This is a genomic window from Flavitalea flava (genome assembly GCF_054461575.1).
In genome coordinates this window covers 1-57,671 of sequence record NZ_JBTLQH010000017.1, presented here as the reverse complement: position 1 = coordinate 57,671, position 57,671 = coordinate 1, and the positions used below count along the sequence as shown (strand labels likewise).

42 protein-coding genes and 1 tRNA gene (1 of these 43 running past the window's edge) are annotated in these 57,671 nt (G+C 46.7%); 27 read left to right on the top strand and 16 right to left on the bottom strand.

Annotation, left to right across the window (positions count from 1 at the left end):
• Nucleotides 1-3,123, top strand: the 3' portion of a protein-coding gene (locus tag ACX0G9_RS16125; RefSeq protein ID WP_459065963.1) for a TraB/GumN family protein. It extends 750 nt beyond the left edge of the window; 3,123 of the gene's 3,873 nt are visible here — the last part of the coding sequence; its start codon lies beyond the left edge, outside the window; its stop codon occupies nt 3,121-3,123.
• Nucleotides 3,124-3,274: 151 nt separating this feature from the next.
• Complete coding sequence (locus ACX0G9_RS16120; protein ID WP_459065962.1) at nt 3,275-5,635, top strand: ABC transporter permease; 2,361 nt, start codon at nt 3,275-3,277, stop codon at nt 5,633-5,635.
• A 17-nt stretch (nt 5,636-5,652) separates the two neighbouring features.
• Here the strand turns inward: ACX0G9_RS16120 and ACX0G9_RS16115 are convergent, their stop codons facing one another.
• The 4 genes from ACX0G9_RS16115 to ACX0G9_RS16100 form a co-directional block, all read right to left on the bottom strand.
• A complete protein-coding gene (locus ACX0G9_RS16115) occupies nt 5,653-8,025 on the bottom strand; it encodes an FtsX-like permease family protein (RefSeq protein ID WP_459065961.1) in 2,373 nt (790 codons plus the stop codon).
• 101 nt (nt 8,026-8,126) lie between these two features.
• Complete coding sequence (locus ACX0G9_RS16110; protein WP_459065960.1) at nt 8,127-9,851, bottom strand: ABC transporter ATP-binding protein; 1,725 nt, start codon at nt 9,849-9,851, stop codon at nt 8,127-8,129.
• Nucleotides 9,852-9,865: 14 nt separating this feature from the next.
• Nucleotides 9,866-10,300, bottom strand: a complete 435-nt coding sequence (locus ACX0G9_RS16105; protein WP_459065959.1) for a hypothetical protein — start codon at nt 10,298-10,300, stop codon at nt 9,866-9,868.
• A gap of 13 nt (nt 10,301-10,313) precedes the next feature.
• On the bottom strand, nt 10,314-11,084 hold the full coding sequence (locus tag ACX0G9_RS16100; protein WP_459065958.1) for an AMP nucleosidase: 771 nt from the start codon (nt 11,082-11,084) through the stop codon (nt 10,314-10,316).
• A 67-nt stretch (nt 11,085-11,151) separates the two neighbouring features.
• On the opposite strand from ACX0G9_RS16100, the gene ACX0G9_RS16095 reads away from it, so the two are divergent.
• Complete coding sequence (locus tag ACX0G9_RS16095; RefSeq protein ID WP_459065957.1) at nt 11,152-11,595, top strand: type I restriction enzyme HsdR N-terminal domain-containing protein; 444 nt, start codon at nt 11,152-11,154, stop codon at nt 11,593-11,595.
• 55 nt (nt 11,596-11,650) lie between these two features.
• On the opposite strand, the gene ACX0G9_RS16090 is transcribed toward ACX0G9_RS16095, so the two are convergent.
• The 7 genes from ACX0G9_RS16090 to ACX0G9_RS16060 form a co-directional block, all read right to left on the bottom strand.
• The gene (locus ACX0G9_RS16090) at nt 11,651-12,559 is read right to left on the bottom strand and encodes an alpha/beta hydrolase (protein WP_459065956.1); all 909 of its coding nucleotides are present in this window, start codon (nt 12,557-12,559) and stop codon (nt 11,651-11,653) included.
• Between the two features lie 96 nt (nt 12,560-12,655).
• Nucleotides 12,656-13,591, bottom strand: coding sequence for an NYN domain-containing protein (locus tag ACX0G9_RS16085; RefSeq protein ID WP_459065955.1), 936 nt, complete (start codon nt 13,589-13,591; stop codon nt 12,656-12,658).
• A gap of 25 nt (nt 13,592-13,616) precedes the next feature.
• Entirely contained in the window at nt 13,617-15,035 is a 1,419-nt protein-coding gene (locus ACX0G9_RS16080; protein ID WP_459065954.1) for a Glu/Leu/Phe/Val family dehydrogenase, read from the bottom strand.
• A 112-nt stretch (nt 15,036-15,147) separates the two neighbouring features.
• Nucleotides 15,148-15,402, bottom strand: a complete 255-nt coding sequence (locus ACX0G9_RS16075) for a CcmD family protein (protein ID WP_459065953.1) — start codon at nt 15,400-15,402, stop codon at nt 15,148-15,150.
• Nucleotides 15,402-16,064, bottom strand: coding sequence for a cytochrome c biogenesis protein CcsA (gene ccsA / locus ACX0G9_RS16070; protein ID WP_459065952.1), 663 nt, complete (start codon nt 16,062-16,064; stop codon nt 15,402-15,404). The genes ACX0G9_RS16075 and ccsA overlap by 1 nt, the downstream gene beginning before the upstream one ends.
• Before the next feature lie 254 nt (nt 16,065-16,318).
• A complete protein-coding gene (locus ACX0G9_RS16065; RefSeq protein WP_459065951.1) occupies nt 16,319-17,032 on the bottom strand; it encodes a heme exporter protein CcmB in 714 nt (237 codons plus the stop codon).
• A 57-nt stretch (nt 17,033-17,089) separates the two neighbouring features.
• Nucleotides 17,090-17,677: a thymidine kinase gene (locus ACX0G9_RS16060; protein WP_459065950.1), complete on the bottom strand. Its 588-nt coding sequence runs from the start codon at nt 17,675-17,677 to the stop codon at nt 17,090-17,092.
• Nucleotides 17,678-17,834: 157 nt separating this feature from the next.
• Here ACX0G9_RS16060 and ACX0G9_RS16055 point away from each other — a divergent pair, with 157 nt between their 5' ends.
• The gene (locus ACX0G9_RS16055; RefSeq protein WP_459065949.1) at nt 17,835-18,698 is read left to right on the top strand and encodes a hypothetical protein; all 864 of its coding nucleotides are present in this window, start codon (nt 17,835-17,837) and stop codon (nt 18,696-18,698) included.
• Here the strand turns inward: ACX0G9_RS16055 and ACX0G9_RS16050 are convergent.
• Nucleotides 18,671-20,041: a 3-deoxy-D-manno-octulosonic acid transferase gene (locus tag ACX0G9_RS16050; RefSeq protein WP_459065948.1), complete on the bottom strand. Its 1,371-nt coding sequence runs from the start codon at nt 20,039-20,041 to the stop codon at nt 18,671-18,673. The genes ACX0G9_RS16055 and ACX0G9_RS16050 overlap by 28 nt on opposite strands.
• A 123-nt stretch (nt 20,042-20,164) precedes the next feature.
• On the opposite strand from ACX0G9_RS16050, the gene ACX0G9_RS16045 reads away from it, so the two are divergent.
• The 7 genes from ACX0G9_RS16045 to rfbD all read left to right on the top strand — a co-directional run bounded on the left by ACX0G9_RS16045 (nt 20,165) and on the right by rfbD (nt 27,554).
• Nucleotides 20,165-21,295 (top strand): DegT/DnrJ/EryC1/StrS family aminotransferase, encoded by a 1,131-nt coding sequence (locus ACX0G9_RS16045; RefSeq protein ID WP_459065947.1) that lies wholly within the window; start codon nt 20,165-20,167, stop codon nt 21,293-21,295.
• 42 nt (nt 21,296-21,337) lie between these two features.
• Nucleotides 21,338-22,666 (top strand): UDP-glucose dehydrogenase family protein, encoded by a 1,329-nt coding sequence (locus ACX0G9_RS16040; protein WP_459065946.1) that lies wholly within the window; start codon nt 21,338-21,340, stop codon nt 22,664-22,666.
• 15 nt (nt 22,667-22,681) lie between these two features.
• A complete protein-coding gene (locus ACX0G9_RS16035) occupies nt 22,682-23,665 on the top strand; it encodes a UDP-glucuronic acid decarboxylase family protein (RefSeq protein WP_459065945.1) in 984 nt (327 codons plus the stop codon).
• A 25-nt stretch (nt 23,666-23,690) separates the two neighbouring features.
• Complete coding sequence (locus ACX0G9_RS16030) at nt 23,691-24,989, top strand: nucleotide sugar dehydrogenase (RefSeq protein WP_459065944.1); 1,299 nt, start codon at nt 23,691-23,693, stop codon at nt 24,987-24,989.
• Nucleotides 24,989-26,047, top strand: a complete 1,059-nt coding sequence (rfbB, locus tag ACX0G9_RS16025; RefSeq protein WP_459065943.1) for a dTDP-glucose 4,6-dehydratase — start codon at nt 24,989-24,991, stop codon at nt 26,045-26,047. The genes ACX0G9_RS16030 and rfbB overlap by 1 nt, the downstream gene beginning before the upstream one ends.
• A gap of 87 nt (nt 26,048-26,134) precedes the next feature.
• Complete coding sequence (gene rfbC / locus ACX0G9_RS16020; RefSeq protein WP_459065942.1) at nt 26,135-26,695, top strand: dTDP-4-dehydrorhamnose 3,5-epimerase; 561 nt, start codon at nt 26,135-26,137, stop codon at nt 26,693-26,695.
• A gap of 1 nt (nt 26,696) precedes the next feature.
• Entirely contained in the window at nt 26,697-27,554 is an 858-nt protein-coding gene (gene rfbD, locus ACX0G9_RS16015) for a dTDP-4-dehydrorhamnose reductase (protein WP_459065941.1), read from the top strand.
• Nucleotides 27,555-27,659: 105 nt separating this feature from the next.
• On the opposite strand, the gene ACX0G9_RS16010 is transcribed toward rfbD, so the two are convergent.
• Entirely contained in the window at nt 27,660-28,376 is a 717-nt protein-coding gene (locus ACX0G9_RS16010) for a TapB family protein (RefSeq protein WP_459065940.1), read from the bottom strand.
• A gap of 477 nt (nt 28,377-28,853) precedes the next feature.
• Between ACX0G9_RS16010 and ACX0G9_RS16005 the strand changes: the two genes are divergently transcribed.
• Nucleotides 28,854-31,637 (top strand): T9SS type A sorting domain-containing protein, encoded by a 2,784-nt coding sequence (locus ACX0G9_RS16005; RefSeq protein ID WP_459065939.1) that lies wholly within the window; start codon nt 28,854-28,856, stop codon nt 31,635-31,637.
• 141 nt (nt 31,638-31,778) lie between these two features.
• Nucleotides 31,779-33,578: a M28 family peptidase gene (locus ACX0G9_RS16000; protein ID WP_459065938.1), complete on the top strand. Its 1,800-nt coding sequence runs from the start codon at nt 31,779-31,781 to the stop codon at nt 33,576-33,578.
• Nucleotides 33,579-33,607: 29 nt separating this feature from the next.
• Here the strand turns inward: ACX0G9_RS16000 and ACX0G9_RS15995 are convergent, their stop codons facing one another.
• A complete protein-coding gene (locus ACX0G9_RS15995) occupies nt 33,608-33,874 on the bottom strand; it encodes a hypothetical protein (protein ID WP_459065937.1) in 267 nt (88 codons plus the stop codon).
• A gap of 448 nt (nt 33,875-34,322) precedes the next feature.
• On the opposite strand from ACX0G9_RS15995, the gene ACX0G9_RS15990 reads away from it, so the two are divergent.
• The gene (locus tag ACX0G9_RS15990; RefSeq protein WP_459065936.1) at nt 34,323-34,730 is read left to right on the top strand and encodes a hypothetical protein; all 408 of its coding nucleotides are present in this window, start codon (nt 34,323-34,325) and stop codon (nt 34,728-34,730) included.
• Nucleotides 34,731-34,928: 198 nt separating this feature from the next.
• Entirely contained in the window at nt 34,929-35,627 is a 699-nt protein-coding gene (locus tag ACX0G9_RS15985; RefSeq protein ID WP_459065935.1) for a molybdopterin-dependent oxidoreductase, read from the top strand.
• Nucleotides 35,628-36,385: 758 nt separating this feature from the next.
• Here ACX0G9_RS15985 and ACX0G9_RS15980 read toward each other — a convergent pair.
• Nucleotides 36,386-36,456: transfer RNA gene (locus ACX0G9_RS15980), tRNA-Gln, on the bottom strand.
• A 531-nt stretch (nt 36,457-36,987) separates the two neighbouring features.
• Here ACX0G9_RS15980 and ACX0G9_RS15975 point away from each other — a divergent pair.
• The 4 genes from ACX0G9_RS15975 (at nt 36,988) to ACX0G9_RS15960 (ending at nt 41,338) form a co-directional block, all read left to right on the top strand.
• A complete protein-coding gene (locus tag ACX0G9_RS15975; protein ID WP_459065934.1) occupies nt 36,988-38,424 on the top strand; it encodes an ATP-binding protein in 1,437 nt (478 codons plus the stop codon).
• 95 nt (nt 38,425-38,519) lie between these two features.
• On the top strand, nt 38,520-40,184 hold the full coding sequence (locus ACX0G9_RS15970; protein WP_459065933.1) for an NAD(P)/FAD-dependent oxidoreductase: 1,665 nt from the start codon (nt 38,520-38,522) through the stop codon (nt 40,182-40,184).
• A gap of 50 nt (nt 40,185-40,234) precedes the next feature.
• Complete coding sequence (locus tag ACX0G9_RS15965) at nt 40,235-40,507, top strand: UBP-type zinc finger domain-containing protein (protein WP_459065932.1); 273 nt, start codon at nt 40,235-40,237, stop codon at nt 40,505-40,507.
• A gap of 192 nt (nt 40,508-40,699) precedes the next feature.
• The gene (locus tag ACX0G9_RS15960; protein WP_459065931.1) at nt 40,700-41,338 is read left to right on the top strand and encodes a T9SS type A sorting domain-containing protein; all 639 of its coding nucleotides are present in this window, start codon (nt 40,700-40,702) and stop codon (nt 41,336-41,338) included.
• A gap of 117 nt (nt 41,339-41,455) precedes the next feature.
• Here the strand turns inward: ACX0G9_RS15960 and ACX0G9_RS15955 are convergent, their stop codons facing one another.
• Nucleotides 41,456-45,400 (bottom strand): T9SS type A sorting domain-containing protein, encoded by a 3,945-nt coding sequence (locus ACX0G9_RS15955; RefSeq protein WP_459065930.1) that lies wholly within the window; start codon nt 45,398-45,400, stop codon nt 41,456-41,458.
• A gap of 312 nt (nt 45,401-45,712) precedes the next feature.
• Here ACX0G9_RS15955 and ACX0G9_RS15950 point away from each other — a divergent pair, with 312 nt between their 5' ends.
• The 8 genes from ACX0G9_RS15950 to ACX0G9_RS15915 all read left to right on the top strand — a co-directional run.
• Nucleotides 45,713-47,194: a DNA recombination protein RmuC gene (locus ACX0G9_RS15950; RefSeq protein ID WP_459065929.1), complete on the top strand. Its 1,482-nt coding sequence runs from the start codon at nt 45,713-45,715 to the stop codon at nt 47,192-47,194.
• A 44-nt stretch (nt 47,195-47,238) separates the two neighbouring features.
• A complete protein-coding gene (locus ACX0G9_RS15945) occupies nt 47,239-48,135 on the top strand; it encodes a cyclase family protein (protein ID WP_459065928.1) in 897 nt (298 codons plus the stop codon).
• A gap of 84 nt (nt 48,136-48,219) precedes the next feature.
• Nucleotides 48,220-48,954, top strand: coding sequence for a GntR family transcriptional regulator (locus ACX0G9_RS15940; RefSeq protein WP_459065927.1), 735 nt, complete (start codon nt 48,220-48,222; stop codon nt 48,952-48,954).
• A gap of 215 nt (nt 48,955-49,169) precedes the next feature.
• Nucleotides 49,170-52,319 (top strand): SusC/RagA family TonB-linked outer membrane protein, encoded by a 3,150-nt coding sequence (locus ACX0G9_RS15935; RefSeq protein WP_459065926.1) that lies wholly within the window; start codon nt 49,170-49,172, stop codon nt 52,317-52,319.
• Between the two features lie 21 nt (nt 52,320-52,340).
• Nucleotides 52,341-53,810 carry a RagB/SusD family nutrient uptake outer membrane protein gene (locus ACX0G9_RS15930; RefSeq protein ID WP_459065925.1) on the top strand — a complete coding sequence of 490 codons (1,470 nt, stop codon included), beginning with the start codon at nt 52,341-52,343 and terminating at the stop codon, nt 53,808-53,810.
• A 111-nt stretch (nt 53,811-53,921) separates the two neighbouring features.
• Entirely contained in the window at nt 53,922-55,808 is a 1,887-nt protein-coding gene (locus ACX0G9_RS15925) for a class I mannose-6-phosphate isomerase (protein ID WP_459065924.1), read from the top strand.
• A gap of 98 nt (nt 55,809-55,906) precedes the next feature.
• A complete protein-coding gene (locus tag ACX0G9_RS15920) occupies nt 55,907-57,256 on the top strand; it encodes a sugar porter family MFS transporter (RefSeq protein ID WP_459065923.1) in 1,350 nt (449 codons plus the stop codon).
• A 97-nt stretch (nt 57,257-57,353) separates the two neighbouring features.
• Nucleotides 57,354-57,671: hypothetical protein (locus ACX0G9_RS15915; RefSeq protein WP_459065922.1), on the top strand; the 318-nt coding region annotated here is incomplete at its 3' end.

Below are 57,671 nucleotides of genomic sequence, written 5' to 3'. Positions count from 1 at the left end.
GAAATACAGGCCAGATCCATTGACAGTATAATCAAACGGCATACCTTATTCGTAGGTGTTGGCGCTGCGCATTTGCCTGGAAAAAGGGGAGTGATCGAAATCCTGCGTAAAAAAGGTTATGTCCTTCGTCCGGTCATGATGCCGGACCGGGATGCCAATCAGAAAGACGATATAGACAAAATACGGGTTCCGGTTCATTTTTCTCCGTTCACAGCAGATGACGGAGGATTCACCGTACAGTTGCCCGGAAAATTATACAGAAGGGCGGACAGCCGTTCTACCGATTCCTGGCAATACGCGGATATGAGCAATGGCGCTTATTACATGATCAGCCGGGTGAAAACCCACGGATGTTTCCTTGGCCAGCGGGAAGACCAGGTCCTGAAAAAAATGGATAGCCTTCTTTATGAGAATATCCCCGGTAAGATCCTTAAAAAGACCTTTATAACCAGGAGCGGCTACAAAGGGATCGATGTAACCGGTAAAACCCGCCGGGGTGATATCCAGCGCTACAATATCCTGGCATCACCTTATGAGGTACTGGTCTTTAAAATGAGCGGGACGAACAATTACGTGGAAGGGAAGGAAGCCGATCAATTCTTTAATTCCATAGAAATACACCGGACGGACGAAATACGTAGTACGGTCCAAATACCTCCTTCGCAAGCGGCGGCCATTGGAGAATCCTCCCCAATGGCCGGGTCTTCCTTAGTTAGGGGATCTTTGCCTGCTCCGGGATGGTCTGAATATGCTCCTTCACGGGGCGGCTTCAGGATCAGTTTGCCCGGACAGCCTTTTTGTTACAGGAATAGCTCCAATCCGGATGGGATTACCCGTTGGGAATATGAAGCAGGGGATTCGGCTACCGGGGATGGCTACCTGGTTTGGAAGAAAACTATCCAAAATTATCGTTTCCTGGAGGAAGACACCGTCGATCTTTCACTGGCTGAAGAAAGTTTTCATTTATCCGACTGGGTTGACAAAGGATTAAGCAAGCAAACCGGAATATATAAGGGATATCCCTGCATAGACGCTTCTTACCTGGGAAAGGACGGCTCCCTTATTCAAGCCAGGTTTTTGATAAAGGGAGCTGATTATTTTCTCCTTGCAGCCAGAAGCAATAAAAAAAATAATCATCGTTTATCTGCGGGTTTCTTCGACTCTTTTGTTTTTGCCCCTTACCATTACCCGGTTTTTAAGGACTATGTGGATACCTTTATTAATATCAGGGTCACCACTCCGGTGGTTCCGGATATCGATGCCGGTATGCGGACGATCATCGAAAGGGCCGGCAGCGAGGAATTTCTCCATGAGGTACCGGATTATAACCGGTATTGGTCCAAAGCCAAGACGGCTTTGTTCCGTGATGATTCTACGGGAGAAACTGTATTTGTGTCCATGGAAGCCTTTCCAAAATATTATTATCCGAAAGACTCCGCTGGTTTCTGGAAAGAGCAGGCCGATGAAAAAAGAATGCAGCAGGATTTTATTATCCTTAAAAAGGAACCCTTTCATTTTACCTTTCCGGACGATTCGGTACAAAATTCCGCCAATCCTTCTGCAGTCCCTGGTTCTGTCAGTTCAGGACCGGTTGTATCCGGCTATAAATATATCCTCAGCGATACTAATTCGTCACGTCTGATCTATATCAGGGTCTTTGAAAAAAACAATCGCTTCTACCGGGTGGTCAATCTGGCAGATTCGCTCCAAGGGCAGGAGGGGAGTGATTTTATGCGCAGGTTTTATGCCAGCCTGCGCCCGGTAAACAAAAAAGGGGCTCCGCCTGCATCTGTTTTTACCAGTAAGCTGGACCTCTTCTTTAAAGATCTTTACAGTAAGGATTCACTGATCAGCAAGCGGGCAAAAGAAGCTATTCCCAATGTATACTTTGGACCAAAAGGAGTGGCAGGCCTGTTGCAGGCGATCGGATCGCTTAAATATAATGACAAGGACTATTTTACCACCAAATCCAGACTCATCAACGAACTGGGTTATGTAGACGATTCGGTCGCCGTTCCCTATGTTGTACAAGGATTAAAAACGGTTTATGAAAAGGCAGGGGATACGAGCACCTTTCAAAATGCGGTCCTGAAAGCGCTGGCGCATTCCAGGAACCAGCAGGCTTATGATCTTTTGAATGTATTATTGGTGCAGGATCCTCCTGTATTCGACAACGAATCGGATTATAATTATCTGTTTCAGGACCTGGGAGATTCCCTGTCCCTTGCCCGTACCCTTTTTCCCGGGCTTTTACAACTGGCGGCAGTAGATGATTATAAAGAGAATATTCAATCTCTGCTTACTTCCCTGGTGGACAGCGGTTATCTCCACGGTTCAGACTATGAATCCTATTTCAGTCAACTGTATTTCGATGCAAAGATCCAGTGGAAAAAACAGGAAGGAAGGGATGAGAAAAAATTGCAGAAAAAAGCAGACGATAACGGCGATGACGATACGGTCTATAAAGGAGAGGGAGATCAGGACGGCGGAAACCCCCTGCATAATTATGCTGTTTTGTTATTGCCATTTTATGAAAAGAATATCAGTATCCCTCATTTCTTTGACAAACTGCTTCAAAGCAGGGACAGCTCTTTGCGTCTGAGAACTGCCGTCCTTTTATTGCGCAACAAAAGACCCGTTCCTGACTCCGTGATCGTGGGACTGGCTGCCAGCGATCAGTACAGGAGCCGTTTGTTACGGGAAATGGAGAACCATCATCTTACGGACCGGTTTCCCCGTTCCTTTTCCAACCAACTGGCCATTGCCAGAAGTTTGCTTGTCAGCAGCGGAAAGGGTGAAAATGACTTTTGGGCGATCCAGTATGTCGATAAAAAGATGGTGCAATTCAAACAGAAAAAAGGGATTATGTATTTTTTCAAATACAAAATAAATAAAGACGATGAATGGCAGATGGGACTGAGTGGTCTGCAGCCTGTCAATCCAAAAGAGGTCAGCACAAAAAACGATTTTGTCCGTCTTACCAATAAAAAGATCAAACCCGACTCCCCGGTTTTAGATCAATTCGACCAGCAATTGAAGCGTTTTCTGTTCTCCAAACGAAAAAGTGCGGCTTCTTTTTACCAGGACTATGATTTTTACAATGGCAGGAACGAGGACGATTAAAACGAAACAGTACCTGTATCGGAAACGAACGTTCCTGCCTAAGGTGGCTTCTCTATATTATTGGGATACAATAACATAGAGAAATGGCATTTTATTGGATGCTCTGGTTGGAGGTTAAAATTTATTTTGTAGGAGCCTTTAAGCTAACTGTATGTTCAAAAACTATTTAAAGATCGCCGTCAGGAACCTTTTGCGAAGTAAAGGGTTTTCCTTTATCAATATCAGCGGTCTGGCCATCGGTATGGCCAGTGCTGTTTTGATCCTTTTATGGATCCAGAACGAAATGAGTTTTGACCGTTTTTATAAAAAATCGGACCGGTTATATGTTATGTTCAACCGGGATAAATTTAGCGGGGAATTATGGGCCTGGAACAATACCCCCAAGATAATGGCGCCAACCCTGAAAAAAGATTATCCTGAAGTGGAAGATGTGGTAAGATTTAATAATATTACTTTTCTGACTTCGGTCGCCGAGACGCACATAAACTCAAAAGGTGCCTTTGCCGATAGCGGCTTTCTTAATCTTTTCGATTTTCCGTTGATGGCAGGCAATGCCAAACAGGCACTGAACAGTAATCAATCTATCGTACTTACGGAGAAGTTCGCAAAAAGACTTTTTGGGAACGGAGAAGCGATGGGTAAGATCGTTCGGATCGACAGCTCGGCAGATTTCACGGTGACGGCCATATTAAAAGATCTGCCTTCCAATGCCTCTTTTGAATTCGATTACTTGCTGCCCTGGGCATTTATGACCAAATTGGGCTGGGACGATAAATACTGGGGGAACAATTCGATATATACCTATGTCTTGCTGAGGCAGGGTGCCTCCCAATCCGTTTTCGATACAAAAGTAAGGACTATTACCACCAGTCACTCCAAAGAGACCGCAGAAGTGTTCTCCTATCCCCTTAGCAAATTGCATTTGTATGGTGACTCCGAGAACGGGAAGCTGGAAGCAGGCCGTGTAAAAGCTGTCAGGCTGTTTGCAGTAATAGCTGCTTTTATCCTTCTGATAGCCTGTATCAATTTTATGAACCTGAGTACTGCCCGCAGTGAGAAACGTGCCAAGGAGGTGGGTATCCGTAAAGTAGTGGGAGCCTATAAAGGCTCACTGGTGGCACAGTTCATCGGCGAAAGTGTCCTGCTCGCCATCCTGGCTTTTATAGTTGCGCTGTTATTGGTCCAGGTTAGTTTGCGGGGATTCAATCAATTGGTAGCAATGGATCTGCATATCGACTTCGGCAGTCTGTATTTTTGGTTTTTTGCTCTTGGGTTTACCTTATTTACCGGTCTTATCGCAGGGAGTTATCCCGCGTTTTATCTTTCTGCTTTTAAACCGGCTAAAGTATTAAAAGGTACTTTTAAAGGGAACCATGCCCTGGTGACGCCCCGCAAAATATTGGTGGTACTCCAGTTCACCTTTGCCATCGCCCTGATCATATGTACCCTGATCATCGAGCGACAGATACAATATGGGCAGGACCGTGATGCCGGGTATAACAGGAATAACCTGGTCTATAGTTTTACCCAGGGGGATGCCAACAAACATTACCATCAGATCAAACACGATCTGATCAGCTCAGGGGCGGCTGTCTCGGTTACAAAATCAAGTAGCCCCATCACCCAACGCTGGAGCGATGGTTGGGGGTTTGCCTGGGAAGGGAGTAACGAGACAGATAAAAAACTCGATTTTGTGCGGATGGGTGCGGACGCGGATTTTGTCAGGACAATGGGGGTTAAATTGAAAGAGGGAAGGGATATCGATATCAACCAATATCCGACGGATACTTCGGCCATGCTGCTTAACGAATCGGCGGTGAAAGCCATGCGTTTAAAAAATCCCATCGGTAGTATCGTTAAAAGGCAGGATGACCATAGCTGGCATGTGGTAGGCGTCGTCCGGGATTTTGTCTTTGAATCCCCGTTTGAAAAAAAGATCAGCCCGACCATGATCATCGGACCGACGGATTTTTTCCAGGTGATCCATTATAAATTGAACCCTGCGCATCCAACTGCCGCCAATCTGGCCAAGGCGGAGAAAGTATTCAGACAATACAATCCGCAATATCCGTTCGAATATATATTTGTGGATGAGGCCTATGCGAAAAAATTTAAGGAAGAACAGCGCATCGGGAAGCTGGCGGCCTTATTTGCCGGGCTTACCATCTTTATTTCTTCCCTGGGATTATTTGGGCTGGCCACCTATATGGCCGAGAACCGCATCAAAGAGATCGGCGTCCGAAAGGTATTAGGGGCAAGCGTTTCAGGCATTACCACCCTGTTGGCAAAAGACTTTGTCAAACTGGTCCTGGCCGCATTTGTGATCGCTTCTCCAATCGCCTGGTTTTTCATGGGCAAATGGTTGGAAGATTACGAATACCGGATAGACATAGGCTGGGGTGTTTTTGCCTTATCGGGAATTTTGGCCCTGCTTATTGCCGTACTTACCGTAAGTTACCAATCGATAAGAGCGGCTCTGGCCAACCCGGTAAAAAGCCTGCGCAGCGAATAAATAAGCGAATAAATAATTTACTCACTTCGTAAAGCCTTCATCGGATTCATCAATGCAGCGGCAATCGCCTGATAACTTACCGTAAGCAGGGTTATCGATAAGGCCCCCAGACCGGCAGCTCCGATCACCCACCAGGAAATATGGGTATGGTATTCATATTGCTTCAGCCATTGGGTCAGGTAATACCAGGCAATGGGGATAGCGATGAGAAAAGAGATGATGACCAGCCTGACAAAATCCCTGGACAGCATTCTCCAGAGAATAAAGACGGAAGCGCCTAATACCTTCCGTATACCGATTTCCCGGGTACGTTGTTCCGCTACGAAGGAAGCCAGACCAAAAAGACCAAGACAGGAAATAAAAATGGCGAGTACGGCGAAGAAGGTGGCCAGGTTCCCGATCCTTTCTTCATCGGAAAATTTCCGGGCATAATCTTCATCCACGAATTTGTATTCGAAAGGGCTGCCGGGATTAAATCGTTTAAAGACCGGTTCAATTTTTTTAATCCCTTCCCGGAAAGGGAGAGAAGGTTTGATCTTTATGGTGATTACACCGGTCCATCCGTAATCCAGGAAAAAAATGGTTGGTTTTACCGGGGAATAAGGGGATTCCATCACCATATCTTTCGAAATACCGACAATAGTATGGTCTTTTCCGTTCCAGCGCATGATCTCGCCTACGGGTTTTTTTAACCCGGTGAGCTTTACGGCTGCTTCATTCAGAATAAAGGCTCCCGTATCCGTGGGGAAGTCCCTGGAAAAATCCCTGCCTTCCCTCAACTGCCATCCAATAGTTTTGCCATAATCATGAGTGGCCGCAACAATCGCAAAAAGAGGCACGGCATTGGGATCTTTGCCTTTCCATTCGAACCCGATCTGGTTGGAAAAGATCTCAGTGGCAGGGCTGTTGGATTCTGCCATATTCTCGATGCCCCCCGTGTTCAGCAATTCGCTGCGCAGCGAATTGTATTTTCCATAGATCTCGGGTGTATTCATATATATACTGATCAATCCTTCCCGGGAATAACCTACGGGACGGTTCTTCGCATATTGTATCTGCCGGAAAACGATGATCGTTCCGATGATCAGGGTAATGGAAACGGTGAATTGTACGACTACCAGGACTTTACGGGGAAGTGATGCAAAACGTCCTACCCGGAAACTGCCTTTTAACACCTTGATCGGTTTAAAGGAAGAAAGATAGAAGGCGGGATAACTGCCGGAAACAAGACCGGTGACCAGTGTAAACACAAGGTTGATCAGCCAGAAATACGGGTTGCTCCAGGGAATGGACATTTTTTTGTCGGCCAGGCCGTTAAAGAAGGGGAGGGCCAGTAAAATAAGACCGATGGACAGGACAAAGGATAATAACGCCACCAGGAGGGATTCGCTGAGGAACTGTCCTATCAGCTGTCTGCGCAAGGAGCCGATGGCTTTGCGGATACCCACTTCCTTGGCGCGTTTCTCACTGCGGGCGGTACTCAGGTTCATAAAATTGATACAGGCGAGTAAGAGCACGAATACGCCGATAATGGCAAAAAGTTTGACGAACTGGATACGGCCGCCAACCACTTTGCCGTTCTTAAACTCGCTGTACAGACGCCATTTATCCATTGGCTGCAAAATGACTTCTTCCTTGCCTTCGTTGACATGTTTTTTGGGAATGTCTTTGATCTTTGTCGTTATCTTATCAAAATCTCCCTTTGGCTGTATCTGTACGAAAAGCTGATAGGAATGATTGCCCCAATTGGTCAGACTGTTTTTCATCCAGGGCTCGAGGCTGATGTATTTATCCCAGGGCATGATGATATGCATATCGAAAAAGGAAGTATTGCGGGGCAGGTCTTCATAAACACCCCCTACCTTCATATCCGATTTGTTATCGACCCGGATGATTTGATTCATGGGATCGGCATCCCCGAAAAGCGCTTTGGCCACAGACTGGCCAATTAATAGGGTGGAGATGTCATTGAGTGCGTCCAGGCGGCCTTTTATCATTTTGAGAGATACCATGGCGGGAAATTCCGGCTGGGTCCACAAACCCGATTTTAATATCTTTTTATCCCCTACGGCTAAAATATGATCAAAATTCCAGGAGGCCAGGGTAACCTGTTTGAAATCATCATTATGTTTGGTCCGTAATTCCATGCCCATGGGGATGGAAACGGCCGACCCGGTCCCCGTTTGTCCGTTAAAGGTCTGGGTGGTCATTAATTGCGCCAGCCGGCCATGATTTGTATGGTAATGATCAAAGGTCAGCTCATCGGATATCCACAATCCGATCAGCAGGGCTATTGCCATGCCGGTTGCCAGACCGATAATGTTGATGGCAGAATATCCTTTGCTTTTAAGGAGGTTTCTCCAGGCGATCGTAAAATAATTTCTGATCATGGTTTTGGCTGGCTTTTGGAAGAAAAGACAACCGGCCGGCGACTATGTTGCATCAATTGGTTCCTATCGGAAAAAAAGGATACCTGTTCGGGCAAAGATCTTTATAATCCTTTAGGGATGGAGGCGATCAATCTTTGCGTATAGGCTTTTTGCGGGTGGTTATATACCGTCTCCGCCTTTCCGATCTCCTCGATCCTGCCTTTGTTCATCACAAGGATTCGGTCGCTGATATAACGTACGACGCCAAGATCATGCGAGATAAAAACCACCGTGAAACCGAATTCTTTTTTCAGGTCGTTCAGCAGGTTAAGAACCTGGGCCTGAACACTAACGTCGAGGGCCGAAACGGATTCGTCGCAAACGATAAAGGAGGGGGAAAGGGCCAGTGCCCGGGCGATAACGATCCGCTGCCGCTGGCCGCCGGAAAATTCGTGCGGGTAACGGTAAAAATGTTCTGCTTTGAGGCTTACTTTTTCCAGCAGCTCCATGACCCGATCTTTCCGTTCCCGGTTGGAGGGAATAATACCGTGTACCTGGAGCGGTTCTGCAATGGCCGAGCCAATGGTCATCCGGGGATTGAGGGAGGAGTAGGGGTCCTGGAAGATGATCTGGATGTCCTTACGCAATTTCTTCAGATCCCCGGGTTTGGTCGTGGCCAGATCGGATCCCTGATAGCGTATATTTCCGGAGGTCGGCTCGATCAGCCGGAGCAGGGCCCTGCCCAGCGTAGTCTTTCCGCAGCCGGACTCACCTACCAGGCCTAAGGTTTCCCCTTTGAAGACCGTGAAACTTATGTTGTCGACGGCTTTGGTAAACTTTGTTATTTTGCCCAAAAATGTTTTTTCCGCAGGAAACCAGACTGATAGATCCTGTGCCTGGACAAGCGGTGAAACCGTTGTTTCTTTTACTGTCTCCGCTGTTATTTTCGCTTCGGGCTCCAACTCAGGTACTATCTCTTTCATTTCCCCTTTTTCATCCACCTCCATAAAATCGCTTACCACAGGCAATCTTTCCCCCTTTGGGTGCAGAACAGGACGGCAATTCAGCAAACCCTTCGTATAGGGATGGCGGGGATGGTGGAAAAGGGTCGCAACGGGTCCTTCTTCCACCACATTTCCTTTATATAGAACCAGGGCCCTGTCCGCAATCTCGGCCACCACACCGAGGTCGTGGGTGATAAAGATGACACCTATATTTTCCGTTTGTTGTAATTCCCTGATCAGTTCAAGGATGGTCTTCTGCACGGTTACATCGAGTGCCGTGGTCGGCTCGTCACAGATCAGCAGGGAGGGATGGCTGCTCATAGCCATGGCGATCATTACCCGTTGTTTTTGCCCTCCGCTTAACTCATGCGGAAACCTTCCATAAATTCCGGCCGGATCGGGAAGTTTCACTTTTTCAAAAAGGGAGATAGCCCGTTGTTTGGCTTCTTTTTTCGAAACCGGTTGGTGTGCACGGACAGCTTCGGCAACCTGGTTCCCACAGGTAAAAACAGGATTCAGGGAGGTCATCGGTTCCTGAAAGATCATGGCTATTTCCTTTCCCCGGATCTTTTGCATTTGCTGCGGACTTTGTGTTAACAGGTCTGTCCTTCGTCCCTGACTATCTGTAAAAAAGATCTCCCCGGAAAGGTACATGGCCGGTGGGGTTGGCAATAATTGCAGAATAGAGAGAGAGGTGATGGATTTTCCGGACCCGGATTCACCGACCAGCGCGACAATTTCACCCCGGCTTACCTGCAGATCGATTCCGCTGACCCCGGGTGTTATCCCGGTTTCTGAACGAAAACCAATGCAAAGGTTATGAATGGATAATAGTGGGGACATAAAGTAGCTGCAAGCTACTTCACTTTTTGAATATGTTTAATGGAATGTACGACTTCAGGGGTGGGATAATAAATCAGGCAGACAGCACAGTCCTCCATCGGCATTTCCGGGTCAATTTCGAAGGTGAATATATCTCCCCGAACAAGACCGGTTGCTCCAAAATTGCAAACATTGGCAACGGTGAATACATGGGTATAAATGCTGTCATTGGCGGTGTTCTTCCAGTTGTCCACCACTTTTGTTGAATCCGTACTTCCCTGTAACAGCTGGACCACAAAATGAGAGCAGGTGGCGTCGATCACCAGTTTTCCCGTCAGGGATGTTCCCAGCCGCTCGGGTCTGCAGGTAAAACTGCAGGTCAGTACCAGCAGGAGCAGGATGGGCAGGACTGTCTGGCGGGCCATATCTTTTTTTCTTACCTGACAAGGACCGGCAACGGTTCGTTGCATGTGACCCAGAATTTCAGAACCGGAGATGCCTGACAGTAAGACCGTTGTTAATCAATTGTTTCAGAGAATCGATTCCGATTTTGATATGTTTCTCTACGAATTCCCCGGTTACTTTCAGATCGCTTTCGGCAGTCTTGACTCCCTCGGGGATCATAGGTTGATCGCTGACCAGCAGCAGAGCCCCTGTAGGGATCCTGTTAAAAAAACCAACGGAAAAAATGGTGGCCGTTTCCATATCGATGGCATAAGCCCTGACCTTTTTCAGGTATTCCTTAAAGACTTCATCGTGTTCCCAGACGCGTCTGTTGGTAGTATAAACCGTTCCGGTCCAATAATCCACCCCATAATCCCGGATAGTGGTGGAGATGGCTTTTTGAAGGGCGAAAGCGGGCAGGGCAGGGACTTCGGGAGGGAAATAATCATTCGAGGTTCCTTCACCCCTGATGGCGGCAATGGGGAGGATAAGATCACCCAGTTTATTTCGTTTCTTGAGCCCCCCGCATTTTCCCAGGAAAAGCACGGCCTTGGGTTCGATGGCCGTGAGCAGATCCATGATCGTAGCTGCGGTAGGGCTGCCCATTCCAAAATTGATGATGGTGATATCCCCGGCAGTAGCGCATTGCATGGGTTTGTGTTCGCCGACCACTTTAACGTTGTGCCACTGCGCGAACAGTTGTACATAATTTTCAAAATTGGTCAAAAGGATATATCCTCCGAAGTTTTCCAGTTTTTCGCCGGTGTACCTGGGTAACCAATTCTGAACAATTTCTTCTTTGCTCTTCATAAAGCTAATTTACGAAATTCATTTTTTATCGGTAACGATCCGTAAATTTAACAAATAGTTCCCTCCCATGATCAAGATCTACTATCCGACCCATACGCTCAAAATTAAAGAACCGGAAAAGGGAAAAGAAGAAATATGGGATGAATTGCGAAAATCATGGGTTCGCCTCACACCCGAAGAATGGGTTCGCCAAAATTTTATACAGTACCTGCTGCAGATCAAACGTTATCCAGCCTCCAATATCGCGGTGGAAAGAAAAATAAAATTAGGGGAACTCAACAAACGGTTCGATGTCCTGGTTTTTGACCGTGCTGCCAAACCCTGGATGATGATCGAATGTAAAGCAATGGAGGAAAAACTGGATAGCCGGGTCCTCTGGCAGGTTCTGCGTTATCATATGGCCATACCGGTTAAATACCTGGTCATCACCAACGGAGAAGAGTGTCATGCCTTTATTAAAGGATTGATCGATTTTGAAGAAATGACCACGCTGCCCGGGTATGACGAATGAAATCCTTTTTAGCCCGGATATGATTTCCTTGATCTACTGATGAACTATCAATGATCTATTGATGGAAGCTTGTTCCGATAAATTGCAGGGCATCGGTAATGCCTGTACGCCAATAGGTCCAGTTATGAGACCCATCCCGCACCCGGTATTCATGGGGTACATTTTTTTCCAGCAGGGCGATATGCAGCAGGCAATTACCCTTTGTCAGGTGATCATCATCCCCGCAATCGATCCAGTAACGGACCTTTTTTAATTCATCGGCGGATCTGGTCGCCACGATATTGAGAATGGAATTGCTGTTCCAGGCTTTATTGAGCCTTTCTTTACCCTTAAGTCCTCTTCCGTATAACTCTCCGAACACCCTTTCATACGAATCGTCGGGCATGCCGGACATTGTGTTGTCATCATTGACGGCCGCACTAAGCGCTGCAGCGGCGGCAAATAATTCCGGATACTTCATGGAATAGATCAGTGTGCCATAACCGCCCATGGAAAGACCGGCTACACCTCTGTAATGTTTATCGGCTTTGATCCGGTATGTTTTTTCAATGGCTGGCATAAACTCTTTAATGAAGAAATCCTCATATTTTTCCTTACCGTCATAGGAATTGATATACCAGCTGGAGTCGCCATTCGGCATGACTATGATCATCGGCGGGATCGTTCCATCGGCAATAGCTTTATCGGCATATCGGTTGATCTCGCCAAACTGCAGCCAGCCTGTATTGTCGTCCGTATATCCATGAAGGAGATAGACGACCGGATAACTTCTGTCCGAGGTGGCATAATCCGCAGGCAGATAAATCGTATACCGGACATCTTTATTCAGGATCGGGCTTTTAACCGTTCGTTCTTCGATCACTTTGCCGGTGGATTGGCCGGACGCCATATGAAACAGGAAAATACTGAGCAGGAAGACCGAAAAGCATTTTTTCGTCAGAAGCTGTTGCAAAGGTTGATGCATAAGGGGCAATGATTTAAACAATTTAGCAAGATTTCGTAGTCTTGCAATTTAATGGATTAAGCCCCTATTTAACCATAATAATTCATCCTTTTTTATTCATTTTGTGCGGGCAAAGGCAAGAACACTGTTGTTTTTGCCGGTATTCCGTTCATCGATATCAAATTCGCCGGTACTTTTGAGCAAAGGCACCAGTTTACGGAATCCATAATTCCTGGGATCGAAATCGGGTTTCTTTTTCAGCAGGAGATTCCCTAATTCTCCTAAGAAGGCCCAGCCGTCTTCGTCGGCCAGGTCATTGATACTATCGTTGATGAGTTTGATCGTTTCTTTATCCATCCTCCGGATGGTGTCTTCGGATCTGGCCGTTTCTTCGGTTCTGGTAGTCTCGGCTTGTGCCTGGACAGGAGAGGGCGGCTGTTTGTCGTTCTCTTGTTTGTCGTTCTCTGCCCGTTTAGCCGGGGAAGGAGTTTTTTGATTGCCCTTTTTTGCAGGAGCATTGGCTATTGCAACATTCCCGGCTGACCTTCGGGAGGCGGGAGCCTGGGGAGCAGCAGGAAGGACGGCTGTTTTGCCGGAAGTCGTTTTTTCCTTACTGAGGATCTCCAGGTAAATGAACTTATTACATGCTGAAATAAAGGCAACCGGCGTTTTCTTTTCGCCCAATCCAAACACCTTCATACCGCCCTCCCGTAGCCGGGTGGCGAGCCTGGTAAAATCGCTGTCGCTCGAGACAATGCAGAACCCATCGACCTGTCCGGTATATAAGATATCCATAGCGTCGATGATCATCGCCGAATCGGATGAGTTCTTGCCGGAGGTATAACTGTATTGCTGGACCGGTGAAATGGCGTTTTCAAGTAGCACGGTTTTCCAACCCGAAGATGTGGGCCTGGTCCAGTCTGCATAAATACGTTTGAAGGTAGGCGTTCCGTATTTGGCAATTTCCTCCAGCATCTCCCTGATATGATGGTAAGGAACATTGTCAGCATCGATTAGAACGGCCAGCCTGGGATCCCTTGGTGTTGTTTCCATACCATTGCTTTATATTTCAATTCTCTTATGGGAAAATGCCCAGCTCTGCATAAGATGTGCCCACTTTATTGATAGCGACCACATAGGCGGCAGTACGCATATCCGGGATCCGGGGGTTGCTTTTCCAGCAATCCATGATCTCCCGGGTAGCGGCAGTCATGGTTTCTTCCAAGCCGCTGTTTACCAGGTCCACCTCATCGGCTCCGTGCATAATAAATTCTTTCTCCTGGGTGCTGACCTTTTTGCCTGTAAGACCTTCAATCTGACCAAGGATATGAGTGTTCATATTCTCTGTGAATCGTTTTTCCATACGCCCGTAACGGACATGGCTTAAATTCTTCAGCCATTCGAAATAGGAGACGGTTACCCCTCCGGCGTTCAGGTACATATCGGGCACGACCAGGGTTCCTTTTTTTATAAAAACTTCGTCAGCTTCCGGCGTCAGAGGACCATTGGCGGCCTCCCCGATGATACGGGCTTTTACATTCGGCGCATTTTTTCCATTGATCACATTTTCCAGGGCTGCAGGAATAAGTATATCGCATTCAAGTTCCAGCGCATCGCCCGAATTAGCCAAATTGGTAGCGCCCGGGAAATTCAGTATGCTGCCGGTCTTTTTCCGATGTTGGAACACCTCTTCTTCATTCAATCCCGCAGGGTTCATAATGGCACCTTCGAATTCAGCCAGAGCTATCACTTTCGCTCCGCCTTCCCGGAAGAACTTGGCGGCATGATAACCAACGTTACCCAGGCCCTGAACGACTACCGTTTTCCCTTCGACTCCCGGTTTCAATTTAAGTTTGTCCATCATTTCGGTCATGTTGCAAACTTCGCGGATCCCGAAGAATACACCGAGGCCCGTTGCTTCGCGACGGCCGCGAACGCCTCCCTGTGAAACGGGTTTACCGGTAACACAGCCCAGCGCATCGATCTCGCCGGGGCGCATACTGGTATAAGTATCGAGAATCCACGCCATTTCGCGTTCGCCCGTTCCGTAATCCGGGGCGGGTACATCGGTACCCGGACCTATGAAATTCTTTTTGATCAGTTCGGAGGTATACCGGCGGGTGATCTTTTCCAGTTCATAAGGCGTATACTTCTTGGGATCGATGGTGATCCCCCCTTTCGCACCGCCAAAAGGCACATTGACAATGGCGCATTTGAAGGTCATCAGGGCCGCCAGGGCCATTACCTCATCCAGGTTTACGGATAAGGAGAAACGGATACCTCCCTTACAGGGAGTTTTATGATGGGAGTGCTGGACCCGATAGGCTTTGATCACTTCCACTTTATCTCCGATCTTAACGGGGAAATGCATCCGGTATACGGAATTGCATTGTTTGATCTGCTCCAGGATGCCCGGATCCCAGGTCGTGAATAGGGCGGCCTTGTCGAAGCTTTTTTCTATAGCGTCAAAAAATTTGTACTCGTTTTGTCCTGCCATGACCTTGAATTTTTATTTTTTTCATTGATATTTCGATACAAGCAATCTATTAAACAAGCTATCTATTAAAAATTGTACGGTGGCTTCACCGTTCAAACATAATACGCAAGGCTCAAACCCGGGAACTTTCTTTCTCGAAACGGCTTATTTTCCTATCCAACCGGGCTATATAAAGGACTAAACCTATAAAAATGGTTACCAGGATGGTGACAACGATATAGATCTTTCCATTGGCCCTTAAAAGATCCGCCATCTCTACTTTATCAGCACCTCCTTTGTTTAGGGTCGTGCCGTCCTGTGCACTCGCGGTCAGGCTAAAGAACCAAAAGGGTAACAAAAGGAGCAGGGAATAAATTTTATACTTCATTACTGATTTTCTTTAACTTCCAACAATTGCAGACGAATGCGCAAACTCGTAATCCATACTCCCAGCAAAGTCCATCCGGGAACGGCGCAAGGCCAGAAGATCATTCGCATACGTGCATCGATATTATTAAATGCCGGGTTTCCACCCATTCCACCCGGATGGAGGCTCTCGACCATACGGGGAATGATCCAGATAGTAGGGAACAGCATAGCGAAAGCGAAAATATTGTATACCGCCCCGATCCTGGCACGTTTGTCCATATCTGTCATGGAATTGCGTAATACCAGATAGGCCAGGTAGATCAGCAGGGCGATCACTGCTCCCAGTTGTTTGGGGTCATTGCTCCAGAAGGCACCCCAGGTGAATCCCGCCCAAAGGGCGCCGGTAAGTACGCCTAAAGAGCCGAATACCAGGCCGACTTTGGCATATTCTAACGCGTAAACATCGAATATATGATTATTGGTACGCAGAAATTTAATGGAGTAGATGACGGAAATGATAAAAAAGATCATCATCGAAAACCACATCGCCACATGAAAATAGAGATTGCGGATCGTTTCATTTAAAATAGGTTTAGCGGGTACACCACCTAAAAAACCGGCGATAATCGTAATTAATAAAAGCGCGACTCCTACTATTTTCCACCAATTCTTTCGAAGCATAAGACATTCTTGAAAGGGGGCTGACTGTTTATAAGAAAATATAATCCTTTATCAATCAGCTTACACCTGGGTTTGGAGTAGCAAAATTAGGGGAAACAAGGAGGATAACCGGCAAACGGATTTCCGAAACACGAAAATTAATTGAAGAACGGGGTTTTCATCCGATCCTTGATCAATACAGCGATAATTACCGTAGAACCTAAAGAAAAATCAAAAATAAACGAGATTTTAGGTAAACTTAAACAGACCGAAATTTAATCCTTCCAAAGAAAAGGGAACAGGATAATGGCCAGCACAATGATCATTACATCCAATCCACCCAATAAAAGCACCATTTCAGCAAGACCGCCCTGTAAAACCTTTTCGAAGGCAATGGTGGAAACCTTGTTGAGCAGTAATAGCTGGGGGATAATGAGCGGAAAACCAAGGATGGCCATCAACGCTGCGTTCTGCCCCGCCCGCGCTGCAATCGCGGCCAGAAAAGTGAATACCAGGCTAAGACTGATTCCTCCAAAACAACTGATCAATACAAAGACAGGCAGCGCAGGGAGAGGATTGCCCAGCATAAGTAGAAAAAGAAACAGGCTTACCAGGGTCATCAGCAGCATCAGCAGGGCATTAAACAACAGTTTGGCCAGGATAAAATCCCTGGCTCCTGCGATCGAATAAAAATACAGAAGGCGTCCCCGCCCTTCCTGTAAAAAGCTTTTGGCCACTGCATTTACACTGATGAACAACTGGATCATCCAGAACAATCCTTTCCAAACCAAGGCCTCCGGTTCTCCCATGGACAGGTACAGTACAAAAATGGTGGAGGCTACATATAAAAGGACTCCATAAAAAGTGTATTGCTGTCTTATCTCCAGCAGGAGGTCTTTTTTGAAAAGAGCAACTATACCCCCCACCCCCCTGAAGGGGGAGTCAGAACCAGGAGATTTTTTAAATGATTTATTTGTTAAAGCAGTCATAATATTTTTTTATTTAACCATCCCACCGGTGATGTCTTCTTTTATTTCATTCCAACTTCAGGGGGTTAGGGGGCTGTCCGGGGGCAAATGATAACAATGTCTGCAACGTGGTTCATAATTGTCTTTTTCCCCCAGCAAAACTTGTGCGGAGGACCCTTTTTTCCGGTAAGAATAGTTAGCAATATTTCCACATTTTACACATATGGCATGCAACTTGGTAATATATTCAGCCATAGCAAGAAGGTAAGGCATTTGGCCAAAAGGTTTACCGGTATAGTCCATGTCCAAACCGGCAACGATCACCCGGATTCCGCGTAAGGCCAGTTGGTCGCAGACTACCGGTAATTGATCGTCAAAGAATTGCGCCTCGTCTATCCCTACTACGTCTGCCTCGCCGGCAAACAGCAGGATAGTTTGAGAATTATCCACAGGGGTGGAGGGGATGGCATTTTCATTGTGTGAAACAATATCCTTTTCATGGTAGCGGGTATCCATGGATGGTTTGAAGATCTCAACCTTCAGGTTGGCAATTTTTGCCCGTTTTAACCTCCGGATCAGTTCTTCTGTTTTTCCGGAGAACATAGATCCGGAAATGACCTCTATCCAGCCACGTTTTTCACCTTTAATATGAGGCTCGATAAACATAATGGTTGTACATTTTTTGAAAAAGGAATTTGTTATAAACTAACATATATTCATTAAAGCAGAGCCTCGAGCCAAATTAGGTTCGGAATTTGTTATAACTTTATAATATCTCCTTATACTAATATACTAACCCGGTAAAGGCCTGTTCAATACTACCATGGAACGACTACAAGAACTTATCACCCAACTGAAGGAACAATTTGAACGACAGGGCGACCTTTCGCAATTGATCCAAACCACCCGGATGCTGGAAGCCGAACTTGCCCGTTTATCCGGTCAGGCTACCCTGCACCAGAATGGGGCTAACCGGGGGTCTGCAAAAGTAGCGGTTATGATGCCATCCTCCATGAAAATGTATGCCGGTCAACAAGCAGTTTCCGATGTTCCTGTTCCTGTCATAGTGGAAAGAGGCGAAGGGAAGGCCGAAATAAAAAATCTGAACGAACTGCGGGGCGGACAGGAAAGATCAGGTTTTGAGCGAACTCCGGCAGAAAAGAATCAACAGGAGAGGACGCCTTTTGAAAAAACACCGGCAGAAATACCTCCCGCAGAAAGGTCTGTAACGGAATTTCCGCTGTCATCCAAAAATTCAGTACGTCCGGTCGCCGCTCCCAAAGAAAACAGATCCTATCCTTTCGATCCCCTCTCGGAAATTCCAACACTCGCCCAACAGCAGGTTCCCAGGGAGCTAAATGATGTGATCGCAGGTAATAACGGTTTCTCTTCAAGGAATGATTCGTTGAAAGTGAATGTCGTAGAGTTATCCGCAGCATTGAATGAGGCTCCGGTCCGTGACCTGAAAAAGGCCATAGGGGTCAACGACCGTTATATTTTTATCAGTCAGTTATTCCGGGGAGATGAAGTGATGTATGAGCGTAGTATCAAGACCATAAACGGGTTCCGGATATTGCCGGAAGCAGAATACTGGATGGAGAGGGAGCTAAAGGTCAAATTGGGCTGGGATGAGAATCGGGAGGCTACCCGTCATTTTTATCAATTGGTCAAAAGGCGTTTTGCCTGAATATAGCCCGTTACCTTCTCCGTTGCTCCTTTTTTGGTCAACACATAATTCCGGGAAGCTTCCCCCGCCAAACGGCATTGTTCCGGATCTCCCAGGAGCCTGTTGAAGACAGATTCCGCTTCCAGTGCGCTGTCTATCACCAAACCTCCACCGCAATCCACCAGTTCCAGCACTTCGATATATTTTTCGATCACCGGGCCGAAAACCACCGGTTTTCCGTATACAGCCGCTTCCAGGACATTATGCACACCGTCACTGCCAAATCCTCCTCCAACATAGGCGATGGTTGCGTAGGAATACAGACGGGATAACATCCCTATATTATCGATTATCAACACATTGGCTTCGCTTCCTGTGTCTGTAGCGGATATCCTGCCCGCCAAAACCTCCCTGGGGTCATCTGCCGTCCATTGTGAATACCGGACGGCGTGACGGAACAATTTCTCCACCTCCTGCAACCTGGCTTCCCCGATTTCATGGGGAGCGATGATAAACCTGTACTCAGGATGCGTATTGGCAAAATGATCCAGTTCTTCTTCATCTTCCTCCCAGGTACTACCGGCAACAATGACCGGAAAATCCCTGCAAAAGGCTCCGATGGCGGGGATGGCTTCAAATTCCTCCGCAATTTCAACTACCCGGTCGAAACGGGTATCCCCTCCGATACTTACATTTTCTGAAAGCCCCAGTTTTCCCAGCAATTTTTTGGATTCTTCGGTTTGTACGAAAAGATGCCTGAAACATTCCAGCATATACCGGTGTAACCTGCCGTACCACTTAAAAAATGGCTGATCCGGGCGGAAGACCCCGGAAATGAGCAATGCAGGTATATTCCTTTTCTTTAATTCTACCAGATAATAGAACCAATAATCATATTTTACCCAAAGTACCAGGTCCGGACCTACATAATCGATGAACTTGCGGGCATTCCTGCGGGAGTCAAGGGGTAAATAAAAAATATGGTCAGCTCCGGAATAGTCTTTTCTTATTTCATAACCGGATGGTGAAAAAAAGGTAAGGACCACCTTCGACTCAGGAGCCATCTGTTTCAGGCTCTCCAGTACCGGCCTTCCCTGCTCAAATTCCCCCAGGGAGGCGCAATGCATCCAGATCACCTGTTTTTTCCCGGCTTTTCCAGTGCCCTGCCCGGTTATGCTTCTGTCTTCGCTCCCCTTCGGTTTTACATTTCCCATATCCGGATCACCGGCCATTTCAGCACGGATCCTGTTCAGGATATCCCTTCTCCCCTCCCGCCAAAGCTTTGCTTTCCGGTTCCAGGGAGTGATCAGAAAAATGCCTGTCTTATAAAGCCAAAGAAAAACATGATAGAAAATTATACTCACGTGTCTGTAAATTAATGTCCTTTCAAACCTGTTTCAACCGTTAATACCTCAGTTATACCGCTTTGCAGCATTGGATAAACCACATTTTTGCAGTAGGTTTGTGCCCGTTTAAACCCATGAGCTATGCGACCCATTCAAATGGTAGACCTGAAGCGACAGTATGCTAAGATAAAGAATGAAGTGGATACGGCGATCCAGGATGTATTGGACAATGCCTCCTTTATTAATGGGAAAGCGGTCAGTGACTTTGCAGGTGGCCTGGCAGGGTATCTCGGGACAAAGCACGTAATTCCCTGTGCCAATGGGACGGACGCTCTTCAGATTGCCATGATGGCACTGGATCTGCAACCCGGCGACGAGGTTATCACTCCTTCTTTTACCTATGTGGCTACTACCGAAGTCATAGCCCTGTTAAGATTGAAACCGGTATTTGTGGAGGTTGATCCCCGAACCTTTTGTATCGATCCTGCTGCCATAGAAAAAGCCATTACCCCCAGAACCCGGGCGATCGTTCCCGTTCATCTTTACGGACAATCAGCCCCGATGGAAGAGATCATGCGGATCGCAGATCAGCACAAGCTATTTGTAATAGAAGACAATGCCCAGGCAATAGGAAGTAGTTATACGTTCAGCAACGGTTCTGTCAAAAAAACGGGCACAATCGGGACGATCGGCACAACCTCTTTTTTCCCATCCAAGAATTTAGGCTGTTATGGGGACGGAGGGGCAATATTTACGGATGACGATACGTTAGCTAACCGGTTGAAAATGATTGCCAATCATGGGCAAAGTAAACGTTATTACCACGACCTGGTAGGTTGCAACAGCCGGCTGGATTCTATTCAGGCGGCCGTTCTGAATGTGAAACTGAAAGAGCTGGATGTTTATATCACAGCCAGAAGGAAGGTCGCTGATTATTACGATACTGTTTTCCGTACCCATCCGAAGATTTCTGTTCCTTACCGGGCATCCTACAGCCATCATGTTTTCCATCAGTATACATTGTTGCTGGAAGGGGTCAGCCGGGACGGACTGAATGAATACCTGGCTGCAAGGGACATACCTTCGATGATCTATTATCCTGTTCCTGCCCATCGCCAGAAAATGTTTGCCGCCTGGGGCGGGGCAGATTATCACTTACCCACTACCGATTGGTTGACGGAAAGGGTCATTTCCCTGCCTATGCATACGGAGCTGGAGGAAGAACAATTGCAGGCCATAAGTACAGCCGTATTGGAATTTGTAAAAAATTAATAATTTCTTCTCCTAACTTAAACCTTTTTTAAACAAATCATTATGAAAATTGCAGTCGTTGGAACCGGTTATGTGGGCCTGGTCACAGGTACTTGTTTTGCAGAGACGGGGAATGATGTTATCTGCGTGGATATCGATGCCGGTAAAGTGGAAAAATTGTCCGGCGGCCAGATCACCATTTATGAGCCCGGTTTGGAAAAACTGTTCCTCCGCAACCTGAAGGAAGAGCGGCTTAGGTTTACAACCAATCTGGAAGAAGGGATAAAGGATGCGCAGATCATTTTCCTGGCCCTGCCGACCCCTCCCGGAGAGGATGGCTCGGCGGATCTTAAATATATATTGGGGGTATCGGATCACCTGGGAAAGATCCTTACTTCCTACCAGGTTATTGTGGATAAAAGTACGGTTCCGGTGGGCACGGCCGAAAAGGTCCGGACTGCTATCGCCAAAAATTATAAAGGAGAATTCGATGTAGTATCCAACCCTGAATTTTTACGGGAAGGTGTGGCCGTAGAAGACTTTATGAAACCGGACCGCGTCGTTATAGGCACTTCTTCCGAAAGGGCCAGAAAGGTCATGGGTGAATTATACGGGCCTTTTGTGCGCCAGGGTAACCCGATCATTTACATGGACGAACGTTCCGCCGAATTGACCAAATATGCCGCCAACTCTTTCCTGGCTACCAAGATCACCTTTATGAACGAAGTAGCCCTGTTGTGTGAACGGTTGGGTGCGGATGTGGACATGGTGAGAAGAGGGATAGGAAGTGACGAACGTATCGGCAAACGATTCCTTTTCCCGGGTATCGGGTATGGGGGAAGCTGTTTTCCCAAGGATGTACAAGCGCTGGTAAAATCTTCCGCAGAGGTCGATTATGAGTTCAGGATCCTCAATGCGGTCATGGATGTGAATGAGAAACAAAAACTGCATTTATTACCTAAGATCAGTAAATATTTTAAGGGCAGTCTGAAAGGCAAACATTTTGCTCTTTGGGGACTCGCCTTTAAGCCCAATACGGACGATATCCGGGAAGCCCCGGCTTTATATATTATCGATGCGTTGATCAGGGAAGGGGCGACCCTCAGTGTGTTTGATCCGGAGGCTATGAGTAATGTAAAACAGCTTATCGGCGATAAGGTTAGTTATGCGGAAAGCCAGTATGAAGCGCTTGAAGGGGCCGATGCCCTTATCATCGCTACCGAATGGAATGAATTCCGGACCCCTAATTTCCTGAAGATCGTCACTACCCTGAAATCAAAAGTTATCTTTGACGGACGAAACCTTTTCGAGATCGAAGCGATCCGGGAACTGGGGTTCTATTATGAAAGCATCGGGAGGGCTCCGGCCATTCCCGCAGTAAAAAACGCATAAATAATCTGAAGATTCATGGCAAATAAACGTGTATTGATCACCGGAGCCGCCGGTTTCCTGGGTTCCCATCTTTGCGACCGGTTCATAAAGGAAGGCTACCAGGTAGTCGGAATGGACAACCTTATCACCGGCGATCTTAAAAATATCGAACATCTCTTCAAACTGGAGCAATTTGAATTTTACCATCATGATGTCAGTAAATTCATTCATGTTCCCGGAGAAATAAGCCATATCCTGCATTTTGCTTCACCCGCCAGCCCGATCGATTACCTGAAAATACCCATTCAAACCCTGAAGGTAGGTTCACTGGGTACGCATAATTGCCTTGGGTTGGCCAAATCGAAAAAAGCCAGGATCCTGGTAGCCTCTACCTCGGAGATCTATGGTGATCCCCTGGTCCACCCGCAAACGGAAGAATACTGGGGTAATGTCAATCCCGTAGGGCCAAGAGGTGTATACGACGAAGCCAAACGTTTTCAGGAAGCGATGACCATGGCCTATCATAACTTTCATGGCCTGGAGACCCGTATCGTGCGGATATTCAACACCTATGGCCCACGCATGCGTCTCAACGACGGACGTGCTCTGCCCGCTTTCATAGGACAGGCTCTCCGGGGTGAGGACCTTACTGTATTTGGTGATGGCAGTCAGACCCGGTCATTTTGTTATGTTGACGACCTGGTTGAAGGGATCTACCGGCTGCTGCTCAGTGATTATCATTTACCCGTTAATATCGGCAACCCTTCCGAGATCACCCTTCATCAATTCGCGGAAGAAGTGATCGCTCTGACAGGGACCAAACAAAAGATCGTTTATAAACCCCTGCCCGTGGACGATCCCAAACAGCGAAGGCCGGATATCACCAAGGCCCGCGAGATCCTGGGATGGGAGCCCAAAGTAGAACGCAAAGAAGGACTGAAGGCTACTTACGATTACTTTAAATCCCTGTCGCCCGAAGAATGGCGCAAGCTGCCAAAGGAATTTATCAGCAATAAATAAAAATCATTAAACCAGATCAGGTAATATGAATGAAAGGACGATATATGACCCGCTGCTAGACAAAAAAGCCAAGTTGGCTGTGATAGGATTGGGTTATGTAGGATTGCCCATAGCCCTGGAATTTGCTAAAAAGATCTCTGTGATCGGTTTTGATATCAATGCCCGCCGTATCGAGCTGATGCGTAACCATATCGATCCCAGTAACGAAGTGGAGGCTGCTGAATTTGAGGGGAGGGATATTGTCTTCACGGATGACCTGACCGTATTAAAAGAAGCACGGTTTTTTATTATAGCTGTTCCTACACCGGTTGATAAATATAATGTTCCCGATCTGAAACCGCTGATCGGTGCTTCCAAAACCGTTGGAAGTGTACTGAAGGCGGGAGATTATGTCGTATATGAATCAACTACCTATCCTGGCTGTACGGAAGAGGATTGTCTGCCGGTATTGGAGAACATCTCCGGTCTCCGGTTGATGGCCGGTGATTTTAACCTGGGGTATTCTCCCGAGCGGATCAATCCGGGAGATAAAAAGAATACGCTCAGAACAGTAGTTAAAGTCGTATCCGGCAATGATGCCGGATCTCTGGAAGAAATTGCAAAGACCTATGAATTGGTGGTGGATGCCGGTGTCCACAGGGCCCCGTCGATCAAAGTGGCCGAGGCCAGTAAGATCGTGGAAAATACCCAACGTGACCTGAACATCGCCCTGATGAACGAACTTTCCCTGATCTTCGACCGCATCGGCATTAATACTTATGATGTGATCGAAGCGGCGGGTACCAAATGGAATTTTCTGAAATTTCAGCCGGGTCTGGTAGGGGGGCATTGTATCGGGGTAGATCCGTATTACCTGACCCATAAGGCTGCTGCCCTGGGGTATGAATCAAAAGTGATCAGTTCTTCCCGGTATATCAATGACGACATGGCCAAATATGTGGCTCGTAAGATCATAACCCATGTCCTGCGCATCTCCAATGAACCGAGAGTGCTGGTCAAAGGGGTGACCTTTAAGGAAAATGTAAGTGATATCCGTAATTCCAAGATCGTGGATACCGTGAAAGAATTACTGGCTTTTAATATATCGGTGGACGTGGAAGATCCTTACGCCAAGGAAGAGGAAGTACATGAGGAATATGGATTACATTTGACCCGACGTCCGGCAAACAACTATGACGCGGTGATCCTTACCGTGCCGCATGCACCCTACACCAAACTGGACGACGCCTATTTTGCTTCCATAACCCGGGAAGGGGCCCTGATCGCAGATTTGAAAGGGATTTACAGAAACAAGATTACAAGCAGAAAATACTGGAGTTTATAATGGCAACTATTTCAAAGAAAATAATGATCACCGGGGGAGCGGGTTTTATCGGTTCTCATGTAATCCGTTTATTCGTAAAAAAATACCCTGAGTACCAGATCGTTAATCTCGATTCCCTTACCTACGCGGGTAATCTGGAAAACCTGAAGGATATCGAATCCTCCCCGAATTACCGGTTTGAAAAAGGGGATATCACCGATGAACGACGGCTTCAGGAGCTCTTCGAACAGTATTCTTTCGATGCCGTTATCCATCTGGCCGCAGAAAGCCATGTGGACCGTTCCATTCTGGATCCGCTGGCCTTTGTCCGCACCAATGTAATGGGAACTGCCTGCCTGCTGAACGTGAGCATGAGCAATTGGAAAAACGCCTTGGAAGGCAAACTGTTTTATCATGTTTCTACAGATGAAGTATATGGTTCTTTGGGAGCAGAGGGGTTCTTTACCGAGGATACCCCTTATGATCCCAGATCCCCTTATTCTGCGTCCAAGGCTTCTTCCGACCATTTTGTGATGGCCTGGCACCATACCTATGGCCTGCCCGTCCTGCTCTCCAATTGTTCCAACAACTACGGATCTCATCATTTTCCGGAAAAACTGATCCCGTTAATGATCAATAATATCCTAAACCATAAACCTTTGCCCGTCTACGGAAAGGGAGAAAATGTGCGGGATTGGTTATTTGTGGAAGACCATGCCAGGGCGATCGATACTATTTTCCATAAAGGAAGGGTTGGAGAAAAATATAATATCGGTGGTATTAATGAATGGAAGAATATCGATATCGTGCACCTGTTATGTGCGGTCATGGATAAAAAGCTGGGAAGACCGCCCGGAGAATCGGCTAAACTGATCACCTATGTAAAGGACCGGCCGGGTCATGACCTGCGTTATGCGATCGATGCCACCAAACTGAATAAAGAACTGGGCTGGAAACCTTCTTTGCAGTTTGAGGAAGGATTGGAAAAAACAGTAGATTGGTATTTGCTTAATGGGGATTGGGTAAAACACGTGACCTCGGGCGATTATCAGAAATACTATGACCAGCAGTATAAATAGATACAAGCTTCAAGTTTCAAGTTGCAATCTTCAAGGTGCAAGTTGCAAGTTGCAAGCTTCAGGCTTGATGCATTTAAATAGAATAACATGCCTTTTACCAGTACAGAAATTTCCGGGCTCTTTATCTTTGAACCTGCTGTTTTTAAGGACGAGCGGGGATACTTTTTTGAATCCTATAATGAGGAGGTTTTTCAACGTAGCGGGCATCCTATGCGTTTCCTTCAGGACAATCAATCCTTCTCCCGTTATGGAGTCATCCGGGGATTACATTATCAACTCGATCCGCACGCCCAAACCAAGTTGATCCGGGTGCTTCAGGGAACTATCCTGGACGTGGCGGTTGATATCCGTAAAGGCTCCTCCACTTACGGGAAATACCTCAGCATTGAATTATCTGCAGAAAATAAGAAACAACTCCTGATTCCCAAAGGCTTTGCTCATGGATTTTCCGTGTTGAGCGAGACGGCGGAAGTTTCGTATAAATGTGATTCCTTATATAGTAAATCCAGCGAGGGCGGCATCCTTTATAATGATCCGGCTCTTGGAATCGATTGGAAGGTAGCGGAGGATAAAGTAGTTATTTCTTCAAAGGACCTGGAATTACCGGTTCTGTCAGCCTGCCGGAATAATTTTCAATTTGAAGGGTAATATGGAAAAACAAAAAATCCTGGTCACAGGTGCAAATGGTCAATTGGGCAAAGAAATAAGAGAGCTTGCTCCGGCTTTTCCCCGGTTTGTTTTTATTTTTCTGACCCGGGAAGAATTTCCCATTCATGATCTGGCAAAGATCCAACCCTATTTTGAGGAAACGAAACCAGCCTGGTGTATCAATTGTGCAGCCTATACTGCGGTAGACAAGGCGGAGACGGAAAGGGATCTGGCCTATCTGATCAATGGGGAAGCTGTTGGTAAATTGGCAGAGGCCTGCAAAAAAGTAAAGGCCCGGCTCATTCATATTTCCACCGACTATGTTTTTGACGGCAGATCCGCCATTCCTCTAAAGGAAGAGGATGCTACCGGTCCTGTCAATATCTACGGAGCCTCCAAATGGCAGGGCGAACAACTGGCCCTGTTGAATAATGAGGAGACCGTCATTATCCGTACTTCCTGGGTTTATTCGGAGTTCGGGAACAATTTTGTCAAGACGATGATCCGGCTGATGAAAGAGAAACCTTCCATAAATGTGATCGATGATCAGATCGGTTCCCCTACTTACGCCGCCGATCTGGCCAGGGTGATTCTTCAGATCGCAGACGGCGTGAAATTTGTGCCGGGAATTTATCACTATAGTAATGAAGGAGAGATCAGCTGGTTTGAATTTGCCCGGGCTATAAAAGAGCTGTCTCATAGCACCTGCGTTGTGAATCCGATCCCAACCTCCCAATATCCGACGCCTGCGAAAAGACCTCATTATTCCTTATTGGATAAGACCCTGATAAAAAAAACGTATGGGATTACGATCCCTGGCTGGCAGGAGAGCCTGGCTGTTTGTCTCAGACGGCTTTAGCTACAAGCCTCAAGCAAAAGCTCTTTCATGCTTGCAGCTCTTTTATGCTTGCAGCTCTTTCATGCTTGCAGCTCTTTCATGCTTACAGCAATTTCATGCTTGCAGCTATTTAATCGATGTGATAGCCGTTCCTCCGTATTTGCTTTGCGTTTTTATCACTCCGAAACCCGGGGCATACCATTCCGTTCCATCTAAATTAAAGGGTATACCTATCGGTCCGGTTTTAACGGACATCTTACATTTATAACTAATCTTATAACAATCCCAGGTACCGGCATCTGTGGTTATGGATTCTTTGGCTTCCACTTTCCGGTTGGTGCTTACCATAGTAATGGTTTGTGGAAGGCCGTTGTTATTCATATCCATGGTGAATTTCCCGTCTTTAAGGCCATCGCCTACATTCAGGGATGCAGGATATTCCAGGAAAGAATTATCTGCTTTTACTTCCGTCTTGCCATATTGTTCCGCCTGTTGCTGGGGCAGCATCATTTTCATATCGATCAGCATGACCCCTCCGTTGCATTTTATGCTACTGTTTGCCTTGGCTATGGATTTCCCTTTTTTATCGAACATTTCAGAAGCCAGGTGGGCCGTTGTTACACCTCCTGTTGTTGTCACATCCGATACCTGGTAAATTTGTTTACCATTGGGTTCGCCCTTTTTGTTATAAATAGTCATTTCAATGGTCTTATTCTTTTGCAAAAAGAGGTAATGCTGACAATCCTGCGCAAAAGCAGAGAAGGTGAGTAAACTGCAAAAACAACTGAAAATAAGGAAAGAATATATCTGACTGCGGACATTCATGAAATGGCAAGTATGCATAGTCGGTAATTTATATGCGAAAGATAACCAATAACCATTTTCATTACAATACCTCAAAGCGGTGATATTGGCAGGAGAATAATGGAACCTTAAAGGGGAAGCTGATAATAAATAAAATAATTAAATAAAATAACAAATAGTATAATATATAAATTGCTTTAATTCAATTTTATAATTTTTATATTTTCCTTAAAAGCCCTATGTGGATAAAAGATGTCCTATTGGAGTATGCGATCAAAGCAAAATTTTATAGTTTTCGGACTTGGTAACGATCATTTGGGAAAGTCGTCTCCTATGATGTACTCCCGGTTGATCGAAACTTTATAATCCCTATTTATGAAACCTCTTTACTCTGACCGGGTGCGGCTATCTTTCCTTTTTTCTTCCTTTAGCCAAGGTTGTCTTTTCCTTTTATTAATTTGTTTTTCGCTTGCAGGCCCTATCCAGGCATTGCATGCTGAGGGCACGAAGGAAATTATGCCGAATCCGACTAATGGAACGGGTCTTATTGTCTCTACCACGGCCTCTTTCCCACTGGGAAACGTCGGTAGTTATGTTCCAGCTTCCGGACCAACTCCGGGTGATCAGCGAATCTTTTTCCGGATTAAGGATTTTACCAAAGAAAACTTATACTACGGCTTCAATTGGGAGGTGCTGTCTCCGAGTGGTTCACCCATTACTAGTCCATATTCGGATGTGTTCATGAATATTTTTGATCCTACGGGCGTCCTGGTGACCACTATAAATCTTCCTACAGGTTCAGGTGCCGGTTTTATCACCACGTATGCCAATGCAATGGCGGGTCCTGATATAGGTGGGGCTACCCCAGGTGGTTATAGCCCACTGACATTTACCCCAACCAGGAACGGCGATTATTATGTTTCGTTCTATAGAAGTCCTGACGGAGGCATCACCCATATTTCGGGTGGAGAATCGATGCTTTCCAAGTATTTTGATTTAACAGTAGCGAAGACCGATAACACACAATATACCGGCCGTGTGCATTGTAATGAATGGGCTTTTTCGGTTTATAATCCGAATGCGAATGATATTCAGGATCCCAAGATCTCGTCCAATGCGCAGTTCTTTGCCTATACCGTGGATTCGGTCGTAACTAAAGTATATTTTCCGGCATCGGGAGGATTTCAGCCTCTTTCTTATATTTTATCCGTCACTGGATTTGGTGTTCAGAATAATGGGAATTGGTTGGTTGATCGCCAATCTATCAACCTGAAAAACCTGATTCCACCCTATCTTACCAGAGGCTTCAATGTATTTTTAAATGCACCGGATCCCAGTCTTTATCCGGCCTGCGTAATACCCAGCCCGCCTATTCTGGTAAGTCCGACCATTTCCGGTTGTCCGCCCGGGCCATTCAATGTCCGTTTTTCCGCGCCTCAGGCCGGCGACTTTTATATGTTATTTGATTTGAACGGGATTCCCGGATATCAGGCGAATTCTCCAGATCGTTATATTGAACTGATCAACCAGTTACCCGGTATAATCACCTATGTCTGGGATGGGAAGGATGGAACGGGTGTTTCGGTTCCGGCCAACACTACCTTTCCTATTACCTTTTCCTTCCGGAAAGGGAGGATCAATATACCTCTTTATGACGATGAGCTCAATATCAATGGGTTCAGTGTGGATGGTGTGGCACCCATCGGGTCACTCAACACCACACTTTATTGGGATGATTCGAAATTGTCCAGTATGGGTACGGATTGCAGCAGCAACAATAACAACTTTACGGGGATTGGTTATTCCAATACCATTATGGGACAAGCTTCTCCGGGACATGCCTGGAATGGAAATGGAAATTCGGGGCAGGTCATTCCGGCGCCAAGCGTTTCTTACAGCGGAACAGCCAATGATCAGGATAATATTCAATGTAACGACTTTGGAAATGCCCGTCTGATCAATACCTGGGCCTGGGGGATCGTATTGAATACGACCCAGAACCTGACCCTTACCTGCCTTAATGTATCCGGTACCGTTTGGGATGATGCGGATAATAGTGCCGCAGGTACTTTAGCCAATATTCGAACAAATAGCGAGCCGGGAACCAATGCCGGAAACGGGCTGTATGCCAGTTTGATAGACCCTGTTACCGGAACGGTATTATCATCGGTTGCGGTGGCTTCGAACGGCACCTATTCGCTGCCTAATTGCCCGGTTAATGCGACAGGAATGAAAGTCGTCATTTCCACTATCGCGGGAACCGTGGGGAGTGCGGCACCTGCAGCGGCAGTTCCTTCGGGTTGGATAACCACTTCCCCGCTGATCTATATCTTTAATACGGGTAGTACCAATATGACAGGTCTTGACTTTGGAATAGAACGGCTTCCGGATTCGCAAAACCAATATTATACGATTCTTACGCCTATACTCAATTCCTATCGAACCCTGAATGGTACAGGCTCTGCGGGTAGTCCGGGGCCACTTATCGGGTCCGACCCGGAGGATGGAGCCTTAGGGAGCGGAAAGAAAGTGGTGATCACCCAGGTACCGACGAATGTGCAGTTATATTACAATGGGACCCTGGTAACCAATAATACCACGATTGCCAATTATAACGTTGCTCAGCTTCAGGTAAAATTCACTACCATTACGATTACCAGCCTTTCTTTTCAATATGCCTTTTTCGATGCGGGTAATCAGCAAGATCCATCACCGGCAACATATACGATCAATCTGTCCTCGGTGTTGCAGACAACCATCGTCTCCTTTTCCGCTAAAGCGACGGATGCCGGGAATGTGCTGAACTGGAAGGCAACGGAAGAGACCAATGGCGCCTATTTTGTTATTGAACGGTCTGCCGATGGAATGAACTTTCAACCAATAGGCCGTGTTGATGGCGCCGGAAACGGTGCGACCATGAGCCATTCGTTCACTGATAATTCACCCTTGCCGGGAACTGCCAATTTTTACCGGTTAAGACTTACCGATCCTAATGAAGGGACTTTTTATTCCACCATAGTGACTATTGCTGCTTTTGCAGGAAGAAGCGAAGCGGATGTTTCGCCCAACCCATTCCAGGATGGATTAAACATAAAGGTGAACCTTGCTAAGTCAGGGCGGGTGGTGATACGGCTATTGGACAGCAAAGGAATGTTGTTGCGCGGGCAGGAATACGAGGCTGCGAAAGGGACCAACAATTTTTCATTAAATGGTTTGTCTTCCTTTCCCGTCTCGGTATATTTTGTACAGATCGTTTTACCCGACCAGGTAATCGTTAAAAAAGTGTTCAACCAGCTATAGGTTAGCAGGTAAACGGCTATTCGTTTCCTGCCGATACTTTACCGGTTGATATATTACCGGTTGATATATTTCCTGTTGATGCATTTCGGCCTGTCGAAATAGGCCCGATATTGTAAATCCGTTATCTGTAAACCAGGTCCTATGAAAGCTTTAGTAAGGATCCTGCTTGTCGCTGTGCCGCTGACAAGTATGCAGGATGGGTACCTCATTGCCCAAACGAATATGTCGGTCAACAGCAGCGAGGTGGATGCAATTCTTAAAGGGAGCTATACGCCGGGGATCTATCAGGCTTCCTCCATAATCAGGGATCCGGGTATCATTTCCTCGGGGCTGGTTAACGGTATATCCCCGGATACCCTCAAAGCCAGTCTCTTTGCCCTGAAAAATTTTCAGAACCGGAATACATTTTCAGATACCCTGTCTTCGACCCGGGGGATCGGGGCCGCCAGGAGATGGGTTTACCGGCAATTTCTTCGCTATAGTGCTGTCAATCAGAACAGACTAAGGGTGGCTTATCTTGAATTCGATTACAGCGGCTGCCCCGCTACTTCTTCCATTACCCGGCACAGTAATATTATCGCCGTATTGCCGGGAAGCCAGACCGGAAACAAATCCCTTATCGTTATTGAAGGTCACGTGGATAGCCGGAATGCCAATAATTGCGATATTTCCGGCAATGCACCCGGGATCGGGGACAATGCCACAGGCACTGCATTGGTCATGGAGCTGGCGCGAGTCTTAAGCCAATATACCTTCAGGAACACGATCGTTTTTTCCGTCAATACCGGGGAAGAGCAAGGCACCATCGGCGCTAAAGCTTTTGCAGACTATCTGAAAAATAACCATATTCCCTTAAAAGCCGTGAATAACAACGATGTATCGGGAGGAATTTTTTGCGGGCATACCGCATCGGGGCCGGGTTGTCCCGGCTACGGGAATATTGACAGTACCGATTTGCGTATATTCTCTCTGGGGAGCTTTAATTCCCCACACAAACAATGGGCGCGTTATATCAAGCTGGAGTATAAAGAGCAGGCTAGCGGCCTTGTAATGGTCCCTGTGGATATTCATATCATGACGCCGGAAGACAGGACAGGAAGAGGAGGCGATCATCAGCCTTTTCGGGCGGACGGATATACCGCCGTTCGTTTAACACAGGCTAACGAGGATGGGGATGCCAGTAATGGCCCGGGCTATACCGACCGACAGCACAGTGACCGCGACAGCCTGGGTGGGGACCGGAATCATGACGGGATAGAGGACACCTTGTATGTAGACGTAAGGTATCTTGCCCGCAACGCATTGGTGAACGGAATTGGAGCGGCTATGGTAGCCCTTGGGCCGGATACCGTGACGATGGTACCTGTGATGGTCAGCGCAAACCGGGTTACTTTCCGGTTCTTACCATCAGGGGCGCCCGGTTACCGGGTGGCGGTCCGTTCTTCGGATAATGATTGGGACAGCGTATATACAGTATCGGGAGCAATGCCCGATACGGTTACCCTGCCTTATGGTAGTAATACGAATTTTTATATCAGCGCAGCTGCTGTCGATCCTGATGAGGTTGAAAGCCAATTCTCCACGGAGTATGCCCTGACCACGACTCAGGTCATTCTCGCATTGGAGCCGGGCAAACCAGCCCAGGCACCGGCTGCGGAGGATCCTTATGGGATCCGGTTGTTGCCAAACCGCCCCAATCCTTTCGACGAAGCGACAACGATCACGATCATATCGGGAACCGATCTTTTTGCAGAAAGAGCCTGGATATTAATCAGTAGTCCGGATGGACGTATCCTTCAAAAAAGGAAGATCCGGTTGAAAAAAGGTATCAACGAAATAGTATACGAACATGGATATGGGATGGCAGGCGTATATATCTGCTCCCTTGTCATAGATGGCTTGCCTGTCCAGAGCGGGAAAATGATATTCCGAAACCGCTAGCTTACCTTCAGCCAGCAAACCTTTATCGCCTAGCTTACCTTCATCAGGTTGTTTCCCCTGTTTAAATTATTTTCTTTGGTACTGTTCTCCTTGATTACCTTTCCATCCTTGTTATTGTACAATAATTCGGAATTGAGATCCATGATCTCTTTTTCCAGCTTTTGTACTGTCTTCGTAAGTTTTCTGCCTTTAATTCCGCCGAGCCCGTAGCCGATGGCAAAGAAAAACACACAAGAAATAAATACCTGTATAAAATCCAGTTGGAGTCCCTGGAGAATAGTGTAAAATGTTTCCATGGGTCATAATTTAGTTGGTACGGATTATTGTAAATACAAGGTAAAACTACGGTAAGTTCTTAAGGATTGCAAGCTATAGGGAGGAAATAAAGCATAACAGCGACACCCCTGAAAGCATTAACAATAACAGGATTTGCACGAAGTAAGACAATACGTATAACAATAACCGGAGCTGGCAGCAACAGCGATAAATATACCTGTAAAACTTCCCCAATTACAAAGCTTGTGTATAATAAAAAATCAAATAATTGATTTGTAAACCTTTAGCAGAAAGAGACATTTTCCACTGTTGGGACAGAAAAAAAACCTGAAGATTTAATCAAATAAATCGTTTGTATATCAATAGATTAAGGTTTTCAGGTCTTTTAAATTGTACGATTTCTTCTTCAATAGCGTTTAATAGAAGTAGTATTTTCCGTATCCAGTACCCTAACCCGAAAACGTCCCAATGAAGCACGTAGACTATCTCTATTTCAACATTTACAACTATTTCTATAGGCTTAGCCTATACCGAAGTAGTTTCAATCCCCGAACCCAGACCATGTATCTGTTCTCGCTTGGTTCCGGAGGATGGCTCCTGTTAATGGAAGCATTCTATCTGCATTTTTTCAAACACACCCGTTTTTCATCACCCATGCAGTCGACTGTTTTTGCCACTTCCATTTACATGCTGACCACCGTATTCTTTAATTATTATTTCATTATTAAAGATCGCGACCTGGAGATCTTTGGGAAGTATGAAAATGCAGTTAAACCAAAGAAGAAACGCAAACGGCATTTTTTTGTTTCTGTCTTTATCTTAGCCATGCCTTATTTGTTGCTCCTGTCTTTGGCCGTATTTTTTCCCAGGCACTAACGGAACGCCGGCATAATCTTCCATAAATAAAAAAGCTAAAGGGCCGATACTTTTCAATCTTTGAAAAGTATCGGCCCTTTAGCTTTTAAAAAATGACTAATCTGGAAGGAAGAGGGCGACTATAGGTAAATAGGATCGAATATTTAATATCGGGTGTAAAAAACGACTTTGCATAACTTTAAGGACAATTGATGACTTATGGAAGAATCTGATAAAAAATTGAACCGTGTCGTCGAAGCCAGGATGAAGCTTAAGGGCCGCTTCGAAGAGAAAATCCGGCAAACGCCTTCCGTGGCGGATGGACTGCCGCAAGGGACAGGAAACCCTAACCGGCACGGCATGCCCGTGGTCCCGGTAGGGCAGGTGTTGACGGCCAAATGGCCGGTACTGGACCTGGGCACCCAGCCGGATATACCGCTGAAGGAATGGAAATTGGTCCTTGACGGAGCGGTGGATCATCCGGTTACCCTGAGCTGGTCTGACTTTATGGAACTGCCGCAGACCGAAGATACATCCGACTTTCATTGTGTGACTACCTGGTCCAAACTGAATATGAACTGGAAAGGAGTCCGCCTCATGGATCTGGCGGCGCTGGTATCTCCTAAACAAACGGCTACGCATATCCTTTGTTATGGTTATGATGAGTATACGACAAACCTGGCCCTGGAAGAGGCGCTGAAACCCGATGTGTTGCTGGTGCATACGATCGAGGGTAAAGCGCTGCCGAAAGAACATGGCGGACCGGTACGTATGATCACCCCCCAGTTATATGCCTGGAAGGGATCGAAATGGATAAACCGGATTGAATTTCTGACCAGGAACAAATTGGGCTTCTGGGAGGAGAGGGGATACTCCAATACGGCCTATCCCTGGAGGAATGACAGGTATAGCAGGTGATGATATGGCGGGTATCGAAAAATGTTCAGGCAGTTGACTATTGACAGTAAATATTCAATAGTCAGGTAATGCGTGCCATGCCGGACAGGAGCCAGAGGCCGCCGCGCTGGCAAGAGAAGCAGATGTGGATGAAGAAACAGCCGGCAATTATGCATGATTTTATTTCTAATTACTCAATATATTGAGCAATTTTACTCAGTTCATTGAGTAATTTGTAAAATATGTTTTAACGACCTCATTTACAGTCTATTAGAATTTATTTTCTTTAGGTATGTAGAGAAACCAATAAGTTACCGGAAAGTCATTTTGCCTTGTAAAAATGTAAAAATTCATATGTTTTTGCCTTGTATAAATGGATAATAAACCCATTTTTAGCCTTGTAAAAATGTATTTTAGAAGGAGTATAGATGGTGTGATGACTGCCAGGCGGCAGGAAAAAGAAGCAAAGCCGCTATTAGTCAGGGGTGCCCGTCAGGTAGGAAAATCGACCGCTGTTCGTCATTTAGCTGAACAATTCGTTTTCTGATATTAGGCGGGATGCCGGAAGTGGTAGCTAATTATGTCCAGGGGGTCTTTGCCGCGCGGCCTGGATTACCTGCGTGCCCTGCCGGGCAACTCCGGTGATCCACTCCGCTTTGCATTACCCAAAGGCCTTCCGACCACTTCGCGGTCGCGGCTTTTTCCTTTGTCCGCTCTTGAAAGCAAAGCTTTCACCGCTACCAAAGAAAAAAGCCCCTCGCTATCGCGAGAGGCCTTTGTTGCCCGACCTGGATTCGAACCAAGACACTCAGATCCAGAAACTGATGTACTACCCTTATACTATCGGGCAATTGGGCTGCAAATATAGGATATTGGAAGTAAACCCACAAGCCTTTCCCTAACAAGTAATTAAAGACAATTCCCCCTACAATACTCTTTAATGCCATTAGGAGTTCATCCTCCTTAGCCATATTAGGACAAAATAGCATGAATGAACTCCCGTCCGGGAATCGAAAACGCATGAATTTTCGGAAATTGAGCTCCCCCCAGGAAGGCCTAATTGCCCTGGGACAACCACCCATTAATCCATTATTAGCCTGAATTGTCCCGTTTATTGAACATTCCCCCTTCCTATACGTTCTAAATTCCCCTTTTCTATGCCTTTTAGCCTTCTTCCCTCAGATTGACGCTTGAGTTTGACGAACTGGCCGACTGCCAGCCTCCCGACTTGCCAGCCTCCAGTACCCCGGTAGGATCAGTGTTGCGCCTCCAATTCGGCATAAGCCAGCATACGATTGTTATTAATGAAAAAATAAGATTCCTGAAAAGCGCCTGTTTCAGCGATTTTTCAACAAACCAATAAAAAATCAGAACTTGGGAAATGTCTGCGCAAAACTTTACCACCGAAAATAAACCAACGAAAAGTATAACCGTTGAATGGCTGCATTCGCTCGATACCTTAAAAGAAGTACCGGCCGATCAACTGCAATGGTTTTTAGACAATAGTGTATGCCGGCTGCTGGAAGTCGGTGAATTTCTGTTTAAACCCGATAACCCGATAAACTTTACGCACATCATTGGGAAAGGGAGAATACGGGTTTACCAGCTTCGTGGTGGTGAGGCCAGTGAAATAATGAACTGGGGACCGGGAAGTATTATCGGATATCTGCCTTTTTCCAGGGGGAAATTTTCAATTGCTTACGGAGAGGTGACAGAGACTGCTGAAATTATGAGTTTCCCTATCGAAAAATCCGAGGAGTTGATCCGTACACGTTTTGAGCTGACACAGGCCCTCGTCCATATTATGACAACGAGGGTGCGGGATTTTACGGCCTTTCAGCAGCAAAATGAAAAGATGATGGCCCTGGGCAAACTTTCTGCGGGATTGGCCCACGAATTAAACAATCCGGCGGCAGCCGTCGTGCGTGGTTCCGCTTCCCTGAAAAAACACCTGCAGCTTTTACCGGAAACGTTTAAGCAGATCATTTCTATCCGGATGAGCCCGGAGGAAGTGGACATCGTCAATGACAAATTATTTTCGATGTTGAAGAAAAACGAAAGACCGGTATTATCCATGATGAAGCGTAATGAAAAGGAAGAGGAGTTAATGGATTGGCTGGACGATAACAAGATTGGCAATAGCGGTGAGATCGCCGAAAACATGGTTGACTTTGGATTTACACTTGGGGATCTGGATGAATTTAAAGAACACATCCCGGATGCCTATCTTTCGGCTATATTCAATTGGATCAATAGCAACCTGGTTACGGAGAAAATGGTAGAAGATATCGAGGAAGCATCCAGGCGGATCGGAGACCTGGTAGGATCGGTCAAGACCTTTACCCATATGGACCAGGGCAGTGGTAAACAATTGACGGATATTCATGCGGGGATCCGCAATACCCTGGTCATGCTCCAATTCAAATTACGGAAGGGGCATGTAGAGTTGGCGGAGCATTTTGACCTGAGCCTGCCGCCGGTAAAGGCAATGATTGGAGAGCTGAATCAGGTATGGACGAACCTTATCGACAATGCCCTCGATGCGATGGAGCCGAATGGCAAAGGGGTCCTGGAAATAAAAACGGAAAAAGAAGGAGAATATGTGCTGGTATCGGTTGTTGACAATGGTCCGGGCATACCGGATGAGATCAAAACACGTATCTTTGACCCTTTCTTTACTACAAAAGATATCGGAAAAGGAACGGGGATGGGCCTGGATGTCGTAACCGGAATCGTTCGTCAGCACCGCGGCATTGTAAAGGTCAATTCTGTTCCAGGCCGGACCGAATTCTGCATAAGCTTACCCATTAAGGGATAATTTGTTTGCCGTTTAAAGGATGATGCGCTTGCCTGTTAAATAATGATGATTTTAAAATTTTAAGCATATAATTTAAAATACAGGGAAACTGAACTATGGATCTGCCTATAATTTTTTGTATTGATGATGATCCTCAGGTCCTGCGTGCCATTGTACGGGACCTGAGAAGCAAATACCGGGACGATTATAAAATTCTCAGCACCGCCAAGGTTAGCGAAGCGCTGGATAGTTTGCTGGAATTGAAGAACAAGGGAGAGACGGTGGCCATGTTCATTTCTGACCAGCGGATGCCTGAATTGGACGGAGTCGCTTTCCTGGAAAAGGCCATGAAATTTTATCCGGATGCAAGACGCTTACTGCTTACGGCTTATTCCGATACGGATGCTGCTATAAAAGCTATCAATAGTGTGAAGCTGGATTATTACCTGACCAAACCCTGGGATCCCCCGGAGGAAAAATTATTCCCGGTAATCGACGATCTGCTGGATGATTGGCAAAGCCTCTTTCATCCTGATTTCAGGGGTATCAAGGTCGTGGGGTATCAATATTCGCAGACCTCACATGCCATCAAAGATTTTCTGGCCGGTAACCTGATCCCCTATCAATGGCTGGATTTTCAGACAAACGAAGAAGCCGAGCGTTTACTCACCCTGAACGGGCTTGCTTCGAAAGATCTGCCTGTCCTTTTCTTCGAAGATGGCACTTCCCTGGTTAAACCGACTATCCTTGATATCGCCGGTAAGGTAGGTCTGAATCCCAGTGTTAAACAAGATGTTTATGATGTAGTCATCATCGGAGCCGGTCCTGCCGGTCTTGCCGCAGGAGTATATGGGGCATCGGAAGGTCTCAAAACATTATTGATAGAACGACGGGCACCGGGAGGGCAGGCCGGAACCAGTTCACGTATCGAAAATTATCTCGGGTTCCCAACGGGTCTGAGCGGAGCGGAACTTTCCCGAAGGGCAATCGCCCAGGCTACCCGTTTGGGTACCGAATTGATTACGCCACAGTCTGTAAGGGATATCCGCCAAAAGGACGGGTATAAAAAAATAATCCTGGAGAACGATACGGAAATCAATACCCGCAGCGTGATCATTACCACTGGCGTAGATTACCGGATGCTGGATAAAAAAGGGATTGCCGATTTTACGGGTGCAGGGATATATTATGGAGCGGCCATGACCGAAGCTGCGGCTTGTAAAGACAAAGAAGTCTTTATTATCGGCGGAGGAAATTCTGCCGGTCAGGCGGCGATGTACCTGTCAAAATTTGCGAAAAAGATTTATATTATCATACGTAAAGAAAGCCTTGCCGATACCATGTCGGCATACCTGATCGAGCAGATCAGGGGAACGCCAAATATCAGTCTGATTCCCAAAACGGAGATCATTGAAGCCAAAGGCTCCGATAAACTGGAGCAACTTGCCTTAATGAATATGGAAACTTCGGAGCAATCCGAACATGCAGCCGATGCCTTGTATATCTTCATCGGGGCCAAACCCTTTACGGACTGGATAACCCTGGATATAATAAAGGACGGGAAAGGTTTCCTGGAGACGGGCAGGGAATTAAAGGCTTACGAGAATTTTGGGAAGATTTGGAAACAGAACCGTGATCCCTATTTGTTGGAAACCAGTTTTCCGGGCATCTTTGCGGCGGGAGACGTACGGGCAGGTTCCATGAACCGGGTGGCTTCCGCAGTGGGGGAAGGGTCGATGGCGATCAGTTTTGTTCATAAATACCTGGCGGAAGTAAAGTAAAACAGCGTTTCACCATTCATAAACCATTGAAATCAAACAGGAGGAAGTAAATGGCAAAATCATCCATTTGTCAGCATCTGCAGGATATCAAAACGCTAAAATTGGCGAAAGAATACGAATGTGAGGAATGCATAAAGATTGGTAGCGACTGGGTGCATCTGCGCACCTGCCAGACCTGTGGCGTCACCCTCTGCTGTGACGAATCGCCCAACAAACATATGACCAAACATTATCACAAGACCCAGCACCCCGTCGTTATGTCCTCCGAACCAGGGGAAAGATGGTTATGGTGTTATCCCGATGAAATTATGGTTGAGTATTGACAGATGAAAATAATTGCGCACATTGCAAAAAGCGTTAATTTTAATGCACCAATCTCCTTTCCGACCAATGGAACCTTCCGACCAATGGAACGAAATATATAATTCAACCTTTCAGCACTTAACTGTCCACATAGTAGTAACCAGTCCGACCTTTTAGCGCCTGTTCTGCAATAAAACCTAAACCGTTTTTTTATGAGACCGGTCTATCTGCGTTCCTTTTGTTTGTTGTTTATTTGGTTGCCCGCGACAGTTATGGCGCCGGTAACCTGGCTAAATTTCAGGGCAACGGTCGGGGAAGGACCGATTGTATTGGACTGGACGGTTGGTATGGACCAGAGTACGGTCAGATACGAGATACAGCGGTCCGTCGACACAGTGGTCTATTCGACAGTCGGAAAAGTAAAAGGGGCAACCGGGAAGCTGCGGCCTGCCATCGGGAGCGGGACCATGCTTGAAATGATCCCGGACAGTACGGATTATTCCTTTACCGATTTTTCTCCAAAGGCGAATACTCTTTATTATTATCGCCTGCTCAGGGTAGGAAAAAATAAACAAACCAGCTACTCACCATTGGTAAAGGCAAAGTCCAGTGATCCTGACCACAAACTGAATATCTATCCCAATCCTGCCAATACCATCATCCATATTTCCAATGTAGGGGGAAGCGCAATGGTGCGTATCTATGATCAATCCGGACGCAGCGTTTTGGAAATAGCACTGGAAGGTGAGGAGCAGGATATTAATATCAGCACCCTGCAGACCGGCAATTATTATGTCCGGGTGGACAGGGAAGGTAGAGCCCAATTCAAGCAGGTCTTAATGGTAAACTGACTTCCCCAGCTCTCCTGACCTGCTGCACAAACAGTATAGGGGCGAAACAGAATAGGGACATAAAAAAAACAGCGCTGATCAGCGCTGTTTTTTTTATGGCTATTAACTATTTTGCTCTTACTTAAATATGATTTTAAAGACATTACTTTCGCCGGTCGTAAGATTATCCACTTTTATAAAGTACAAACCTGGCCTGATACCCGGATCGCGTTGATAAAGAATGGTGCCGTTCTGAATAGCGGGCCGCAGGATCTTGTAAAGTACCTGGCCGGTAGTAGTGTAAAGACTTACCGAGAAATCCTGGTTTTGGTCTCCGCGGATACTTATATTCAGTAGTTTGTCGACAGGGTTCGGGTATACGGAGATCAGGTTCCCGGCTTGTGCCGATAAGACCACCACATTGCTGTAACCCGCTGTATTATTATTCAGACGGATCAGCAGGCGGTAAAAATATACGTTTTTGGAAGGAGTCTTATCCGTAAAGACATAGGGAGTACTGGCATGGAACTGATCGGCCGGCATTACACCTGTTCCTGTAAAAATTCCATCTGCCTTATCGCTTCTTTCCAGTACGAATTCCCGGATACCGGCATCCGTGGGGGCGGCCCAGCTTAATTGGTTGGAGCCATCGGTAAGCGTTGTACCCTTCAGCTGGATGCTTCCGGCAAGAACGATAGGGCAAACTCCGTCCAGATGGAAATAGGAGAGCTTGGTAAGACAGCCATTATTGACAGACATCTTGTTCACATAGATCCCTGTATCGCTGACTGCGATCTGGGGAATTGCATAAGAAGGCCCTGTTCCAACTAGGGTGCTGTCGGTGCTCGTACTTTTTATTTTCTTGTACCAGGTATAAGTTGCATTCGGTATGACGTCGGTGGATAAAGTCGTATTGGTCCTTATACAATTGGACGTTGCCGTCACGATCGTATTGGCCAGGGGAAGAATGCTGACGTCATTCAGTGCGGCGTTTCCGCAGGCATCGACAGCCCTTAACCGGATCAGTGAATATTGAACTCCGTTATTAATGGTGAACACAGGATTGCTCTGTGTTGCAGAATTAATACTAGGTGCTGCCGGCGAACTTCCAATCACCTGGTAGGTGAAAGGACTCATGCCTCCGGTTACGGCAGCCCCTATGCTGAAGCTGTTGTTATCACACTGGTAGGCAGCTGATTTTCCAAGACTCGGGAAGACATAATCGGGCAATTTTACGGTGTCCCTGATAAGCGTTGTACATCCGGAAAAAGCATAAGTTATCACATAAGTAGCTGCTTCCAGGTTGCTGAACGTAAAACTATTTCCCGTGTTAAAGGAATAACCGATGGATACGGGTGCAAAATTTTTCTGGGTGATCGACATCGTTACTCCCGATAAATTTGAAGTTGCGATGATATTCAGATCTGCCGATCCGGTCTGTGCGATACTGGAAGGGCATTTAGGTGTAATAGTATATACGTGCGATACATTGCTGGGTGTCGGCGTGATATATTGTGTGGCAGGCAGACCACAGTTTCCAGTAACGGTCACCTTATACTGTTGTGCGCTTGCCAATGCGGGAAGGCCGGTGACAGCGATCGTAGCAGAGGAAGAGGTGGCTGTTCTTAACAGGTTCCCTGACGCATCGAATACGTTCACCGTATAGGGTGAAAACCCGGTGGTGACCTTAATAGTAAGGTCGGTGGAATCATAGGTACAGGAAGGTGTTGCTTTAAGTGTGATCTGTGTCGGACCGGGAGTGCCGGTGAAACACCGGGTTAAAGTTGTATCCATACAGGCCGTTTTTGTTTCCAGGCAATAGGGGCCATTAGGAACATTATCGAATACCCCGGTCAGGTTATCCATTACTACCGTTCCTGTATTATCTTTTAGATAATAATGCGCATTGGTAAGATTTACCTGATTTGTTACGGCAACAGAAAAGGTAGTACAGTTCTGATTGGTGATCTTTGCGGAAGCGGCCTCGGATGGAATTGATTTTAACTGACTGAAACTGGTTTGAAAATGAGCATTTGTACAGCCATCCGTGGTTTTTATCGTATAGGAACCAAAAGTAGTTAAACTGAAAACTCCTGTCCCATTACAAGCCCCGACCTGATTATTGCCTGCATCAAAAAGACAAAAGCTGGGCGAAGATAAATTTTGCTGGTTGGAAACGGTTGCCGTAAATCCCGCGCAGGTTACATTGCTGATAACAGCGGGACCAACTGAAGGCGCAGGAGCCGTTACGGTTAAGCAGTTCGTAAATACGGTTCCCGAACAACCATCCGTTGTTTTTACACAATAACTGCCGTAAGGAATATTGGTGAAGACTCCCGTCGTATTACAGGGAATGCCCGGTATGGAATTGCCAGCCTGGTCCTGCAGGCAATATTGGCCGTTATTCAGGATCGACTGACCGGTAACCGTAATCGTAAAACCGCTGCAGGTTTTATCGGATACAACAGGCGCTCCGCCCGCAGGAACCGGAACTGGAACCGAAAAACACCTTTGAATCGTAGTGTCTGTACAGGTCAGATCCTTGACGTTGATACAGTAAGAACCGTAAGGAAGATTGGGAAATATTCCGGTATTGTTACAAGAAAAGATATTGCCCAGGTGGTCCACCAGGCAATATTGTGGGTTGGGGAAGTTCGTGGTCCCGGTAACGGTAGCATTAAATGTTGTACAGGTATTCCCGCTGATGGTGACATCGGCATCCACAGCCCTTAACTTCCTGGTCGCCGTGAAGCTTATCGGAAGGACGGCTCCTGAACATCCATCTGTCATTTTTAACGTATAAGCGCCATAAGGGACATTTTTGAAGATCCCTGTCGTATTACAGGCTCCAACCGCTGCTCCCGAGCTGTTAAAAAGACAATACTGCGGGTTTTGAAGATTATTCTGTCCGTTTAGGGTAGCCGTGACATCGGTACAGGTATAATTGGAGATACTGACCGCACCGGTGATGGCAGGGATGGTCTGTGCCTGGGTGAAACACCTGGTAATTACCGTATCATAACAGGAATTGGTTAAATTTATACAATAGCTGCCGTATGGGATATTTACAAAGTTGCCGTTGTTGTTACAGGGTTGCCCGGGAACAGGGTTGCCGGCTGCATCCACAAGACAGAACTTTGGAGTAGTAAGGTTTTGCTGCCCGCGAAGGGTGGCTGTAAATCCGGTACAGGTTTGTGCAGAGATAGAAACTGATGAGGTCACGGAAGGTTTCACAGAATTCGTCCAGGTAGCTGTCTTTACATTTCCGCACCTGTCTTTTGCCAACAGTGATATTTTCCGGGCTTGTGCCAGATCGAAAGCAAAAGAATAGGAACCGAACCATACTGTATCACCCGGAGCTTTCGAGACCCCGTATTGGTATCCGTTAAACACGGAACCCGAGGTATTGCTGTTGCCTTTGGTGTCTTTAAGGATGATCTGGCCGTTATACTGGGTACAGGTGTTCAAGGTTACTGATGTGGAATTGATGGACCAGTTATAGTTCTGTATACTGATGTTCCTGGTTTGAATGGCTCCGCAGGAGTCGGTCATTTGTACAGAATAAGAGCCGGGAGTTAATCCGGTAAATGTTCCCGTGGAACTGGTGGTCCCCACGCCCATCTGTGATGGAGCGACAAGCGAATACATGAATGGGGAAAGGCCATTTTGCAGACCAACCACCGATATTGCTCCGTCATTTCCATTCAGACAAGTGACATCAGTTTCAGTGATCCCGAACCTGGGCGTTTGATAGGTTCCACCAACAATGACATTATCCAGTTGCAAGGAGCAATTGGAAACGATATCTTTCACAGTAACCGTATAGGTTCCGCTTGGTAAGCCCGTTATCAGACTGGATGAAGTAAAGTCGGAATTGGTTGGGCCCTGAACTTTATAGTTGTAGGTCCCCGATCCTCCTGACGCTGTGATCCCGATGGCGCCGGTAGCAGTACATCTGGATTCGAAAGTTGAATAGGTGGCGGTAAGTTCTCTGCAATTTTGAGAAAAACCGGTAGTGGTTGCGCAGAGCTGAAATACAAGGAGTATCAGCAGCCCTGCATAGGGGTAGAGGTTTGGTTTCATGGGGTATTATTGAATTCTATAGGGTAATCGGTAAAACGCTAAAGTACTTCCCAATTTCGAAAAAAGGAAATGATTAAGGGTAAAATCTATGCCCCGGGACGACAATTTTTATGCACATTTTTTATGAGATTTATTATCCCTGAACCTTCGGAAAAATAAGCATTCCCCTTTTGGTGACCCTTGTCTTGTATTAATAAAAACTGCGCCAGGTTTTTTGAGGCATTAAATTTATATTACATTGATTTTCAGCTATAAAATCATGCTTACTAATATTCATTTTTTTAATCTTTATGCTGATTAAACCGACAATTTATGGAATTGGTGATAGGTATTTTATGTGTCCTGGTGCTCCTTGTGCTCATTCTTATTATTGTATTTCGTCCCCGTTCCGGAAATGATCCCTTATCTGGAAAAATGGAGGCCTTGCAATCTGGAATGGGTGAGAATTTCAGGGCTAACCGGGAGGAAAATGCCGTGATGGCAAGGGATAACAGATTGGAAATGAATGCAGGTCTGAAGGATTTTAAGAGCGAGATGTCCGGAACCCTGGCCAATATTACCGGGCAAAATCAAATGGCCCTTGAAAAAATCAACAGGACCCTGGAAGAAAAAATGGCGGCATTAATTTTGAGAATCGATGATAATAACAGAGCGGCCCGAGACGAACTCTCTCAGAGCCTGAGAAATTTTTCCCTGGAACAGCGGGCCAAGTTCGATGAACTCAAAGGGGATCAGAAAGAAGTCTTCAAAGATTTTCAGGAGTCCTTTAGTAAAAACGTAGAGTCCTTCAATAATCTGCAACGGGAAAAATTCGGTCAGCTGGAAGAAAAACAGGACAGGCTCATAGACAGCACGGAAAAGAAACTGGAGGAAATGCGGGTGATGGTAGATGAGAAATTGCAAAAAACCTTAAATGAACGGTTGGGACAATCTTTTGAACTGGTTGGCCGGCAATTGGAAAGTGTGCAAAAAGGATTGGGCGAAATGCAGGTATTGGCACAGGATGTAGGAGGGTTAAAAAAAGTCCTGAGTAATGTAAAAATGAGAGGTGGATTCGGAGAAGTCCAGCTCTCACTGTTGTTGGAACAAATTCTGGCCCCCGATCAATATGAGAGCAATGTAAAAACAAAATCGGGAAGCACCGATCTGGTAGAATTTGCCATCAGGCTTCCGGGAAGGGATGATAACCGGTCCGTCGTTTGGATTCCTATCGATGCAAAATTTCCAAAGGATGTATATGAACAATTACAGACGGCTCATGACATCGGCGATCTTATACAGATAGACCTGGCCCAAAAAAATCTGGAACTGACGATCAAAAGAATGGCAAAAGATATCAGTGATAAATATATCGATCCCCCGAATACAACGGATTTTGCCATTATGTTCCTTCCCTTTGAAGGCATCTATGCGGAGGTAGTACGCAAGGCAAGTATGTTGGAATATTTGCAAAGGGAATATAAAATAATCGTGACCGGTCCGACGACCCTTGCAGCGATCCTGAATAGCCTGCAAATGGGTTTCCGTTCCCTGGCCATTCAGAAGAGGAGCAGCGAAGTCTGGCAGGTTTTAGGTGCTGTCAAACGGGAGTTTGAAAATTTTGGGGGCATGTTGGAAAAAGCACAAAAGAATCTGCAGACAGCCAGCAATCAGATAGATGAAGTAATGGGCAAACGTACACGGGCGATCCAGCGAAAATTAAAAGGGGTAGAAGCTTTGAACGAAACGGATATGAAAATGTTGATACCCGAACCGCCTGAAGGCGAGATCATTGACGAAGAGCTGGATTCGTAAGAAAAGATTAATCAATTGACCAACAAGCTAACCATAACAATACTATGCAACCGGATAAAAGAGTAAAATTTGATTTTGAGATTGAATTCACCAATGGAGGAGGGATCCAGGGGCAGGATTTCAGAATGGATATCGAAGGTGATTCCATTTCGGATAAAGCCCTTGGTGATTATATCGTGGAGGATCTCCGCCTGCTGATGGTTGGGAAGATTAAGATACTGAATAAGGAAGTGTTTGCAGAAGCCCATAAAAGAAAACCGGCAGTGAATGGTGGAGTATTTCTGGTCGACCTGAGCCACACGATTACCAATGGGCTGATCACCTACAAAGGGCTGCCGGCTCCTGTTATCTGCGATTTTCTGAGCAGGGAAGACTCAAAGAAATTTTACGAACCGGGAACGACCTTTCAGATCGGAAAAATTGAAATGGTGACTAATACAGGAACCTATATCGATTGCCCTTTTCACCGTTTTGAAAATGGAAAAGATCTTTCGCAGGTCGAACTATCCCGGTTTGCAGACCTGGAAGGAATAAAGCTGGACATTCCCCATACGGCTTCTTTAGCCATTACCGGAGAGCACCTGAAAAACCACGAGGTCAGGGGCAGGGCGGTTTTGATCCACACAGGATGGGACCAACACTGGAATACGGAGAACTATTACGAAGGACATCCTTATCTCACGGAGGACGCAGCACTTTACCTGAGGGACTGCGGCGTTATGCTGGTGGGTATCGATTCACACAATATCGATAATACTCAAGGGAGGACCAGGCCGGTTCATTCCACCTTATTGGGAGCTGAAATATTGATCGTAGAACATTTATGCAATCTTTCCCTCCTGCCTTATGAAGGGTTTCAGTTCAGCGCGGTGCCTCCCAAATTCAAAGGGGCAGGGACTTTCCCGGTAAGAGCGATGGCCAGGGTGAACAAACCCGGATAGTCAGCCAGCCATCTTTTTAAATATTTTTTTGCGGTTTCAAAAGATTCCCTAATTTAGTATGTACGAACATACCAACAAACAAGGATGCCAACATTAGAGATAGATCATAAGAGTCCCCTTCCCTTGCATGCACAGGTAGAGGACTTATTGAGGAGGTTGATCGAGAAGCCAGAATACCAGAATGGTAAGCTGCTTCCGAATGAGATCGACATCGCTAAGGAGCTGGGGATCTCGCGAAGCACGGTCAGACAGGCGACAAACAAACTGGTCTATGAACGACTGTTGATACGTAAGAAAGGGGTAGGAACCAAGGTGGCAAAGAACAACATCTCCACCAAGCTGGATAAGTGGGCGAGTTTTACCCATGAGATGGATGAAAAAGGGGTAGCCTTTAAGAACCTGAGCATAAAAGTATCGCTCGTTGTTCCCGATAAAGAGATCCAGGAACTTTTTAATATAGGCGCAGGGGCAAAGGTGCTTAAAATGGAGCGTTTGAAAGGTTTGGAAGGAAAACCAATCGTATACTTTGTCTCTTATTTTCATCCCCGCACGGGCCTTACGGCGGATGATGATTTTTCCAAACCTTTATATGAAACGCTGGAGAATGAACATCATATCATTGCTTCTGTTTCGAAAGAAGGGATCAGTGCGATCCTGGCAGATAAAAAATTAGGCGGATTATTATCGGTGGCCTCCGGAGACCCGATCCTTTTTCGCAAAAGGGTGGTCTGTGATGCCGGAGACCGGCCAATCGAATACAATATGGGTTATTACCGGGCCGACCGGTTCACCTATACCATAGATATTGCCAGGCATTAAAAGGCTAAACAAAAGACCCATCGAACCTGTTCTCACAAACCTGTATCCTCAGCAGATAAAAGCGAATAAACGCAGCAGATAACTGGATATTCATTAAGCGATAAACGGCTTTAATTCATATAACTACATAACAAAAATTTATAACTTAATATGTACGAACATCTGAACATGTAACCCTCTTTCAATCATTCTTTTTCTTTTTTTAATTCAACTTAATGAGAAAGTATCAATCTAACGAAATGTTTGCTGCCCTATTGATGCTGATCGCCTTCGCGTTCGTATCGATACAGGCCACTGCCCAGGGCACCGCCCCAGCCCGGGAAATTAAAGGTAAAATAATCATTGCCGACGGATCACCCCTCTCCGGCGTAAGTGTATCGGTAAAAGGCACCTCGCAGGGAGCCGCTACAGACATCAACGGGGAATTCCATTTATCGCTTCCTCCCGGAAAGGACACACTGGTGGTGACGCATATCGGTTATCTCTCCGAATTGGTCGCGCTTCGCGGCCGCAGTTCGGTCGACATTCACCTGAAAGAGGATAAGAATGAGTTATCCCAGGTAATGGTGATCGGCTATGGAACCACCAAAAAAAGCGATCTGACGGGTTCCGTCGTTTCTGTAAAAGCGGATGAACTGAAGGCCGTCCCGGCAACCTCTCTTGATCAGGCCCTGCAAGGCCGCGCCGCAGGGGTACAGGTCACCCAGATCTCGGGCAAACCGGGAGCAGAGACTTCCATAAGGATCCGGGGTACCAGTTCCATCAATGCGGGTAACGAACCACTCTATGTCATTGACGGAATGCTGATCAGCAGCGATGGCGCAGATCTGACGACCGGGGTTACCCGTGGTCCACGCATGGGCGCGCTTTCTTCCATTAACCCCAGTGATATCGAATCCATCGAGATCCTGAAGGATGCATCGGCTACTGCCATTTATGGGTCGAGGGGTGCCAATGGAGTGGTGCTGATCACTACCAAAAGAGGAAGATCCGGCCTGGGAAGTATCAATATCGAAGCTTATCATGGGGTTCAGCAGGTGGCCAATAAACTGAAGCTGTTGGATGCGGCCCAGTTCGGCGCCTTTGTGAATGATGCCCAGATAAATGCGGGTCAGACTCCCATCTATGTGAATCCTAAAAACCTGGGTAAAGGAACGGACTGGCAGGGAGAACTTTTTCGTAATGCCCCCATGTCCAATTATCAGCTTTCCCTTTCAGGAGGCGATGATAAAACCAAATATTCGTTGTCGGGAAATTACTTTGCACAGGATGGCATCATCATCAGCTCTAATTTTAAACGTTACTCCTTCCGGGCAAACCTGGACCGGAATATCAACAAAAATCTGACAGTGGGAACTAACCTGGCTTATTCCCGGCTGAGCAGTACCGGCGTATTGACCAATGCCGGCCAGATCGTTCCCGGTGTAGTGACCGGAGCGCTCCTGTTCAATCCTGCTCTTCCTGTATATGATAATGATTCGACGATCAACAACGGAGGGTATACCTTTGATAATACCTATCACGGAATACCCGGAACGACGCTCGGCAACCCTATTGCTGAAGCCCGGGAGTATGTTTCCAATACCATCATCTCCCGTATTTTGGGAAATGTATACGCCAAATTGAACCTCTCAAAAACGCTGGAGTTCAAAACGACTTTCGGTATCGATGCCTTTGCCAATTCGGAGTATACCTTTGGCCCGAACTTCCTGAAAAGGACCCAGGCCAGTAAAGGAGAAGCAGGAGTGGGGAAATCCAATGGCCTGACCTGGCTGAATGAAAATACGCTGACCTATAACAATACCTTCAATAAGGTTCACCGGGTCAATGCGGTCGTCGGATATACCATTCAACAATTCAATAATGATCAGTTGCTGGCTTATGCCTTTGATTTTCCCGATAACCGTACGGGTTATCACAGCATCGCCTCGGCCCTGAACCCGCAGAAACCTGCCAATACAGAGTCCTCCTGGAGCATGCTCTCTTATCTGGGACGGGTTAATTATACCTTCAATAACAAATATCTCTTTACCCTTACCGGCCGCGTGGATGGTTCCTCCAAATTCGGCGCGGGAAATAAATATGGTTTCTTTCCTTCAGGAGCCTTTGCCTGGAGAGTTTCCGATGAAACTTTCATGCATGATATTTCCTCCATTACCGACCTGAAATTAAGAGCCAGTTATGGATTGATCGGTAACCAGTCCATTGCACCCTATCAGTCTTTGTCCCTGATTGGTCCTTATGGCCAGGGTGTATTTAACAGTGCACTCGGTAGTGAGGTCTATTCCGGTCAGGAACCGCTGTCTTATGCCAATCCGAAATTAAAATGGGAAACTACCAGGCAGCTGGATCTTGGATTCGATCTGTCAATGTTTTCCAACAGGGTATCGTTAACGGCGGATTATTACAATAAAAAAACTTCCGATCTGCTGTTGGTCACGCCGATCCCGACTACTTCCGGTTTCGCCAACACGTTGCTGAATATCGGTAATGTGGTCAATCACGGCATCGATCTCAGCCTTCGCACGGTCAATATAAAGGGTGTTGTCGACTGGAGCAGCGCTGTAAATTTCTCGGTGAACCGCAATAAAATAACGAACCTGAATTCCACAGCGGATATTCCTTTACCGGGCGGCATCATTTTGAGAAAAGGCCAGCCGATCGGAGCTTTTTACGGTTATCAATTCCAAGGCATTTTCCAATCCGACGCCGAGGCAGCTTCCAGCCCCGTATTGGTTGGGCAGGAGCAGGGCGCTCCCAATCCTGCTGCCTATGCCAGGGCAGGAGACCGGAAATATAAGGATATCAATAAGGATGGAAAGATCGACCAGAATGACCGGACCATCCTCGGAAATGCACAGGCCGATTTTACCTGGGGCTTCACCAATACTTTTTCCTATAGCAATTTCGATCTGAGTATTTTTTTCCAGGGATCGCAAGGAAATAAAATGGCCAACCTGAATAATCTGGACCTGTTGAACTTCACGGGGAAGAACAACGTACTGGCTGATGGGGGACTTAACCGGTGGACGCCCGCTCATCCCGGCAATAAATATCCAAGGGCGCTCGCCTCCGGAGGTCTGGATGCGGGTACCTATTCTTCTGCCATCGTGGAAGATGCTTCCTATCTCCGGTTAAAGAATATTTCCCTGGGCTATAATGTAAGTGCGGCTTTGTTATCGAGGATCAGGATCAGAAGCCTGCGTATCTATGCCAGCGCCACGAATCTCTGGACCTCCACCAAATATACCGGTTACGATCCGGAGGCCAATACCTTCGGGCAAAGCACGAATGTGGTCGGTGTGGACCAGGGTGGCTATCCCCAGGCAAAAGTGTGGCTGGTCGGAATAAATCTCGGATTATAAACAACGTAAATGCTGTCAACGATGAAAAAAAATAACATCCTTTTCTGCCTCTTGATTTTCGCGGCGCCTTCCTGTAAGAAATTCCTGGAAGAGAATCCGAAGAATCTGGTCAATATCAACAACTATTATACAACAGAGGCGGATGCCATCTCCGCGGTCAATTCCATATATGGTTATCTGAACTCTACCAGCACCGGCTCTACGGCAGGTGTCTACCACAGCACGTTCTGGGTGACAGCCGGTCTGAGTTCGGATGAAATGCTGACGCAGCAGATTGGTACGCCTTATTTCGATCAACTGGCCAATTTTACCATCAGCCCGCAGAATGCCGGGCTCCAGGAGATCTGGGCTATGAATTTTAAGGCGATCACGATTGCCAATATCGCCATCGGCCGTATCCCGGGCATCAACATGAATGCGGCCCTGAGAAGTCGTCTCGTTGGAGAAGCCCGGTTCCTGCGTGGCCTGCTTTATTTCAACCTGGTTCGTATGTTCGGTCATATTCCGATGGTCTTATTGGAAACGGAACCACTTACGCCTACCGTTGCCACTACCGATGCCGTATATGAGCAGATCCTGAAGGACCTGCAGGCTGCGGAAGGGGCATTGCCCGATAGTTATGATCCCGGAAGCGGCCGGGGAAGAGCGACCAAGGGGGCTGCCATGGCCCTCGAAGCAAAAGTATACCTCACGTTGCAGCAATGGCAGCCGGCGGCAGACAAGGCAAAGGCTGTGATCAACTCCAATCAGTACGCCTTGTGGGATAATTATGCCGACGTATTTAAATTGTCCAGCCGCGGAGGTAAGGAAGCAGTCTTCTCCGTTGGATTTGGCGACGGCGGCGGTGCGATCAGCTTCTGGGAAGTAGGGCAGTTCAATGTCCGTCTTTTACCTCCGGCGCTCAGTGTAGAAGGTGTTCAGAATGCACAGGGCTGGCAGATCCCTACGCAGCAGTTATATGATAGTTATGAAGCGGACGATCAGCGCAGATCCGTCACCTTCCTTACAGTAATTCATAACCAGGACGGAAGTACCACTACTATCCGCCCTTATATCCAGAAATACTGGGACAGGGTCGCAGAACCAACGGCTAACGGGTCGGCCAATGATTTCCCGGTCATCAGGTACGCAGATGTATTGCTGATGTATGCGGAAGCAAGCAATGAACTCGGAAATACCGGCGATGCAGAGACCTATATCAATTTGGTAAGAAAAAGAGCCCGTTTCGATGGCACGGTTTATCTTAATGTGGTTCCGGACTATAGCGGACTCAACCAGGTGGATTTCCGTGCAGCGGTGCTGAAGGAAAGAAGAATGGAATTCGTCGCCGAAGGCCAGCGCTGGTTTGACCTGGTAAGGACCAAAACCCTGGAACAGTTGGTTCCGCTGGCCAAACCCGGTGTGACACCGGCTGCAAAAAATTATCTGTTTCCGATCCCGCAAAGCGAGATCGATCTGAATAAAAATCTTAAGCAGAATACTGATTATTGAGATCGCCATACTCCTTGGGTTTAAGTTGTCGTATGTCGATCTCAATATCTATGCGTCGCGTCTGAGGCAACACTGAATGCAAAAAGATTGTTCACTATAAAATTGTAAGTCTTGGAAAGTTCGAATTTTGATAAGTTTCCGGAAGTAAGGATCAAAGGGGAAAAGGGATGGCAGGATTGGAAAGGCATTACTGCTCAAATACTTCTGAAAGCTGAGGAGTTAATAAAAGCTAAGGCATTACCCGACCGAAAACTCATCATTGCGGTTGAATGTTACCACGGGGTTTCGGTAAAGGAAATCACCAGCCAGCTCCGGGATAACATTAACCGTCCTGATGTACAATTTCCCCCTGCCCGTTTATTTGAAGCAGGTGAAGCATTAAAGGAGGAAATGGCTATACAGGAAATGGTTTACCCTTTTGTAACCGACGATCCTGTATTCGGATATATTACGCCCCTGTTGCTCTCTGACTTTTTTGATGCCTCAAAAATCGAAGTCCTTCAGGAACAGATCGCTTCGGTCAAGGACGGCCTTGTATTCGTTATCGGAACGGGTGCCTCGCTCATTGCTCCCGATGCGGGTTTGCTGGTATACGCCGATATGCCCCGCTGGGAAATTCAACTCCGGTTTCGAAGGAACGAAACGGGCAACCTGGGCGCGGATAATGCCGGTGATCCTTTTTCTTATCAGTATAAAAGGGCCTTTTTTGTGGACTGGCGTGTATGCGACCGGCACAAGGTCGACCTCATGGAAAAATGGGATTATGTGCTGGACACGACTTTGGCGGACAATCCAAAAATGATCACCGGAGCGACATTGCTGCGCGGTTTGCAACAGGTTGGGAAAACACCTTTTCGCGTGGTGCCTTTTTTCGATCCCGGACCATGGGGCGGACAATGGATGAAGGAAGTCTTCGATCTGGAACGAACGGAAAAAAATATAGCCTGGGGTTTCGACTGCGTGCCGGAAGAGAATAGCCTCTTACTGCGTTTCGATAATATTTTGTTCGAGATACCATCCATCGACATGGTTTTTTATCAACCGGCTCAATTGCTCGGGGAAAAGGTCTATGAAGCCTTTGGCGCGGAATTTCCCATCCGGTTCGATTTCCTCGATACGATGGAGGGAGGCAATCTCAGCCTGCAGGTGCATCCGTTGAAGGCTTATATCCGGGAGAAATTCGGGATGGCCTATACACAGGATGAAAGTTATTATTTCCTCCAGGCTAAGGACGAGGCCTTTGTATACCTTGGGTTGAAAGATGATGTCGTACCGGAGAAAATGGTGGCCGAACTGGAAAAGGCGCAGGAGACAGGTGGTTATTTCGAAGCAGATGACTTCGTGGAGAAATGGCCTGTCAGGCAACACGACCATGTACTGATCCCGGCAGGGACCATCCATTGTTCCGGTGCGAACAGCGTAGTCCTGGAAATCAGCGCCACCCCTTACATCTTCACGTTCAAATTGTGGGATTGGGGCAGGATGGGTCTTGATGGAAAACCAAGACCCATCTCCCTTGAACATGGAAAGAACGTGATCCAGTGGAACCGCAGGAAGGAGTGGACCAGGGAACATCTGCTTAATAAAGTTAGTTTACTGAAGGAAGGAGAGGGATGGAAAGAAGAAAGGACAGGTCTGGATGAAACCTCCTTTATCGAGACCAGGCGTCATTGGTTTACGGGTACCGTTACGCATAATACGGACGAAGTAGTAAATATTCTGAACCTGATTGAAGGAAGGGAAGCCATCGTGGAAAGTCCAACCAACGCCTTTGAACCCTTCATCATTCATTATGCGGAAACCTTTATCGTACCGGCGGCGGTCGGAGCCTATACGGTGCGGCCGCATGGCGAGAGTGTCGGGCAACCCTGCGCTACGCTCAAGGCCTATGTACGAACGGAAAACCTGGTGGACTTTCGTATCGATCGGCTTTCGGATAAAATGACCGCCGGAGCGACCAATTCGAAGGAGGCCAATGAACAAAAGGTAATTGCTTAGGGAACGATATGAAACGATACGATTAAGGGTACAATTAAGGATAGGTTAACGATACGATTGCGATACAATATAAATTGACCATATAAAAACGGAACCTAATGGATAAATCAGGCTTGAAATACGTATACAAATGCACCTATGTCGCGGCAGTCGGAGGTTTACTTTTCGGCTATGATACGGCGGTAGTGGCAGGAGCTATAGGGTTCATCCGGGCCAGGTATGACCTTTCCCCGGCGATGACGGGCTGGGTTGCTTCCTGTGCACTGATCGGTTGTGTGATCGGGGCTATGTTTGCCGGTATGTTGAGTGACCGGATCGGACGCAAAAAGGTCCTGATGATCTCCGCCATCGCCTTTACCATTTCTTCTTTGGGGATCATGCTTTCCCTTGACCTCGATTATTTTATCGGATTCCGGCTCATCGGCGGACTGGGTATCGGAATCGCTTCCATGTTATCTCCCCTCTACATATCGGAGATAGCCCCGGCTTCCATCCGGGGTCGGCTGATCGCCATCTACCAAATGGGGATCGTCATGGGTATCCTGCTGATCTACTTTGTCAATGCGGGAATTGCCGGGATGAACAATGAAGCCTGGAATATCGAAGCCGGGTGGCGCTGGATGTTTGGCTCCGGAATCCTTCCTTCAGGATTATTTATCTACCTGTTGTGGAATGTTCCGGAAAGCCCCCGCTGGCTGGCACAACAACACCGCCTGGACGAAGCCGAAATTATCCTTGGAAAGATCAATGGACCTGAGCTGGCAAAGATCGAACTGGCATCGATCCGCAAATCGCTGCAGGGAGGTGAGACTGAAAATGAAGGAAGCCTGTTCAGACCTGGTCTCCGGTATGCGCTGATCATTGGGATCATACTTGCCGTGCTTTCGCAGGTAACCGGTATCAACGCCATCATGTATTACGCCCCGGAGATCTTTAAGTCAGGCGGAGATGGATCCTCTTCCGCCTTATTACAAACGGTACTGGTGGGAGCGATCAATGTGTTGTTCACGGTCGTTGCTATCAAATACGTCGACCAATGGGGCAGGAAAACCTTATTGCTGATCGGTTCTGCCGGAATGGCCATATGCCTGGGGCTGGTTGGCCTGGCCTTTCATTACCAGTTTCACCAGGGACCCCTGATCCTGATATCCATATTGGCGTACATTGCTTTTTTCGCCATCTCCCTTGGGCCGTTGACCTTTGTCGTCGTGGCGGAAATATTCCCTACCGCGGTGAGAGGCAGGGCAATGTCCGTAGCGATCTTTTTTCTATGGATAGCCGTTTTTGCGGTATCCCAAACCTTTCCGATGCTGCAAGCCTCCATTGGGGAAGCCCGGACCTTTTGGTTATACATGGCCATGTCAGTCATCGCATTCTTTTTTGTAAAACGGATGGTTCCTGAAACAAAGGGAAAATCACTGGAAGAGATCGAACAGTTCTGGAAATAAATGTTCCGGAAGTATTGTTCCGGAAATAGATGTCATACGACCAATCGGATAAATCAAATTGAAATAAAAACTTTCAAAATCAATAAATCTAACGAAAATGCGACCATACTCCCTTCTCACTACCCTGGCTGTATCCTGTCTGTTGATAGCAACCGGATGCAAAAAGGACAACAAAGACCTGAATCTTCCCAGTCTGAAACTTTCCAGTGATTTCCTGACCGGTAAATCACAAAAAAATATCCAGGTGACCGTAGACATCTCCGTTCCCGATGGATTTAAAGAACTGCTGATCTCCAAGGCGATCAATCTGAAGACCGACAGTGCTTACGGTACCAACGGGGTTTTATCTGTCAATCCGCAATCCACCGGGACCAATGCCTATCAGTATTCTTTTTCTTATGTCCTGAGCCCGGAT

What these genes read in the sequence shown, in the direction of transcription:
- ACX0G9_RS16120 (WP_459065962.1), top strand. Translation starts at nt 3,275, where the DNA reads ATGTTCAAAAACTATTTAAAGATCGCCGTCAGGAACCTTTTGCGAAGT.
- ACX0G9_RS16115 (WP_459065961.1), bottom strand. Translation starts at nt 8,025, where the DNA reads ATGATCAGAAATTATTTTACGATCGCCTGGAGAAACCTCCTTAAAAGC.
- ACX0G9_RS16110 (WP_459065960.1), bottom strand. Translation starts at nt 9,851, where the DNA reads ATGTCCCCACTATTATCCATTCATAACCTTTGCATTGGTTTTCGTTCA.
- ACX0G9_RS16105 (WP_459065959.1), bottom strand. Translation starts at nt 10,300, where the DNA reads ATGCAACGAACCGTTGCCGGTCCTTGTCAGGTAAGAAAAAAAGATATG.
- ACX0G9_RS16100 (WP_459065958.1), bottom strand. Translation starts at nt 11,084, where the DNA reads ATGAAGAGCAAAGAAGAAATTGTTCAGAATTGGTTACCCAGGTACACC.
- ACX0G9_RS16095 (WP_459065957.1), top strand. Translation starts at nt 11,152, where the DNA reads ATGATCAAGATCTACTATCCGACCCATACGCTCAAAATTAAAGAACCG.
- ACX0G9_RS16090 (WP_459065956.1), bottom strand. Translation starts at nt 12,559, where the DNA reads ATGCATCAACCTTTGCAACAGCTTCTGACGAAAAAATGCTTTTCGGTC.
- ACX0G9_RS16085 (WP_459065955.1), bottom strand. Translation starts at nt 13,591, where the DNA reads ATGGAAACAACACCAAGGGATCCCAGGCTGGCCGTTCTAATCGATGCT.
- ACX0G9_RS16080 (WP_459065954.1), bottom strand. Translation starts at nt 15,035, where the DNA reads ATGGCAGGACAAAACGAGTACAAATTTTTTGACGCTATAGAAAAAAGC.
- ACX0G9_RS16075 (WP_459065953.1), bottom strand. Translation starts at nt 15,402, where the DNA reads ATGAAGTATAAAATTTATTCCCTGCTCCTTTTGTTACCCTTTTGGTTC.
- ccsA (WP_459065952.1), bottom strand. Translation starts at nt 16,064, where the DNA reads ATGCTTCGAAAGAATTGGTGGAAAATAGTAGGAGTCGCGCTTTTATTA.
- ACX0G9_RS16065 (WP_459065951.1), bottom strand. Translation starts at nt 17,032, where the DNA reads ATGACTGCTTTAACAAATAAATCATTTAAAAAATCTCCTGGTTCTGAC.
- ACX0G9_RS16060 (WP_459065950.1), bottom strand. Translation starts at nt 17,677, where the DNA reads ATGTTTATCGAGCCTCATATTAAAGGTGAAAAACGTGGCTGGATAGAG.
- ACX0G9_RS16055 (WP_459065949.1), top strand. Translation starts at nt 17,835, where the DNA reads ATGGAACGACTACAAGAACTTATCACCCAACTGAAGGAACAATTTGAA.
- ACX0G9_RS16045 (WP_459065947.1), top strand. Translation starts at nt 20,165, where the DNA reads ATGCGACCCATTCAAATGGTAGACCTGAAGCGACAGTATGCTAAGATA.
- ACX0G9_RS16040 (WP_459065946.1), top strand. Translation starts at nt 21,338, where the DNA reads ATGAAAATTGCAGTCGTTGGAACCGGTTATGTGGGCCTGGTCACAGGT.
- ACX0G9_RS16035 (WP_459065945.1), top strand. Translation starts at nt 22,682, where the DNA reads ATGGCAAATAAACGTGTATTGATCACCGGAGCCGCCGGTTTCCTGGGT.
- ACX0G9_RS16030 (WP_459065944.1), top strand. Translation starts at nt 23,691, where the DNA reads ATGAATGAAAGGACGATATATGACCCGCTGCTAGACAAAAAAGCCAAG.
- rfbB (WP_459065943.1), top strand. Translation starts at nt 24,989, where the DNA reads ATGGCAACTATTTCAAAGAAAATAATGATCACCGGGGGAGCGGGTTTT.
- rfbC (WP_459065942.1), top strand. Translation starts at nt 26,135, where the DNA reads ATGCCTTTTACCAGTACAGAAATTTCCGGGCTCTTTATCTTTGAACCT.
- rfbD (WP_459065941.1), top strand. Translation starts at nt 26,697, where the DNA reads ATGGAAAAACAAAAAATCCTGGTCACAGGTGCAAATGGTCAATTGGGC.
- ACX0G9_RS16010 (WP_459065940.1), bottom strand. Translation starts at nt 28,376, where the DNA reads ATGCATACTTGCCATTTCATGAATGTCCGCAGTCAGATATATTCTTTC.
- ACX0G9_RS16005 (WP_459065939.1), top strand. Translation starts at nt 28,854, where the DNA reads ATGCCGAATCCGACTAATGGAACGGGTCTTATTGTCTCTACCACGGCC.
- ACX0G9_RS16000 (WP_459065938.1), top strand. Translation starts at nt 31,779, where the DNA reads ATGAAAGCTTTAGTAAGGATCCTGCTTGTCGCTGTGCCGCTGACAAGT.
- ACX0G9_RS15995 (WP_459065937.1), bottom strand. Translation starts at nt 33,874, where the DNA reads ATGGAAACATTTTACACTATTCTCCAGGGACTCCAACTGGATTTTATA.
- ACX0G9_RS15990 (WP_459065936.1), top strand. Translation starts at nt 34,323, where the DNA reads ATGAAGCACGTAGACTATCTCTATTTCAACATTTACAACTATTTCTAT.
- ACX0G9_RS15985 (WP_459065935.1), top strand. Translation starts at nt 34,929, where the DNA reads ATGGAAGAATCTGATAAAAAATTGAACCGTGTCGTCGAAGCCAGGATG.
- ACX0G9_RS15975 (WP_459065934.1), top strand. Translation starts at nt 36,988, where the DNA reads ATGTCTGCGCAAAACTTTACCACCGAAAATAAACCAACGAAAAGTATA.
- ACX0G9_RS15970 (WP_459065933.1), top strand. Translation starts at nt 38,520, where the DNA reads ATGGATCTGCCTATAATTTTTTGTATTGATGATGATCCTCAGGTCCTG.
- ACX0G9_RS15965 (WP_459065932.1), top strand. Translation starts at nt 40,235, where the DNA reads ATGGCAAAATCATCCATTTGTCAGCATCTGCAGGATATCAAAACGCTA.
- ACX0G9_RS15960 (WP_459065931.1), top strand. Translation starts at nt 40,700, where the DNA reads ATGAGACCGGTCTATCTGCGTTCCTTTTGTTTGTTGTTTATTTGGTTG.
- ACX0G9_RS15955 (WP_459065930.1), bottom strand. Translation starts at nt 45,400, where the DNA reads ATGAAACCAAACCTCTACCCCTATGCAGGGCTGCTGATACTCCTTGTA.
- ACX0G9_RS15950 (WP_459065929.1), top strand. Translation starts at nt 45,713, where the DNA reads ATGGAATTGGTGATAGGTATTTTATGTGTCCTGGTGCTCCTTGTGCTC.
- ACX0G9_RS15945 (WP_459065928.1), top strand. Translation starts at nt 47,239, where the DNA reads ATGCAACCGGATAAAAGAGTAAAATTTGATTTTGAGATTGAATTCACC.
- ACX0G9_RS15940 (WP_459065927.1), top strand. Translation starts at nt 48,220, where the DNA reads ATGCCAACATTAGAGATAGATCATAAGAGTCCCCTTCCCTTGCATGCA.
- ACX0G9_RS15935 (WP_459065926.1), top strand. Translation starts at nt 49,170, where the DNA reads ATGAGAAAGTATCAATCTAACGAAATGTTTGCTGCCCTATTGATGCTG.
- ACX0G9_RS15930 (WP_459065925.1), top strand. Translation starts at nt 52,341, where the DNA reads ATGAAAAAAAATAACATCCTTTTCTGCCTCTTGATTTTCGCGGCGCCT.
- ACX0G9_RS15920 (WP_459065923.1), top strand. Translation starts at nt 55,907, where the DNA reads ATGGATAAATCAGGCTTGAAATACGTATACAAATGCACCTATGTCGCG.